Raw genomic sequence first — 57,671 nt, forward strand, 5'->3', positions numbered from 1 at the left:
TGATCAGTCGAGAACTATCGCTCGTTGAAAAGCGATAGTCGAGATACAAGGAGCTGACTTGTCTGCGAATCGGCCCGGGGTCGCGTCCGACCGAAGCAGTCGCAAAATGGCTGACGTCACCACCGCATGAAGGTCCTCCGGCCCTTTTCGCAGACAAGTCAGCTCCTACGCCCTCCGGGCAGAATCGAGATCCAGTTTTCTGCGCGACAGCACGGCGGCGAAGACGAGGTGGGGCCTCTTATAGCGCTACCGCCTGCTTGGTCAACAACTCAACAAACGCCTTGGCCATCGGTGAATGCTGATCCCGGCGCTGCACTAGCCAAACCGCCGTATTGGCCTCCGCATCGAGCAACGTTCGGTAGACCACGCCGTCGATGCGCATGCGCTGGTAAGACGCTGGCAACACCGTCACGCCAAGCCCCGCTGCGACCAACCCGATAATCGTCATCGGCTCGCCCGCTTCCTGGGTGATCAGCGGACTGAAGCCAGCCTCGCGCGCCAGGTTGATCAGTTGTGCGTACAAACCGCTGCCGTAAGAGCGCGGGAAGAACACAAAGGGTTCAGCCGCCAGCGCCGAAAGCTGCAGGCCTTCTTCACTGCCCACGGCCAATGGATGATCGGCACGGATAATCGCCACCAGCGGTTCGCGGAACAACTCCACGGCGACCAACGATTCCGGCAAGGGCAAGGGACGCATGATGCCAACCTGCACCGACTCATCCACCAGTGCCTCGGCCACTTCCTTGCTGCTCATTTCCTGTAGCGCCAGGTGAACCGCCGGGAAAGCCTGACGGAACGCAAAAATCGCCTGCGGAATGCTTGAGTTGAAGGGCGCCGAGGAGGTGAAGCCGATTTTCAGCTCGCCTAACTGCCCCAACTGCGCACGCCGCGCCACGTCGGCAGCTTTATCGACCTGGGCCAGCACCAGACGGGCCTCGGCCAGAAACAGCCGACCGGCTTCACTCAGCTCGACTCGACGATTGGTGCGCTCGAACAGCCGCGCGCCGATCTCCTGTTCAAGCGCCTGAATTTGCTGGCTCAACGGCGGCTGGGAGATGCCCAGTACTTGCGCGGCCCGGCCGAAATGCAGCTCTTCGGCCACCGCGATGAAATACCGAAGATGTCGCAGTTCCATGGACTCACCATTAGGTCGTTTTAGATATCAAACAGGTCGAACAATATATTGGAAAGAATCGTTAGCGAGCTATATTCTTTTTACATTGCCCGACCCGCCGCCCCACCGAGGTCCATTGTGAAAACTGCTGCTGCCCCGCGCGCTAACGACATCGAGCCTTCGCCCACCGGCGATGTCGCGAAGGCGTTGAACGAGATCTACATCGAAAAAGGCACGCCGATGTTCATGCGCACGGTGCTGGCGTTGTTCTCTGGCGGCTTTGCAACCTTTGCCCTGCTGTACTGCGTGCAGCCGATGATGCCGGTCCTGTCCCATGAGTTTTCAATCAACGCAGCGCAAAGCAGCCTGATTCTTTCGGTGGCCACCGGCATGCTCGCGATTGGCTTGCTGATCACCGGGCCCATTTCGGATCGGCTTGGGCGTAAACCTGTGATGGTGACGGCGCTGTTTTGCGCGGCGCTGTTCACCATGATCAGCGCACTGATGCCGACCTGGGAAGGCATCCTGTTGACCCGCGCACTGGTCGGCCTGTCGCTCAGCGGCCTGGCAGCGGTCGCCATGACCTACCTCAGCGAAGAGATCCATCCGCAGCACATTGGCCTGGCCATGGGGCTGTACATCGGCGGTAACGCCATTGGCGGCATGAGCGGTCGTCTTATCACCGGGGTTCTGGTCGACTTTGTCAGTTGGCATACGGCGATGCTGATCATCGGCGGCCTGGCGTTGATCGCCGCGGCGGTGTTCTGGAGGATTCTCCCCGAGTCGCGCAACTTCCGCCCACGCTCGCTGCACCCACGCAGCCTGCTCGACGGCTTCACCCTGCAGTTTCGCGATGCTGGCCTGCCGTGGCTGTTTCTCGAAGCCTTCCTGCTGATGGGCGCCTTCGTCACGTTGTTCAACTACATCGGTTATCGCTTGCTGGCTGAGCCTTACCACCTGAGCCAGTCGCTGGTCGGACTGTTCTCCGTGGTGTACCTGTCCGGTATCTACAGCTCGGCGAAAATCGGCGCACTGGCCGACAAGCTCGGGCGGCGCAAAGTCTTGTGGTCGGTGATTGTGCTGATGCTGGCGGGCGTCGCCCTGACCATGTTCACCCCGCTGCCAGTGGTGATCGTCGGCGTGCTGATGTTCACCTTCGGCTTCTTCGGCGCCCACTCGGTCGCCAGCAGCTGGATCGGCCGCCGCGCGCTCAAGGCCAAAGGCCAGGCGTCATCGCTCTATTTGTTTAGTTACTACGCGGGCTCCAGCGTGGCCGGTACCGCAGGTGGGATGTTCTGGCACTACGCTGGCTGGAATGGCATTGGCCTGTTCATCGGCGTATTGCTGCTGATCGCCTTGGCGGTGGCGTTGCGCCTGGCCAGGTTGGAGCCGCTGGTGACTCGCAACTGAAAGCATCGAAGGCAGGCGTTCCTACAGGCTTGTAGGCGCGCTTGCCCGCAATGGGTCGCTAAGCGGCCGCTGCCAGCTTACTGGTGATATTGCGCCGAGAACTCGTGCACAGCTTCCATGAAGACGCCAGCATTGACCGGGTCGACTTCAGGGGTGATGCCGTGACCGAGGTTGAAGACGTGTCCGGTGCCGCTGCCATAGCGGGCGAGGATGCGGGCGACTTCGGCGCGGATGGCTGTAGGGTTAGCGTAAAGCACAGTAGGGTCCATGTTGCCTTGCAACGCGACTTTGTTGCCGACGCGTCGACGTGCTTCTCCGATGTCGCAGGTCCAGTCCAGACCCAAGGCATCAGCACCCGCATCGGCGATACTTTCAAGCCACAGGCCGCCGCCTTTGGTGAACAGGATGACCGGCACTTTGCGCCCGTCGTGTTCACGGATCAGGCCGCTGACGATCTTGCGCATGTAGGCCAGGGAAAACTCCTGATACGCGGCGTCTGACAGGCTGCCACCCCAACTGTCGAAGATCTGCACCGCTTGCGCGCCCGCGAGAATCTGGCCGTTGAGGTACGAGGTCACCGACTGCGCCAGTTTATCCAGCAACAGGTGCATGGCTTGCGGGTTGTCGTAGAGCATGGCTTTGGACTTGCGGAAGTCTTTCGACGAGCCGCCTTCGACCATGTAGGTCGCCAGGGTCCACGGGCTGCCGGAGAACCCGATCAACGGTACACGGCCGTTGAGTTCACGGCGGATGGTGCTGACCGCGTCCATCACATAACCCAGGTCTTTCTGCGGATCAGGAATCGGCAGGGCTTCGATATCGGCCAGGGTGGACACGGTTTTTTTGAAGCGCGGACCTTCCCCGGTTTCGAAGTACAGGCCCAGGCCCATGGCGTCGGGGATGGTCAGAATGTCGGAGAACAGAATCGCTGCGTCCAGTTGTGGATAGCGGTCCAGCGGTTGCAGGGTGACTTCGCACGCGAACTCCGGGTTCATGCACAAGCTCATGAAATCACCGGCCTTGGCCCGACTGGCGCGGTATTCCGGCAGGTAGCGACCGGCCTGACGCATCATCCACACCGGGGTGACGTCGACGGGTTGCTTGAGCAGGGCACGAAGGAAACGGTCGTTCTTCAGGGCAGTCATGTCGGCATCCGGTTAAAAAGTGCGGGTATTTTCTCAGAGCGCAACGCAAAAGGCACGGCATGAGCCGTGCCTTTTATGTATCGAGGCGATTTGTCGCAGGAATCAGAGGCCGCTGCACCCAGTCAGGGTGATCACAGACCCAGGTAATCCAGGATCCCTTCGGCAGCATTTCGGCCTTCGAAGATCGCCGTCACCACCAAGTCAGATCCGCGAACCATATCGCCACCGGCGAAGATTTTCGGGTTGCTGGTCTGGTGCTTGAACTGCGCCTGTTCCGGAGCAATCACGCGGCCCTGGCTGTCAGTCTGGATGCTGAATTCCTCAAACCACAACGACGGGCTTGGACGGAAACCGAATGCGATGACCACGGCATCGGCCGGGATGATCTCTTCGGAGCCCGGGATTGGCTCGGGGCTGCGACGGCCACGGGCGTCTGGCTCGCCGAGACGAGTCTCGACCACCTTCACGCCTTCGACCTTGTCTTCGCCAACGATAGCGATTGGCTGACGGTTGTAGAGGAATTTCACCCCTTCTTCCTTGGCGTTCTTCACTTCTTTACGCGAGCCGGGCATGTTCGCTTCGTCGCGACGATAAGCACAGGTCACCGATTTGGCGCCTTGGCGAATCGCAGTGCGGTTGCAGTCCATCGCGGTGTCACCACCGCCGAGTACCACAATCTTCTTGCCCTTCATGTCGACGAAATCTTCCGGCGCCTTTTCGAAGCCCAGATTGCGGTTGACGTTGGCGATCAGGTAATCCAGCGCATCGTGCACGCCAGGCAGGTCTTCACCGGCAAAGCCACCCTTCATATAGGTGTAGGTGCCCATGCCCATGAACACAGCATCGTATTCTTCAAGCAGTTGATCGATGGTGACGTCCTTGCCGACTTCGGTATTGAGGCGGAACTCGATACCCATGCCGGTGAAGACTTCGCGACGATTGCTCAACACGCTTTTTTCCAGCTTGAACTCCGGGATGCCGAAGGTCAGCAAACCGCCGATTTCCGGGTTCTTGTCGAACACCACCGGGGTCACGCCACCGCGCACCAACACGTCGGCACACCCCAGGCCCGCAGGCCCGGCACCGATCACCGCAACACGCTTGCCGGTCGCTTTGACCTTGGACATGTCCGGGCGCCAGCCCATGGCGAACGCGGTGTCAGTGATGTACTTCTCCACCGAACCGATGGTGACCGCACCAAAACCGTCGTTGAGGGTGCAGGCACCCTCACACAGACGATCCTGAGGGCACACCCGGCCACAGACTTCCGGCAGGGTGTTGGTCTGGTGTGACAGCTCGGCAGCCGCCAGGATATTGCCTTCGGCCACCAGCTTGAGCCAGTTGGGAATGAAGTTGTGCACCGGGCACTTCCATTCACAGTACGGGTTGCCGCAACCCAGGCAGCGGTGGGCCTGATCGGCCGACTGCTGGGGTTTGAACGGTTCGTAGATTTCTACGAACTCTTTCTTGCGTTGACGCAACAGTTTCTTCTTCGGATCTTTGCGCCCGACCTCGATGAACTGGAAGTCATTATTCAGACGTTCAGCCATGTTAAAACCTCATCAAACACTTCAGGCGCATATCACTGCGGGTTGGCACGGGTGCTGGAAAGCAACGATTTCAAGCTGGCAGCCTTAGGCTTGACCAACCAGAACCGACGCAGATAGTCATCAAGGTTTTCGGTGAGGTGACGACCCCACTCGCTGTTGGTTTCCTCGACGTATTCGGCCAGCACGCGTTGCAGGTGGCTGCGATAAGCCTCCATCGTTTCGCCGCTGATCCGTTGGATTTCCACCAGTTCGTGGTTGACCTTGTCAACAAAGGTGTTGTCCTGGTCCAGCACGTAGGCGAAACCACCGGTCATACCGGAACCGAAGTTATAGCCCGTTTTACCCAGTACACAGACGAAACCGCCTGTCATGTATTCACAGCAGTGGTCGCCCGTGCCTTCAACGACGGTGTGGGCACCGGAGTTACGCACTGCAAACCGCTCGCCAGCGGTACCGGCCGCGAACAGTTTGCCGCCGGTTGCGCCGTACAGACAGGTGTTGCCGATGATGGCGCTGTCCTGAGTCTTGTACGCGCTGCCGACTGGCGGAACGATGACCAGCTTGCCGCCGGTCATGCCCTTGCCGACGTAGTCGTTGGCATCGCCTTCCAGGTACATGTTCAAGCCACCGACGTTCCACACGCCGAAGCTTTGCCCGGCCGTGCCTTTGAAGCGGAACGTGATCGGAGCCTTGGCCATGCCCTGGTTGCCGTGCAGCTTGGCGACTTCACCAGAAATCCGCGCGCCGATGGAGCGGTCGCAGTTACAGATATCCATGGAGAAATCAGCGCCGCTGAGGCCAACGATTGCAGGCTTGGCCATCTCGACCATTTTCTCGGCCAGCAAGCCTTTGTCGAACGGCGGGTTGCGTTCCACCTGGCAGAACTGGGGCTTGTCCGCCGGGATATAGTCGCTACCCAATAGCGGCGTCAGGTCCAGGTTCTGCTGCTTGGCGGTTTCGCCTGGCAGGATTTCCAGCAGGTCAGTACGCCCGATCAGTTCTTCGAGGGTGCGCACACCCAGCTTGGCCAGCCACTCGCGGGTCTCTTCGGCGACGAAGGTGAAGAAGTTCACCACCATGTCGACGGTGCCGATGTAGTGATCTTTGCGCAGCTTCTCGTTCTGCGTCGCCACGCCGGTGGCGCAGTTGTTCAGGTGGCAGATGCGCAGGTATTTGCAGCCCAGGGCGATCATTGGCGCGGTGCCGAAGCCGAAGCTTTCAGCGCCGAGGATGGCTGCTTTGATCACGTCCAGACCGGTTTTCAGACCCCCATCGGTCTGCACCCGGACCTTGCCGCGCAGGTCATTGCCGCGCAGGGTCTGGTGAGTTTCAGCCAGGCCGAGTTCCCACGGAGCGCCCGCATATTTGATCGAGGTCAGCGGCGAAGCACCGGTACCACCGTCGTAACCGGAGATGGTGATCAGGTCGGCGTAAGCCTTGGCTACACCGGCCGCAATGGTGCCGACGCCCGCTTCCGCCACCAGCTTGACCGAAACCAGCGCAGCCGGGTTGACCTGTTTCAGGTCAAAAATCAGCTGCGACAAGTCTTCAATCGAGTAAATGTCGTGGTGCGGCGGTGGTGAAATCAACGTCACGCCAGGCACCGCATAACGCAGCTTGGCGATCAAGCCGTTGACCTTGCCACCGGGCAACTGCCCGCCTTCGCCGGGCTTGGCGCCCTGAGCGACTTTGATCTGCAGCACTTCGGCGTTGACCAGGTATTCCGCGGTAACGCCAAAACGGCCAGTCGCCACTTGCTTGATCTTCGAGCTTTTCACCGTGCCATAACGCACAGGGTCTTCGCCGCCTTCACCGGAGTTAGAGCGTGCGCCCAAGCGGTTCATCGCTTCGGCCAAGGCTTCGTGTGCCTCAGGCGACAGCGCGCCGAGGGAAATACCGGCGGAGTCAAAGCGCTTGAGAATTTTCTCCAGCGGTTCGATTTCTTCAATCGCCAACGGCTGATCGAGGGTCGTGACCTTGAGCAGGTCGCGAAGCATCGACACCGGACGGTTGTCGACTAACGCGGTGTATTCCTTGAACTTGCTGTAATCGCCTTGCTGCACGGCGGCTTGCAAGGTGCTGACAACATCAGGGTTGTACGCGTGGTATTCACCGCCATACACAAACTTGAGCAGACCGCCCTGCTGGATCGGCTTGCGCGGGCTCCAGGCTTCGAGGGCCAGCAGCTTCTGTTCGGCTTCGAGGTCGACGAAACGCGCACCCTTGATCCGGCTTGGCACGCCACGGAAGCTCAGGTTGACGATTTCATCGGCCAGGCCGATGGCTTCGAACAACTGCGCACCACGGTAAGACGCGACGGTCGAAATGCCCATCTTCGACAGGATTTTCAGCAGCCCTTTGGAGATGCCTTTGCGGTAGAACTTGAACGCTTCGTCCAGGTCCGCAAGGACTTCGCCGGTGCGGATCAGGTCGGCCAGCACTTCATAAGCGAGGTACGGGTAGATCGCCGACGCACCGAAGCCCATCAACACTGCAAAGTGGTGCGGGTCACGAGCGGTGGCCGTTTCAACCAGGATGTTGCTGTCGCAACGCAGGCCACACGCGGTCAGACGGTGGTGCACGGCACCCACCGCCAGCGAGGCGTGAGCCGGCAACTTGCCTGGCGCGATGTTGCGGTCACTCAGCACCAGTTGGGTCTTGCCGGCACGCACGGCTTCTTCGGCCTGATCGGCGATGTTACGCACCGCGGTTTCGAGCCCGACGCTCTCGTCATAGTTGAGGTCGATGAAGTGACGTTCGAAACCTGGACGATCCAGGGTCATCAACGAGCGCCATTTCGCCGGAGAAATGACCGGCGTGCTGAGGATCACACGTGAAGCGTGCTCAGCCGATTCCTGGAAGATGTTGCGTTCGGCACCCAGACAGATCTCGAGCGACATGACGATCGCTTCACGCAGCGGGTCGATCGGCGGGTTGGTCACCTGCGCGAACTGCTGACGGAAATAATCGTAAGGCGTACGTACACGCTGGGACAACACGGCCATTGGCGTGTCGTCACCCATCGAACCAACGGCTTCCTGGCCCTGTTCAGCCAACGGACGCAGCACCTGATCACGCTCTTCGAAGGTGACCTGGAACATTTTCATGTATTGCTTGAGCTGGTCGGTGTCGTAGCTGGCCACGCCCTGGTCGTCGACCAGCGTTGCCTGGATGCGCAAGGCGTTCTTGCGCAGCCACTGCTTGTACGGATGACGCGACTTCAAGCGGTTGTCGATGGCGTCGGTATCAAGGATCTGACCGGTCTCGGTGTCCACCGCGAAGATCTGCCCCGGGCCGACTCGACCCTTGGCGATAACGTCTTCAGGCTTGTAGTTCCAAACGCCAATCTCTGACGCCAGGGTGATGAAACCATTTTTGGTGGTGACCCAGCGCGCCGGGCGCAGACCGTTGCGGTCGAGCAGGCACACCGCATGGCGACCATCGGTCATGACCACGCCAGCCGGGCCGTCCCATGGTTCCATGTGCATGGAGTTGTATTCGTAGAACGCGCGCAGTTCGGCGTCCATGGTCTCGGCGTTCTGCCACGCTGGCGGAATAAGCATGCGCACGCCACGGAACAGGTCGATACCGCCGGTGACCATCAGCTCAAGCATGTTGTCCATGCTCGAGGAGTCGGAGCCCACGCTGTTGACCAACGGGCCGAGCTCTTCCAGATCGGGGATCAACTCGTTGGCAAACTTGGTGCGACGGGCCTGCGCCCAGTTGCGGTTGCCAGTGATGGTGTTGATCTCGCCGTTGTGGGCAAGAAAACGGAACGGCTGAGCCAGCGGCCATTTCGGCAAGGTGTTGGTGGAGAAACGCTGGTGGAACACACAAATCGCGGTTTTCAGGCGTTCGTCACTGAGGTCCGGATAGAAGGCCGTCAGGTCGGCCGGCATCATCAAGCCTTTGTAGATGATGGTCTTGTGCGAAAAACTGCAGATGTAGTGATCGCTGTCCGCGGCGTTGGACACCGACGAACGGCGACGGGAGCTGAACAGTTTGATCGCGAACTGTTGATCGCTCAGGCCTTCGCCACCGATGAACACCTGCTCGATTTGCGGCAGGCGTTCCAGGGCCAGGCGGCCGAGTACGCTGGTGTCGATCGGCACTTTGCGCCAACCGATCAGTTGCAGGCCCGCAGCCTGGATTTCGCGATTCATGTTCTCGCGCGCAGCTTCTGCCTTGGCGGTGTCCTGGTTGAAGAACACCATGCCGACGGCGTACTGCTTGGGCAGGTCGATACCGAAGTGTTCGTTGGCCATTGCGCGCAGGAATGCATCCGGCTTCTGTATCAGCAGGCCACAGCCGTCGCCGGTCTTGCCGTCAGCGTTGATCCCACCACGGTGGGTCATGCAGGTCAGGGCTTCGATAGCCGTTTGCAACAGGTTATGACTGGGTTCGCCTTGCATGTGCGCAATCAGGCCGAAACCACAGTTATCCTTGAATTCATCTGGATGGTACAGACCTGCTTTCATAGACACTTTCTCACCAGGCTGCCTCTTGTCGAGGCAAATTTCTTTTCAATTCAACCACTTACCAACCGCGCCGAACGTATGCCAGCTTTGCGGGGGCAAAAGGGAGGTCATTGTACACACCGACACAAAAGCTCACAAACTTAACGACCAACAGCCGTAAATCTATGTCGCATTAATGAAAGGTTTAAAGCCAGATAATGTGCTAGTCAAAACATTTTTACGAGCCCGGCCTGCGAGCCCAGGAACATTTATGACGTCTGGGACGCAGACACCACAAGGCGCGCTGCTCGAAAGCAGCACGCACATGCGATATTCCGGGGGAGCAGTGCAAGCGGCCTGGATAAGGCCGCTGCGACTTCAGTGCGTTGCAGCCAGTTCCTGTTGGACGCTGGCGACAGTACGAGGCCAAGGTTTACCAGCCTGAACCTTGGCTGGCAATACCTTGATGGCTGCAAGGGCAGCAGCGCGGTCAGAAAAGTTACCGTAGGTCACCACGTACAGCGGTTTGCCTTGCAGATTTTTCTTGAAATACCGGTACTCGCCACCGTTCTCTTTAACGATTGCCTGGGCAGCGGCTTCCGAGCTGGTACCCACAATTTGCACGACATAGTGGCCTGACGGCTGACTGGCGTACCAGCTACCACCCGACGCTGGCGCGGAGGCGGCGGCAGGTTTTTCCGCTACTTTTGGCGCTGGCTTGGCTGTCGCAACCTGAACGGGCGCTGGCTTGACGACTGGCGCTACAGGCTTGGCGGCGGCAACAGCTGCAGCCGGACGGGCTGGCGCTGGAGTCGGTGCCGGACCTGCCGGCACACCCACTGGCGGAGCCGTGGTGGTGACGGTAGGCGGCTGAAGCGAGGTGCCGCCAGCGGGACCCGGCTCATCATCCTCTGTATTGCCCGCTGCTTCGGCCAATGGCCCACGCATGACGGGTTGCGATTTACCTACCAGCGGCAAAGGCATCGGCTGCGAGTTACCAGCAAACTCAATGGCCGGACCGCCCTGATTATTCGATTGCTGAGCAGTCGGCTGCCCCTGACCCAACGGCAGTTGTGCTTGCGCATTCGCCGGCGGCGTTGCGGGCGCGGTGGCGCTGTTGTTACTGCTCCGGCCTGGCATCAACCATGCGGCCAGTATCCCGACCACGACTACTGCACCCAAAGCCAACACATGTTTCTTCGGCATTTTGAACCCCATACTTGGACGCTTGACCGCAGTGCGGCTGGCGATCATCGCTTCGATCATTGCATCGCGGGCGACCTGGTTGATCGCGCCCGGCCAACCATCTGAGCGTTCATGAATATCGGTGATCTGATCAGCCGTGAACAGCTCGATGCCTTGACCTGCACCGTCCAGGCGCTGAGCCAGGTACTCGCGGGTTTCTTCTTCGGTGTACGGTTGCAGCTCAATGACGTGAAATCGTTCTTCCTCGGCGCTGAGCTGCTCCAGACGGTCGATCAATGACGACTCGCCGAACAGGAACACATGCGGGCGACCTTCAGGCGTACCTGCTGCCAACCCGAGCAAAGCTTCGAGTGCGGATTCGCCGAGTTGTTCGGCGTCGTCCACCAATAAATAGACCTCCTGTCCGGTCAGCGCCAATTGCACGACCTGAGACAGGATCGCGCGCATTTCCGGCTGAGCCACGTTCAGGGCCTGAGCGACTTGACGCATGACACCCGCAGCGTCGCTGGCGCCACGCGCAGAAACCACGACACTCTGCACCGATTGCTTGTTGGTACTGGCGACCAGCGCCTGGCGCAGCAACGTTTTACCGCTACCTTGCGGACCAGTCACTACAAGCAGCAACTGGCTATAGCGCGCCAGGTGATGAAGCTGACCGAGCACGGGTTTGCGCTGGGCCGGGAAGAACTTGAAGCCAGGTACCCGCGTCGCAAAGGGGTCATGACTCAACTGGTAATGGCCGAGGAAGGCCTCGTCGGCGTGCAAACTAGTCATGGATTTTCATTAACCTCTAAGCTGATCCACCAAGGCGCGGTAGTCCGCTCCCAGCGTGGCCTGTAATACTTCTTTTGGATAATCGGCAGTCACAACGGCTTCGCCGATCCGCCGCAGCAAGACCAGGCGCAAGCGACCATCGATCACCTTCTTGTCAATTGCCATGTGTTCGAGGAAGTCATCCTCGGTCATCTCTTCTGGCGGCACGACGGGCAGCCCGGCGCGCTGGAACAGGCGAATACCACGATCACGTTCCTGCTCGGTGATCCAGCCGAGGCGCGCAGACATCTCAAGCGCCATCACCGTACCCGCCGCCACGGCTTCACCGTGCAGCCAGACGCCATAACCCATGTGGGTTTCGATAGCGTGGCCAAAGGTGTGACCCAGGTTAAGCGTCGCGCGCACACCCGTCTCACGCTCATCGGCACCAACCACCGCAGCCTTGGCCGCACAGGAGCGCTCGATTGCAACCGTCAGGGCCGCCTGATCAAGGGACCGCAACTGATCGACGTTTTCTTCCAGCCAGGTCAGGAAAGGCTCATCGCAGATCAGGCCGTACTTGATGACCTCAGCCAGCCCCGCCGACAACTCCCGCGCAGGCAGGGTATTGAGCGTCGCCGTATCAATCAGCACCACATTGGGCTGATAGAAGGCGCCGACCATGTTCTTGCCCAGCGGATGGTTGATTCCGGTCTTGCCACCCACCGACGAATCCACCTGGGACAACAAGGTGGTGGGCACTTGGATGAAATCCACGCCGCGCTGATAGCAGGCCGCAGCAAAACCGGCCATGTCGCCAACCACCCCGCCACCCAAGGCGATAACGGTGGTGCGACGGTCATGCCGAGCGGTGAGCAAGGCATCGAAAATGGTTTGCAGGGTTTCCCAGTTTTTGAAGGCTTCGCCATCGGGAAGCACCACGGGCAGCACGTTGTAAGTGCTCAACGTGCGGGTCAATCGCTCAAGGTAGAGGGGCGCGACAGTCGCATTGGAAACAATCGCCACTTGTCGTCCGGCGATGTGCGGCGCCAGCAGATCAAGCCGATCCAACAAGCCTTCGCCAATGTGAATCGGGTAGCTTCGCTCGCCAAGCTCGACCTTAAGTGTCTGCATGTGTCCCCACGTTGTTTAACAAGTGCGCGTGTCGCGCCATCGCTGAATTCTGGTTATAAAATCATGGCCTTACGCCACGCTGCGGCGCTGCCTTTGTGTGCCGGAGGATAGCGCATTTCAACGCGCACATTAACGAGGAGCAAGCTCGGCCAACCGCGTGAGGATATCCAGCACCACCATCCGCGGCGGCCGCTCATCGGTTTCCACCACAAGATCGGCGATTTCCCGGTAGAGCGGATCACGGATTGCCAGCAGGTCGCGCAATACCCGCGCCGGGTCGGCGTTACGCAGCAATGGCCGATTGCGATCGCGGGCTGTACGCCCGACCTGCTGCTCGACCGAGGCGTGCAAATACACCACACGCCCTCCGGCATGCAGCGCCTGACGGTTTTCACTGCGCATCACTGCCCCGCCACCGGTCGCCAACACGACACCGTCGGATTCGCACAGCTCAGCAATCACCGCCTGCTCGCGGTCGCGAAAGCCCGGCTCGCCTTCCTTATCGAAAATCCACGGGATATTGGCGCCGGTACGCAGTTCAATTTCCTTGTCGGAATCTTTGAACGGCAGTCGCAGCTCTTTGGCCAGCAAGCGACCGATGGTGCTTTTGCCCGCCCCCATCGGTCCAACAAGTATCAAATTTCGCACAGAATCAACGACTCACAGCAATCGCCTGGTTGTTCATGATACGCGGAGTCAGGAATACCAGCAGCTCGGATTTCTTCTCTGAAACAACGTCACGCCGGAAAAGCCGGCCAACATACGGCACATCGCCAAGAAATGGCACCTTGTCGACGATTTTACTCTGCGTATTAGAGAAAACACCGCCAATGACGATGGTTTCACCGTCGGCCACCAGCACCTTGGCGTTGACTTCGTTTTTCTTGATTGGCGGTACACCCAGCACGGTATTGATGTAATCCGGCTCATCCTTGGTGACCTTGACCTCCATGATAATGCGGTTATCAGGGGTGATCTGCGGCGTCACCTCCAGGGACAGCGACGCCTCTTTGAAAGACACCGACGTCGCGCCACTGGAACTGGCTTCCTGATACGGGACTTCAGTACCTTTGAGGATCTTCGCAGTCTCTTTGTCGGAGGTCACGACCTTGGGCTGGGACACGATCTCACCGTTACCGGTTTTCTCCATGGCGCTCAACTCAAGGTCCAGCAGCACGTTATCGGTCACGAAAGCGATACCGATGCCGGACGTCGCATTGGCAGCGCCCAGATCGACGAAAGGTGAGTTGGAGTTAGTGACGACACCATTGGCGCCTGTCACCGTGCCTTTGCCGCCGACGGTCGCATTGCTGCCACCGCTGCGATTGCTCGAACCGCCCCAGCGTACGCCCAGCGCCTTGTCGTAATCGACGTTGGCCTCGACGATACGCGCCTCAATCATCACCTGACGCACAGGGATATCAAGCTGCGAAACGATCCTGCGCAGCTCATCAAGACGGTCCTGAGTCTGGTAGGCAATGATGTTGTTCGTCCGGTCATCAACGGTGATCGAGCCGCGCTCATCGGCCTTCGTCTCAGCGCTGGTCACCGACTGGAACAGCTTGGCGATGTCGGCCGCCTTGGCGTAATTCACTTGCAGCAGCTCGCGGCGCAACGGCGCCAACTCGGCAATCTGCTTCATCGACTCGAGTTCCTGACGTTCGCGAGCAGCGATTTCATCCGCAGGCGCGACCAACAGGACATTGCCGATCTTGCGTTTATCCAGGCCTTTGGTTTTCAGTACCAGATCCAGCGCCTGATCCCACGGCACGTTCTGCAAGCGCAAGGTAATCCCGCCCTGCACGGTGTCACTGGCCACCAGATTGAGGTTGGTAAAATCGGCGATCAGTTGCAGGACCGAGCGAACATCGATGTCCTGAAAGTTCAGCGACAGCTTTTCCCCGGTATAGATCGGTTTGTCTGCGTTTCGGCGATCCAGGTCTTCGGACGTCAACGGCCGCACGCTGATGGTCAGTTTGTTATCAGTCTGATAGGCCGAATAATCAAACGCGCCGATCGGCTCGATACTGATACTAGCCTTGTCACCCGCTACGCTGGCATTGACGAACTGCACAGGTGTGGCGAAATCCTTGACGTCCAACCGAACGCGCAAGGGGTCCGGCAGCTGGGTTTTCGCGAAATTCACCCGGATTTTGCCACCCTGTTCCTGAATGTCCGGAGCAATGCCCGGATCACTCAGTTCGATAATGACGTTACCTTCACCCAGCTCACCGCGCTGGAAATCGATGTTCTTGATCGCTTTGCCCACGGCGACATAGGGCCTGACAGGTGTTGCGGCCGGAACTGAAACCCGTGCAACCGTGGGTGCCGCGCCTGGCTTGGTCCCCTGAGCAGAGGCTGCGCCCTGACCCACGACCACGAACAGGTTATTGCCCTCGACCCGCGAGCTGTAGGGCGCAAGCACCGTCATATTAATAATGACCCGCGTGCGGTCTTTGGCCTCGACGACCACCACACTGCGAGCATTGCCCACGCCCAAATCGCGACTTTTGGTCGCCAGCTGGCTGGTCACACCGGGCAAATCCAGAGCAATTCGCGCGGGCTGCTCAGTGGTATAGCCACGCGGCGCGGGGATTGGGCCGTCGAAGGTCAGCTTCAACTCGACCCGATCTCCTGGCAAAGCGGCGACATCCAGAGCTTTCAAGTTAGCCGCCTGGAGCATCGGCGAAACCATCGCTATCCATAGCGAAATGCCGACAACCGAGAAAATCCTAGTCATTATCAATTTCCGTTGTGCTGACCCGAGGGTGTTGTAAATGTTGGCCCCGTCCGTCTCCGGACGAGTGAAAACTACTGCGCTCGGCAATACTGCGTGTTCGCACATTCCGCTCATGAGCGTTCCTTGAGGGAAATGCTGCGCGGCCGTTCAAGCCATGCACCCTCGCCATCAGGCACTATTTCGACGACATCGACCTGCGAGTCGCTGATTGAAACGATGCGCCCATGATTGCGCCCCAGATAATCACCGACTTTCATGCGGTACACACCACCGCCACCGTGCATCAGGGCAAAGGTCCCCGAGTCGTTGGCCATCGTGCCGACCATTTCGAATTGCTCGATATTGAAACCTTCGAGGAACTGCTTGACCCGTGTTTCATCCGGCTTGACCTGCTGCGAGCCCTTCTGCCGGCGGACCAGATCAATCTTGACGGGCGGCTGGAACGGGCTACGCAGTGTGGCGGCGCTGTAGGTGAAGGCTTCGTAAGGGCGAAACTTTGGCAATGGCTCAATGACGCCCGTGGGGCGCGCACGTACTTCATCCATGTAGGTCTGCAAGTCGCCAAACTGATTGCCGTTATCGCAACCAGACAGGCCGATCAAAGCCACACTCATGCACAACAGTCGAGCGGCCCTCATTGCTGCAGCCCTTTATCGTTATAACGGTAGGTCTTGGCCAGAATGCTCATGCGCAGCTTTTGCGTATTCCCAGGCTCCACAGGTTTGATCTCGAAATCATGCAGAGTCACGATGCGCGGCAGGCTGGCCACGCCACTGACAAAGGTCGCGAGGTCGTGATAGGCGCCGACCACTGTGATTTGGATCGGCAACTCGATATAGAACTGCTGAGCCGCTTCCGGCAGCAATTTGATCTCTTCGAACTCAAGGCCACTGCCCAGACCGGTGCGAGTGATGTCTTCGAGCAACCCCGGGACTTCCGTGTCGCTGGGCAGTTGCCGCAACAGTGCGCCGAAGGACGTCTGCATTTCCGTCATCTGCGCCTTGTAGGCGTCCAGGTTCGCGGCCTTGAAAGCCTTCGTCGCAAATTGCTCTTTGAGCGAAACTTCGGTCGCTCGCGACTGGTCGAGCTGATCCAGCAAGTCTTTGAGGTAAAAGTTGTAGCCCAGCGCCAGGACAATGATCAACACCATCGCCCCGGCGATGGATTTGACCGCCGCTGGCCATGAGCCAAGGTTATTCAGGTCCAGATCGTTGATGTCTATCTTGCGCAGGCTGTCCAGCCATTCCTTTGGGTTCATGGCTTGGCCCCTTCAACCATGGGTTGGGTCTGACGCACCGATAACTGGAAGGTGTTTGCCTGATCGACCGCACCCGCCGTAGTGGCCTTGACCTCGTTGAGGCTTGGCGCCTCGAGCCAATCAGAGGCGTCGAGGTTACGCAGCAGATCCGAAACACGGTTGTTCGATTCAGCGGCGCCGCTGATGCTAATAATCTTGCCGGTCATTTTTACGTCAGAGAAATACACGCCATCAGGCAAGGTACGCGCCAACTGATCGAAAATTCGTCCGATGATCGGCCGATTGCCTTGCAGGTCCTGGATGATTTTCATCCGTTCCAGCAATTGCTTGCGCCGCGCCTTCAACTCGCTGATTTCTTTAATCCGGTCATCGAGCAGGGCAATTTCTTTCTGCACATACGCGTTGCGTGCCACTTGGTGGTCGACCGCATTGCTGATGTATTGATCGCCGAGGAAGATCACGCCGACGGCAATGATCAACACCCCGACAAGCGCCGTCAGAAAACGCTTCTTTCGCTCTTCGCGGAGCTGTTCGCGCCACGGTAACAGGTTGATCCGTGCCATTAGTCGAAGCTCCTTAGCGCCAGACCACAGGCAATCATCAAGGCCGGAGCATCACTGGCCAGCGCCCCCGCGTTGACCTTGCTGCTCAGCGCCATGTCGGCGAACGGATTGGCCACCAGCGTGGGCGTGCCCAGGCGTTGCTGAATCAAATGGTCCAGGCCTGCGAGCGAGGAGGTACCGCCCGCCAGCATGATGTAATCCACGGTGTTGTACTGACCGGCCGCAAAAAAGAACTGCAACGAGCGGGTAACTTGCTGAACCACGGCATCCTTGAACGGCTGCAGCACCTCGCTGACATAGTCATCCGGCAGACCGCCCTGCTTCTTCGCCAGGCCCGCTTCTTCTACCGCCAGGCCATAACGACGCTGAATTTCTTCGGTCAGTTGACGGCCGCCGAACAATTGCTCGCGGGTGTAAATAATCCGGCCATTGTGCAGCACGCTCAAGGTGGTCATGGTGGCGCCGATGTCGACCACGGCCACGGTCAGTTGCTCGTGATCGTTGCCCAACTGCGCAGAGAGCAGGCCGAAAGCGCGCTCCAGCGCATACGCTTCGACATCCACGACCTTGGCATTGAGGCCCGCCAGCGCCAGGGCGGCTTCGCGAACCTCTACGTTTTCCTTGCGGCAGGCGGCGAGCAGGACTTCAACACGCTCGGGGTTGCGCGCCGAGTAGCCCTGCACTTCAAAATCGATGGCGACTTCTTCAAGGGGATACGGAATGTACTGATCAGCTTCAATCTTGAGCTGACTTTCCATGTCATCGTCCGACAGGCCAGCGTCCATCTCGATGGTCTTGGTGATCACGGCAGAGCCGGCCACCGCCACGGCGACGCTTTTGACATTCGTCTTGGCCTTGACCAACACCCGTGACAATGCCTGACCAACCCCGTCGAGATCGGCGATATTTTTTTCGACTACAGCGTTGGCGGGTAGCGGTTCGACCGCGTAGGACTCAACTTTGTAGCGAGTGCCGGAACGACTCAATTCAAGGAGTTTTACCGAGGTGGAGCTAATATCGATCCCTAGAAGGGCATTGGCCTTCTTACTGAAGAGTTCGAACACAACCGATTCCCTATGAGTTTCCGTCACTTACGGATTATTGAGTGTCCAATGTCTGTGCCAGCCGCCTTGACAGTAGCGCAAATCACGCTCCGACACGAAAAATGCTTATAATGCCCGAGCATTTTTTCGTAAAGCCAAGCTTCAAACCGTGTTCATTTGTAGATGCCTGCGCTTAACCCATTCTTTTATCTGGAAATCCAAAAGCCTTGATACGCCTGCTGAAGTTTTTCTGGTGGTCATTCGTCGCTGTGTTCTGCGGGCTGCTGCTCGTTTTGAGCGGTGCATTCTTGTACCTCAGCCCGGGCCTGCCTTCCGTCGAGTCGCTGAGAAGCATCCAATTGCAAATTCCGCTGCGGGTTTTCAGCAGCGATGGCAAGTTGATTGCTGAGTTTGGCGAAATGCGCCGCTCCCCTATCCGCTTCGCCGACATTCCACCCAATTTCATTAACGCCCTGTTATCGGCAGAAGATGACAACTTCGCCAATCACTACGGCGTTGACCCCAGCAGCCTGATGCGCGCCGCCTCCCAACTGGTGAAGAGCGGCCATATCCAGTCCGGCGGCAGCACGATCACCATGCAAGTCGCGAAAAACTTCTTTTTGACCAGCGAAAGAAGCTTTTCCCGAAAAACCAACGAAATCCTTCTGGCCCTGCAGATCGAGCGCGAACTGAGCAAGGACGAAATCCTTGAGCTGTACGTCAACAAGATCTACCTGGGCAACCGCGCTTACGGCATCGAAGCCGCGGCGCAAGTGTATTACGGCAAATCGATCCGCGACCTGAGCATTGCACAGATGGCGATGATCGCCGGTCTGCCCAAAGCCCCTTCGCGCTTCAACCCACTGGCCAACCCTGTGCGAGCCAAAGAGCGTCGCGACTGGATTCTGGGGCGCATGCACAAATTGGGCAAGATCGATCAGAGCGCCTATGACGTCGCCCTGGCCGAACCCATCAACGCCAGCTATCACGTCCAGAGCCCGGAAGTAAACGCGCCCTATATCGCCGAAATGGCCCGCGCCGAAATGGTCGGCCGTTATGGCAGCGAAGCGTACACGGAAGGTTTCCGCGTCACCACTACGGTACCCAGCAATCTTCAGGAAAATGCAAACACCGCCGTCCAGGAAGGCTTGATCAGCTATGACCAGCGTCACGGCTATCGTGGCCCGGAAAGCCGTCTACCCGGAAAAACCCGTGATGCATGGGCGCTGGAGCTGACCAAACAGCGCTCCATCAGCGGCCTTGAGCCGGCGATTGTCACTCAAGTCGATAAAGCCGGCCTGCATGTGCTGACCCGCAACGGCGAAAAAGAAGAAACCGTATCCTGGGACAGCATGAAGTGGGCCCGACCGTTCCTTAATACGAACAGCCTGGGTGCACGCCCACTGCAGCCATCCGATGTCGCGCAAGTGGGCGATCTGGTCCGGGTACAGCGCCAAGGGGACGGTAGCCTGAAGTTCAGCCAGACCCCGGCAGCGCAAAGCGCACTGGTGTCGCTGGACCCCCAAAATGGTGCGATTCGTGCGCTGGTCGGCGGCTTTGCTTTCGAACAGAGCAATTACAACCGCGCCATGCAGGCCAAGCGTCAACCGGGCTCGAGCTTCAAGCCGTTCCTGTATAGCGCCGCGCTGGACAACGGCTACACCGCCGCCAGCCTGGTCAACGACGCGCCTATCGTGTTCGTCGATGAGTACCTGGACAAGGTCTGGCGTCCGAAAAACGACACCAATACCTTCCTCGGCCCGATCCGTTTGCGCGAAGCGTTGTACAAGTCGCGCAACCTGGTGTCCATCCGCCTGCTGCAAGGCCTGGGCATCGACACCGCGATCAACTACATCACGCGCTTCGGCTTCAACAAGCAGGACCTGCCACGCAACCTGTCGCTGGCCCTGGGGACTGCAACGCTGACGCCGATGGAAGTCGCCACTGGCTGGAGCACCTTCGCCAACGGCGGTTACAAGATCAGCCCGTACCTGATCCAGCGCATCGAAAACCGTGACGGCGCGACCCTGTTCGTCGCCAATCCGCCGAGCGTACCGGCCAATGACGCCAAACCCGCGGCCAACACCGCTACCTTTGCCGTCAATGAAAGCCCGAGCGTGGTGCCCGCCTCGTCGACCTCAACGGCCTCAACGACCAACGAGCCACAGGCGCCAGCCGTCGCCGAGCGCATCGTCGATGGCCGCACCACCTACATCCTCAACAGCATGCTGCAGGACGTAATCAAGCGCGGTACCGGCCGCCGTGCCCTGTCGATGAACCGCCCCGACATCGCTGGCAAGACCGGTACGACCAACGAGTCTAAAGACGCCTGGTTCACCGGTTACAACGCGGACTACATCACCAGCGTCTGGACCGGCTTCGATCAGCCGGAAAGCCTGGGTCGCCAGGAATTCGGCGGCACGGTCGCCCTGCCGATCTGGATGAACTACATGAGCGCCGCCTTGAAAGACAAACCACCGCATGTCCAGGCCGAACCGGAAGGCATCCTCAGCCTGCGAGTCGACCCGGTCAGTGGCCGCGCCGCGACACCAAGCACGCCCAACGCGTACTTCGAGCTGTTCAAAAGCGAAGACACGCCACCCAGCGTGAACGAAGTGGGCGGCGGGAATGCACCTAACAGCCCGCTACCTGCGGACGAATCGGCGCCCATCGATCTGTTCTGACGCCCCCATCACTCTGTAGGAGCGGGCTTGCAACTACGCGTCCCGCCGCGATGGCGGCCCGCCTGACACACCGAGTCAGGCTGATCGCGGGCAAGCCCGCTCCTACAGGGAATGGGAATTGACTCATTCCCACAGATGATCGTCAGGATTCTCACCCACAAAAAAACCCTGCATCGCTGCAGGGTTTTTTGTGGATCGCTACCAGGACTTAGCCGTTGAAAACGTCATCGACGCTCTTGAGCGGGTAGTTCTTCGGATACGGCAGGGTGGCTACGCCGGTTTCGATGGCGGCTTTAGCCACGGCATCGGAGATCACACCCAAGAGGCGCGCATCCATTGGTTTCGGAATGATGTACTCACGACCGAATTCCAGCTTGATACCACCATACGCGTCGCACACTTCCTGAGGCACCGGCAGCTTGGCCAGTTTACGCAGGGCGTGGGCGGCAGCGATTTTCATCTCTTCGTTGATACGCTTTGCACGAACATCCAGTGCGCCACGGAAGATGAACGGGAAGCCCAATACGTTGTTGACCTGGTTCGGGTAGTCCGAACGGCCAGTGGCCATGATCACGTCATCGCGAGTGGCATGAGCCAGTTCTGGCGCGATTTCCGGGTCCGGGTTCGAGCACGCGAACACAATCGGATCCTTGGCCATCAGCTTCAGGTTATCAGCGCTCAGCAGGTTCGGACCGGACAGACCCACGAACACATCAGCACCCTTGAGGGCGTCGGACAGTGTGCGTTTTTCAGTCGTGTGGGCGAACACGGCTTTGTACTGGTTCAGATCGTTACGGCCGGAGTGAATCACGCCAGTACGGTCGACCATGAAGATGTTTTCGATCTTCGCACCCATGCTCACCAGCAACTTCATGCAGGAAATGGCTGCTGCGCCTGCGCCCAGGCAAACGATTTGGGCGCTGTCCAGGCTTTTGCCGACGATTTCCAATGCGTTGATCATGCCGGCCGCGGTAACAATCGCCGTGCCGTGCTGGTCATCGTGGAACACCGGAATGTCACATTGTTCGATCAGTGCTTTCTCGATCTCGAAGCACTCTGGCGCCTTGATGTCTTCAAGGTTAATGCCGCCAAAGGTGATGGAGATGCGCTTGACGGTGTCGATGAACGCTTGTGGGCTTTCTGCATCGACTTCGATATCGAAAACGTCGATCCCTGCGAAACGCTTGAACAGCAAGCCTTTACCTTCCATCACTGGCTTGGAAGCCAATGGACCAAGGTCACCCAAGCCAAGAATGGCGGTGCCGTTGGAAATGACCGCGACCAGATTACCCTTGCCGGTGTACTTATAGGCAAGTTCAGGATCACGGGCAATTTCGCGCACCGGCTCGGCAACGCCAGGGCTGTAAGCCAGGGCCAGGTCGCGAGCAGTGGCGGTAGGCTTGGTTATCTCGACACTCAGTTTCCCGGGGCGAGGCTTGGCATGATATTCGAGAGCGGCAGTTTTCAAATCTGACATGTGGGCATTCCGCTTTTTTACTGTTGGACTGACGGACCGCCGAGGATACGCAAGAAGGAAAGTCCTCACAAGACTGACTAGTCACTTCTGTCAAGGCCCGGCCTCTACGACTTTACGCCAAGGGGTGCGGAACACAAGGCAAGGACTGTCCACAATTGAACAAGCGAACTGTCCACACTTTCTATTGATCGAGAAAATTCAGCATCGCGGGATGAGTAATGGGCAACATCCAGCGCGCCTGCCCGGACTTGAGCCCGCCACGACGCGAACGATCAATCACCCAACCACGCGCTTCGAGGGTCCGGCCTTTAAGGCGCTCCAGCCGAGAGACGTCGAACTGACTCACCAGGTTCGGCGCGATCCGCAACACCAACGAGCCCTGCAATTCAATCCACACGCCGCCAGCATTGCGCTGCACGTCACTGACCTGTCCGGAGATCAGGGCAAAGCCGCCGTTATTGATGTGTCCGACCGCCTGTACCGGCGACGTGCGCCACACCCCTAGCCCAGCCTGACGCGCACTACGCTCCGCCCGCTGCTGGCAGTCGAGCAAGGCGACATTGGGGGCGATCACCACTTGATAGGCCAAACCCTCGGCCAACAACTGCGCCTCAAGGTTTTCGCCCTGACGGCCATAGACGTTGGCCAGCGTACGGCCGTAATGATCCTTGGGCTCTTGACCCACCTGCAGACTGACCCGGCCATCGTTTTCGTCGACCAGACGTTGCAGGCGGCGCTTGGCAGCTTCGGCAAAAGGCTCGGCGGAACGACCTTTCTTGCCGGTCTCAGGCGCATTCAGTCCAATCATCCGCACACTGCGGCCATCGCTCAGGCGCAGGGTGTCGCCGTCCACGACCCGCTGGACCGCAAATACGGGCAGGGAGTCGGGTGCCGGGCACAAGGCCTGGGCTGCCGTCAGCCAAATCGCGGACATAAAAAAGGCGCCCGCGAGGGACGCCTTTTTAAGCAGCCTGGAGTAGTCCAATGGACCTTCCAGAACGGCCAGTCTTACTCAGCAGCAGCTTCAGGAGCTTTGGCTGCGCCGAAAGCACCGAAACGCGATTTGAACTTGTCGACACGGCCGCCGATATCAAGAGTCTTCTGCTTGCCGGTGTAGAACGGGTGGCACTCGTTGCACACGTCAAGGCTCAATGGCTTGGCGAGGTTGGAGCGAGTGTGGATCACGTTGCCGCAGCTGCAAGTTGCGACAATGGCTTCGTAAACTGGATGAATATCAGCTTTCATGGGTACTTCTCCGGGCTAGCGTGCCGCCGCGCAACACTATTGTTGAACACCGCACGTAATTAGGCTGCGGATACTACCAGACATCGCCAACGACGCAAGCGAACGTTAAAACCGGTCGTCTGCTAAGATCGCCGCTTCGTCACAGACCGTTACAGAGAACCCTCCGCGTGCCCGACGCCATTTTGCGCCTCGCTCTGCCCTCGCCGCTCAGACGCTTATTCGACTACCGCGCACCCGCCGGGGTGCTGCGCAGTGCGTTACAGCCCGGCATGCGCGTGCGTGTGCCGTTCGGTCGCCGCGAGATGATTGGCATTCTGGTGGAAATCACTGACCACAGTGAAGTCCCGGCTGAAAAACTCAAACCGGCCGTGGCCATCCTCGATGAGCATCCGCCGCTGCCGCCTTCGCTGTTCAAGCTGTGCCTGTGGACATCGCAGTATTACCAACACAGCCTCGGCGACACCTTGAGCTGGGCCTTGCCGGTGCTGCTGCGCCAGGGCGAACCCGCTGAAGCGCGTCAGGAACGATTCTGGCAAGTGGCTCCCGGCGCCAGACTCGATGACCCGCGCATCGCCCGCGCACCGAAACAGCGTGAGGCCCTGACCACCCTCGCCCAGCATCCGCATGGCGTGGCCAATCAGTTACTCAGCAAACTGATGCTCAACCGGGAAAGCCTGAACCTGTTGCTGGCCAAGGACATGGTCAAGGTCGAAGTGCGCCGCCATGCGCCGAGCGAACGCCATGAGCGCTGGCTGGCGCAACCCGAGTTGCCACTCAACCCCGAACAACGCGCTGCGTACGAGGCCATTCGTGCCGGCTTCGACACCTTTCATGCGTTTCTGCTGGCAGGTGTTACCGGCAGCGGCAAAACCGAAGTCTATTTACAGCTGATCCGCGAAACCCTCGAAGCCGGCAAGCAGGCGCTGGTGTTGATCCCGGAGATCAACCTCGGCCCGCAAACGCTGGCGCGCTTCGAGCAGCGTTTCAACGCACGTATCGCTCTGGTGCACTCGGCGGTCAATGACCGGGATCGACTGGATGCCTGGCTGGCGGCGCGCGACGGCGAGGCCGACATTATTATCGGCACCCGCTCCGCGCTGTTCACGCCAATGAAGAATCCCGGCCTGATCATTATTGATGAAGAGCACGACGGCTCTTATAAACAGCAGGAAGGTCTGCGCTACCACGCCCGCGACCTAGCGTTGGTCCGGGCCCGGCAGGAAAACATTCCGATTGTGCTCGGCTCAGCCACGCCATCTCTGGAAAGCCTGCACAACGCCTACACCGGGCGCTATGGCCTGCTGCGCCTGAACCAACGCGCGGGCGGTGCGCAACAGCCGCGCTTCCTGCGGCTGGACGTGAAGAGCCGGCCACTGGACAGCGGTATTTCCGGACCGATGCAGCAAGCCATCGCTCAGACCCTGGCCGCAGGTCAGCAGGTCCTGGTGTTCCTCAACCGTCGCGGCTTTGCGCCGACCTTGCTTTGCCACGACTGCGGCTGGCTCTCGGAATGTCCGCGCTGCGATGCGCGCATGACCGTGCACCAGCGTTCCGGCGAGTTGCGGTGCCACCATTGCGGCCATGTCGAGCGTGTCCCGCGCCATTGCCCGGCGTGCGGCAAGGTCGACCTGCGCCCTGTGGGTGCGGGCACCGAGCGTGCCGAAGAGCGGCTGGGGATTTTGTTCCCGGACTTCCCCGTGCTGCGGGTCGACCGCGACAGCACCTCGCGCAAAGACGCGATGAACCAGCTGTTCGCCACCATTCAACGCGGCCAGCCGTGCATTCTGGTCGGCACCCAAATGCTCGCCAAAGGGCACCACTTCCCCCGCGTGACCCTGGTGTCGATTCTGGATGCCGACGGCGGTTTGTTTTCCGGCGATTTCCGCGCCAGCGAGCGCATGGCGCAGCTGATCGTTCAGGTCGCAGGGCGTGCAGGACGGGCCGAGGAGCCGGGTAAAGTGATCATCCAGACGCATCTGGCCGACCACCCTCTGTTAATTCAGCTGACCGAGCAAGGCTACTTCGCCTTTGCCGAACAAGCGTTGAGCGAACGCCGTGCCGCTGGTCTGCCACCGTTCTCGCACCTGGCGCTGCTGCGCGCCGAAGCGCACAAGCCGGGACAGGCCGAAGGTTTTCTCGACAACGCCTGCGCCGAGGCCGAACGCTTACTGGCTGAAATGAATCTGGGCGCCATTGAGTTACTGGGCCCGGTCCCGGCGCCGATGGAGCGACGCGCCGGCCGCTACCGCGCGCAATTGCTCCTGCAAGCCAGCGCCCGCGCGCCCCTGCATCGATTGCTCAGCGCATGGCTGTTGGTGCTTGAAAACATGCCCAGCGGGCGCCAGGTACGCTGGTCGCTGGACGTGGACCCGGTGGATTTGTATTAAGGGCCAAAGCCGGCATCTTTAAGACCGCATGTCCATCATGGTTGGCAAGCCTGCCCTCGCAACGGATAATGCCCAGTTTTTCCACCAGCGCATCCAGGCGCCGCCGCGCTTGCGGTCGAAAGAGAAGACCATGAAAGACACCATTCGCCAGTTGATCCAACAAGCCCTGACCCAACTCGTCAACGAAGGCGTCCTGCCGGAAGGGCTGACACCGGCGATCCAGGTGGAAAACGTGCGGGACAAAACCCACGGTGACTTCGCCAGCAACATCGCGATGATGCTGGCGAAGCCTGCCGGTTTGAAACCCCGCGATCTGGCAGAAAAACTAGTTGCCGCGCTGCCCGCCGACGCACAGGTCAGCAAGGTCGAAATCGCCGGCCCCGGCTTTCTCAACTTCTTCCAGAACACCCAGGCCCTGGCGGCACGTCTCGATGCCGCGCTGATCGACCCACAACTGTCAGTTCGCAAGGTCGGTCCTGTACAACGCGTGGTGGTCGATTTGTCCGCGCCCAACCTGGCCAAAGAGATGCACGTCGGCCACCTGCGCTCGACCGTTATCGGCGACGGCGTGGCCAATGTGCTGGCGTTCCTGGGTGATACGGTAATTCGTCAGAACCACGTGGGCGACTGGGGCACTCAATTCGGCATGCTCCTGGCGTACCTCCAGGAAAAACCGACGACCAGCGATGAGTTGTCGGACCTGGAGAACTTCTACCGTGCGGCCAAGCATCGCTTCGACGAATCCGAAGAATTTGCCGAGCGCGCCCGGGGCCTGGTGGTCAAACTGCAAGCCGGTGACCCGGAATGCCTGGCGCTGTGGGAACGCTTCAAAAACATATCGCTGTCCCACTGCCAAACAATTTACGACCGTCTGAACGTCAACCTGACCCCGGCCGATGTCAGGGGCGAAAGCGCCTACAACGATGACCTGGCCAACGTGGTCAGCGACCTCAAGGCCGCAGGCCTGCTGGTCGAGAGCAATGGCGCCCAGTGCGTGTTCCTTGAAGAGTTCAGGACCGCTGAAGACACGCCTCTGCCGGTGATCGTGCAAAAGGCGGGCGGCGGTTATCTGTACGCCACCACCGACCTGGCCGCGATCCGCTACCGCAGCAATGTATTGAAAGCCGACCGCGCTCTGTACTTCGTCGATCAACGTCAGGCCCTGCATTTCCAACAGGTGTTCGAAGTCGCCCGCCGTGCCGGTTTCGTGACCAATGGCATGCACATGGAGCACATGGGCTTCGGCACCATGAACGGTGCCGATGGCCGTCCGTTCAAGACCCGCGACGGTGGCACCGTCAAGCTGGTAGACCTGCTCGACGAAGCCCAGGAGCGCGCCTACACCCTGGTGAAAGAAAAGAACCCGGAAGTCGCTGAAGCCGAATTGCGCAGCATCGCCAATGCAGTAGGGATCAGCGCGGTGAAATACGCCGACCTGTCCAAGCATCGCACCAGCGACTACAGCTTCAACTTCGATCAGATGCTCAGCTTCGAAGGCAACACTGCACCGTACCTGCTCTACGCCTACACCCGTGTAGCCGGTGTGTTCCGCAAGTTGGGCAAGCCGTTCGACATCAGCCAAGGGCATATCGTGCTTGAGGCGCCTCAAGAGCAGGAACTGGCGGCTCGCCTGGCGCAGTTTGGCGAAACCCTGAACAACGTCGCGGAAAAAGGCACGCCACACGTACTGTGTGCCTACATCTATGATCTCGCTGGCCTGTTCTCCAGTTTCTACGAGAACTGTCCGATCCTCGGTGCCGAGAACCCGGAACAACAGCAAAGCCGTCTGCGCCTCACCGCACTGACGGGCCGCACCCTCAAGCAAGGCCTGGAACTCTTGGGTCTGGAAACTCTGGAGCGTATGTAAGTTGGCTGCGAAGAAAAAACCTGCTCCCAAGCGCGGCGCCAGCCGTTATCAGGCACCCGCGAAGAAGCCGATTCCAGGATGGTTGTGGCTGGCTATTGGCCTGTCCGTCGGGGCCTTCATCGTATTTTTGATGAAGCTCGATCCGGGCAGCACTGATATCAAGCGGGTTAAAGAAGACGCCAAGGCCGCGAAAATCGCCGAAGCGAACAAAACGCCACCCAGCCCGCAGGCACCGGCGAAGCCGAAGTACGACTTCTACACCTTGCTGCCGGAATCCGAAGTCATCGTGCCGAACGAAGCCGTGCCCGAGAAAACGCTGCCAGCGGTCGTAGCACCGGTTGCGCCGGTCACGCCTGAGCAAGCGGCGAAGATTGACACCGCACGCGCCCAGGCTGCACTCAGCGGCCTGACGCCCCCGCCAGCGCCACCGGTGGCCAAGCCGGCTGCGGTGACGAAGTTCTTCTTGCAGGCCGGCTCGTTCCGCAAGCAAGCCGACGCGGACAAGGTCCGGGCGCAGATCATTCTGCTGGGGCAAACCGTGCAGGTTGAATCCGGCACCGTGAAGGATGAAATCTGGTACCGGGTGCTCGTCGGCCCGTACAGCAACCGTGAGCAACTGACCATCGCGCAGAAACAACTGGCAGGCAGCGGCTTCAGCAATCTGCTGTTACAACAGCGTCAGGGTAAGTGATCCACCTGTAGTCCAGGTCAAAGCGGCGTGTCGGACACGCCGCTTTGACGAATAGGTTCACTCCCCCAGTGGATCATCCGCGCTCCGCGGGGGCGGTTTCGTGCGCGAAAGCGATCTGTCCAGACAGCCCGCATCCAGATATCGCCATTCATCCTCTGACGCATCCCATGGTTGAAATGTCAGCCACCACCCCCATATGAGTTTCCACTAGGGCATTTTCGCCCCGCTGCGTGGAGACGCTCCCTTGACCACCATCGTTTCAGTGCGCCGTAACGGCAAAGTCGTCATGGCTGGCGACGGCCAGGTTTCTCTCGGCAATACCGTCATGAAAGGCAACGCGAAAAAAGTGCGTCGCCTGTATCACGGCGAAGTGATCGCCGGTTTCGCCGGAGCCACCGCCGATGCCTTCACCCTTTTCGAACGTTTCGAAGGCCAACTTGAAAAACACCAGGGCCATCTGGTTCGCGCGGCCGTTGAACTGGCTAAAGAATGGCGCACCGACCGCTCCCTGAGCCGCCTCGAAGCCATGCTGGCGGTCGCCAACAAGGATGCATCGCTGATCATCACGGGTAACGGCGATGTCGTTGAACCTGAAGACGGCCTGATTGCCATGGGCTCCGGCGGCCCCTACGCTCAAGCTGCCGCCCGTGCCCTGCTGATGAAAACCGAACTCTCGGCCCGCGAAATTGCCGAAACCGCACTGGGCATCGCTGCCGATATCTGCGTGTTCACCAACCACAACATCACCATTGAGGAGCAGGACCTCGCCGAATAAGCCGTTACCCATGCCGTTTGCATAAACAGCCATGCGCGCTTTTTTCAGCTAGAGGACCGCCACTATCATGTCTATGACTCCCCGTGAAATCGTCCACGAACTCAATCGCCACATCATTGGCCAGGACGATGCCAAGCGCGCCGTCGCCATCGCTTTGCGTAACCGCTGGCGCCGGATGCAGTTGCCTGAAGAACTGCGCGTCGAAGTCACGCCAAAAAACATTCTGATGATCGGCCCGACCGGTGTCGGTAAAACCGAAATCGCCCGTCGCCTGGCCAAACTGGCCAACGCGCCGTTCATCAAGGTCGAAGCGACCAAATTCACCGAAGTCGGCTATGTCGGCCGCGACGTCGAGTCGATCATTCGTGACCTGGCCGACGCCGCGATCAAGCTCCTGCGTGAACAGGAAATGACCAAGGTCCGCCACCGCGCCGAAGACGCTGCCGAAGAGCGCATCCTCGACGCCCTGCTGCCGCCCGCACGCGCAGGCTTCAACGAAGACGCGGCACCGAGCACCGATTCCAATACCCGTCAGCTGTTCCGCAAGCGCCTGCGTGAAGGTCAACTGGATGACAAGGACATCGAGATCGAAGTCTCCGAGTCCGTCGGGGTCGATATTTCCGCGCCGCCAGGCATGGAAGAGATGACCAACCAGTTGCAAAGCCTGTTCGCCAACATGGGCAAGGGCAAAAAGAAAAGCCGCAAGCTCAAGGTCAAGGACGCACTGAAGCTGGTCCGCGACGAAGAAGCCGGGCGTCTGGTCAATGAAGAAGAGCTGAAAGCCAAGGCGCTGGAAGCGGTTGAGCAGCACGGCATTGTGTTCATCGATGAAATCGACAAGGTCGCCAGACGCGGTAATTCCGGTGGCGTCGACGTGTCCCGCGAAGGCGTGCAACGCGACCTGCTGCCACTGATCGAAGGCTGCACCGTGAACACCAAACTGGGCATGGTCAAGACCGACCACATCCTGTTCATTGCTTCCGGCGCGTTCCACCTGAGCAAACCGAGCGATCTGGTGCCTGAACTGCAAGGTCGTCTGCCGATTCGCGTTGAACTCAAGGCCCTGACACCCCAGGACTTCGAACGCATCCTCAGCGAGCCGCACGCGTCGCTGACCGAGCAATACCGCGAGCTACTCAAGACCGAAGGCCTGAACATCGAGTTCTTGCCCGACGGCATCAAGCGCATCGCCGAGATTGCCTGGCAGGTCAACGAGAAGACCGAGAACATCGGTGCGCGTCGTTTGCACACCTTGCTTGAGCGCCTGCTCGAAGAGGTGTCCTTCAGTGCTGCTGACCTGGCCAGCGCGCAAGATGCAGAGACCATCCTGATCAACGCCGACTACGTCAACAGTCACCTGGGCGAACTGGCCAAGGACGAAGACCTCTCGCGGTATATCCTTTAAAACGCACTTAACTGGAACCGGCAGGGCCGCTCGCGGCCCTGAACCTCATGGCTAATACCAAGCTCCCCAGCGCAATCAATCTGCACAAAGCCTCGAAAACCCTGACGCTGAAATACGCGCCCGACGAGGAGTACCACTTGAGCGCCGAGTTTTTGCGGGTGCATTCCCCATCGGCCGAGGTTCAGGGTCATGGCAAACCGATCCTGCAATTTGGCAAGCTTGGCGTGGGCTTGAGCAAAATCGAACCGGCCGGGCAGTACGCACTAAAATTGACCTTCGACGACGGTCATGACAGCGGATTGTTCACGTGGGACTACCTGTACCAATTGGCGCAACGCCAGGAACAGCTGTGGACCGATTATCTTGCCGAGCTCAAAGCCGCTGGTAAATCCCGCGACCCCTCCGAGCAAATCATCAAGCTGATGCTCTAGCTCAACCGTCTGACCTTTTAGGGCGACCTTTCTAATTCTGTTTGTTTCAATATTCCTCGCAGAGGCCAACGGCTGGCCCTGCTTGCGATTTTTTGAAATCTCGGGTAACCAATAGATCTGGCAAGTTCCCTGCATTCAATCCGTGCAGAGCTGGCGCGTGCGATGACGCAACAGATGAGATCCTGCTGCCGCGAAAATGGCAGGACTCACCTTTGCGCAAACACCTGCCGGGAGCATGTGGTTTAGCCATCATCGGTCACCCGAGCAGTAGTACTGGCAGGCGCCTGTGTCACTGATCCACAGGGATGTCCGGTACTCGTCTCAGGACAATGGAGCGTCGTAGATGAGTAACAAGAACAACGATGACTTGCAGCGCCAAGCCTCTGAAAACACCCTGGGCCTAAACCCCGTGGTTGGCTTGCGAAGTAAAGATTTGCTGACCACTGCCCGGATGGTTCTAACCCAAGCCCTCAGGCAACCGTTCCACAGCGTCAAGCATGTCGCTCATTTCGGTATCGAACTGAAGAATGTACTGCTCGGAAAATCCAGGCTGCAACCTGCCGGGGACGACCGTCGATTTGCTGACCCTGCCTGGAGTCAGAACCCACTGTATCGCCGTTATCTACAGACCTACCTGGCCTGGCGCAAGGAATTACACGACTGGATCGGTGACAGCAATCTGTCAGAACAAGACATTAATCGTGGTCACTTTGTGATCAATCTGATGACCGAAGCCATGTCGCCGACCAACAGCGCCGCCAACCCGGCTGCGGTCAAACGGTTTTTCGAAACCGGCGGCAAAAGCCTCCTCGATGGGTTGTCACACTTGGCCAAGGACCTCGTGCATAACGGCGGCATGCCGAGCCAGGTCAATATGGACGCCTTCGAAGTCGGCAAGAGCCTCGGCACCACCGAAGGCTCAGTGGTCTTTCGCAACGACGTGCTCGAACTGATCCAGTACAAACCGATTACCGAACAGGTGCTTGAGCGGCCGTTACTGGTCGTTCCACCGCAGATCAACAAGTTCTATGTGTTCGACCTGAGCCCGGATAAAAGCCTTGCACGCTTCTGTCTGCGCGGTGGCGTGCAGACGTTTATCGTCAGCTGGCGCAACCCGACCAAGGCACAGCGCGAGTGGGGCCTGTCGACCTACATCGACGCGCTCAAGGAAGCGGTGGACGTGGTCCGCGCTATCACCGGCAGCAAAGACATCAACATGCTGGGCGCCTGCTCCGGCGGTATTACCTGCACTGCGCTGCTCGGTCACTACGCCGCGCTGGGCGAGCAGAAGGTCCATGCCCTGACGTTGTTGGTCAGCGTGCTGGACACCACCCTCGACAGCGAGGTCGCGCTGTTTGTCGACGAAAAGACCCTGGAATCGGCCAAGCGCCACTCCTATCAGGCGGGCGTACTGGAAGGCCGTGACATGGCCAAGATTTTCGCCTGGATGCGCCCCAATGACCTGATCTGGAATTACTGGGTCAACAATTACCTGCTGGGCAACGAACCGCCCGTCTTCGACATCCTGTTCTGGAACAACGACACCACCCGCCTGCCCGCCGCATTCCATGGCGACCTGATCGAGATGTTCAAGAGCAACCCGCTGATCCGCGCCAACGCCCTTGAAGTGTGCGGCACGCCGATCGACCTGAAGCAGGTCACCAGCGATGTGTTTTGCCTGGCAGGCACCAACGACCACATCACGCCCTGGGGCTCGTGCTACAAATCGGCCCGTCTATTCGGCGGCAAGACTGAATTCGTACTGTCCAGCAGTGGCCATATCCAAAGCATTCTCAACCCGCCGGGCAACCCCAAATCACGCTACATGACCAACCCCGAGCTGCCGGTCGATGCCAAAGAGTGGCAAGAAAACTCGAGCAAACACACCGATTCCTGGTGGCTTTACTGGCAAAACTGGCAAGCCGAGCGCTCAGGTAAATTGAAGAAGGCGCCGAGCGTGCTCGGCAACAAAGCACACCCGGCCGGCGAAGCTGCACCGGGCACTTACGTACACGAACGCTAAACAACAAAACAGGGTGCTGATGGGTCTCTGGAAGTGCCATCAGCCTTCGACGCGCGGTCATGTGACGAGCAGTAATACGAGGATCACCTCGACCCATCTGGCAAAGCTCAGGACGGCTTGGCCAGCGGTTTAACCCATAGGGCCCGCGCATGTCGAAACCGTTTGTTTTCCGTACCATCGACCTGGATGGCCACACCATCCGCACGGCCGTCCGCCCAGGCAAGGGTGATATGACACCGCTGCTGATTTTCAATGGCATCGGCGCCAACCTGGAACTGGTCTTCCCGTTCGTCGACGCGCTTGACCCGGACATGGAAGTGATCGCCTTCGATGTGCCGGGTGTCGGCGGCTCTTCCACGCCCAGTCGCCCCTTCCGCTTTCCCGGGCTGGCCAAGCTGACCGCGCGGATGCTCGATTACCTGAATTACGGCCAGGTCAATGTGATCGGCGTGTCGTGGGGCGGCGCGTTAGCGCAACAGTTCGCCTACGACTATCCCGAGCGCTGCAAAAAACTGGTGCTCGCCGCGACGGCCGCCGGTGCGGTCATGGTGCCGGGCAAGCCTCGCGTGCTGTGGTTGATGGCCAGCCCTCGGCGATATATTCAGCCGTCCCATGTGATACGCATCGCGCCAGAAATCTACGGCGGCGCCTTTCGTCGGGATCCTCACTTGGCCGCTAATCACGCCGCCAAGGTCCGATCGTCGGGCAAGCTGGGTTATTACTGGCAGCTGTTTGCCGGGATGGGCTGGACCAGCATCCATTGGCTGCACAAGATTCGTCAGCCGACATTAATCCTCGCGGGCGACGACGATCCGCTCATTCCTTTGATAAATATGCGCATGCTGGCTTGGCGGATACCCAATGCCCAGCTACACATAATCGACGACGGTCATTTATTTTTGATCACTCGGGCCGAAGCGGTGGCGCCCATCATCATGAAATTTCTGCTGGAGGAGCGGCAACGCGCGGTCATGCACCCGCATCCGACCCCGATTCATCGATAGGTAACAGGTTTTAGTCATGGCCTGACGAAGGAGTGTTGCCCCCATGCGAGACAAGCCAGCGAAGGGCTCTGTGCCCACCCCGGCCACATTCATCAATGCGCAAAGTGTCATCAGTGGTTTGCGCGGGCGAGACGTGTTTTCCACGCTGCGCAGCGTGGCCGTCCAAAGCCTGCGTCACCCGGTTCACAGCGCACGTCATGTGCTGGCGCTGGGCGGTCAGTTGGGTCGCGTCATACTGGGTGACAACCTGCACACACCCAACCCCCGTGACAGCCGCTTCGCAGATCCGACGTGGCTGCAAAACCCCCTCTATCGACGTGGGCTGCAGGCCTATCTGAGCTGGCAGCATCAGCTCAAGAGCTGGATCGATGACAGCGAGATGTCCGAGGATGATCGCGCCCGCGCGCACTTCATCCTCTCCTTGCTCAGCGATGCCCTGTCACCCTCCAACACCCTGCTCAACCCGCTGGCGGTCAAGGAGCTGTTCAACTCCGGCGGCAGCAGCGTGTTCAAGGGCATCAGCCACCTGGTCGATGACCTGATGCACAACAATGGCCTGCCCAGCCAGATCACCAAAGATGCATTCGAGGTCGGCAAGACTGTCGCCACCACCCCCGGTGCCGTCGTGTTTCGCAACGAGCTGCTGGAGCTGATGCAGTACAAGCCGATGAGCGAAAAGCAGTACGCCCGGCCACTGCTGATCGTTCCGCCGCAAATCAACAAGTACTACATTTTCGACCTCAGCCCGACCAACAGCTTCGTCCAGTACGCGCTGAAAAACGGCCTGCAAGTATTCATGATCAGCTGGCGCAACCCGGATGTGCGTCATCGCGAATGGGGGTTGTCCAGCTACGTCGAAGCCATCGAAGAAGCGATGAACGTGTGCCGCGCCATTACTGGCAGCCGCGAAGTGAACCTGTTGGGTGCCTGCGCTGGCGGCCTGACCATGGCCGCACTGCAAGGCCATCTCCAGGCCAAGCGGCAAATGCGCCGGGTCTCCAGCGCTACCTATCTGGTCAGCCTGCTGGACAGCCAGATCGACAGCGCAGCGACCTTGTTCGTCGATGAAGAAACCCTGGAAGCCGCCAAGCGCCGCTCTTACCAACAAGGTGTACTTGATGGCCGCGACATGGCGAAAATCTTCGCCTGGATGCGCCCCAACGATTTGATCTGGAATTACTGGGTCAATAACTACCTGCTGGGCAAGGCGCCGCCGCCCTTCGATATCCTCTACTGGAACAACGACAGCACACGCCTGCCGGCCGCCCTGCATGGCGACTTGCTGGACTTCTTCAAATACAACCCACTCAGCCACCCCGGCGGCCTGGAAGTGTGCGGCACGCCCGTTGACCTGCAAAAAGTCACCGTGGACAGCTTCAGCGTGGCGGGGATCAATGACCACATCACGCCATGGGACGCGGTCTATCGCTCGACCTTGCTGCTCGGGGGCGACCGGCGCTTCTTGCTGGCCAACAGTGGTCACGTGCAAAGCATCCTCAACCCGCCTGGCAACCCCAAATCGAGCTACATCGAAAACAGCAAACTCAGCAGCGATCCCCGAGCCTGGTACTACGATGGAAAAACCGTCGAAGGCAGCTGGTGGCCGACCTGGCTGGACTGGATTCAGCAGCGCTCCGGCGCACAACGAGAAACCCACATGGCCCTCGGCAACCAGAACTACCCACCGATGGAGGCCGCGCCTGGAACCTATGTGCGCGTTCGTTGAAGTCTTGTCTTCACCCGCCCCTGTAGGAGCTGACTTGTCTGCGATCCGGTGCGAAGCGCCGGCAAAAAACAGGCGAACTCACTACCGCCTGAAGGCCCTCCGGGCCTTATCGCAGGCAAGCCTGCTCCTACAAGTTGACGTGTATTCCTGAAACCCCACACAAGAAGACTGGATGAAAACCCGCGACCGGATCCTTGAATGCGCCCTGCACTTGTTCAATCAACAGGGCGAACCTAACGTCTCGACCCTGGAAATCGCTAACGAACTGGGGATCAGCCCCGGCAATCTCTACTACCACTTTCATGGCAAAGAGCCGCTGGTCATGGGCTTGTTCGAGCGTTTTCAAACAGAACTGTCGCCGCTGCTCAATCCACCGGCCAACGCGCAATTGGCGCCCGAAGACTACTGGGTGTTTCTGCACCTGATCGTCGAGCGCCTGTCGCACTACCGCTTCCTGTTCCAGGACCTGTCCAACCTCGCTGGCCGCCTGCCAAAACTGGCACGCGGTATCCGCAACCTGCTCAACGCACTCAAACGCACCCTCGCGTCATTACTGGCACAGCTGAAAGCACAGGGGCAACTGGTCAGCGACACACAAGCGCTGGGGCAACTGGTGGAACAGATCAGCATGACCCTGCTGTTCTCCCTGGACTACCAACGCATCCTCGGCAAAGAAGGCGAAGTACGCGTCGTTGTCTACCAGATCATGATGCTGGTCGCGCCCCACCTGATCCCCGACTCGCGGCAGGGGGTAGAGAAGCTGGCGATGCATTATCTGGAGGAGTAGCCGAAACCGACCACTCCATCCCACAACGACTCGTCACATGCGGCACTTATGTCCCCGTAACAGGTAACGCACAAACGAAAAAGCCCGACCTTGCGGCCGGGCTTTTGGCAGTTCCTGAAAATCAGGACTGGCTGGCGGGCGTCGACGCAGTGGTCGTTGCTGGCGCTGGGGTTGCCGCTGAAGCAGCAATGGCCGTTGGCGTTGCTGCTACTGCCGGTTTGGCAACTGCGGGCTTGGGTGCTGCTGCTTTTTTCACTGCGGGTGCTTTCGCTGCTGCGGGCTTGGCGGCGGCTGGTTTAGCTGCCGGTTTCGCGGCAACAGGCTTGGCAACCGGTTTAACGGCTGGCTTGGCGGCTGCCGTTTTGGCCGGGGCTTTAACCGCGGGTTTGGCCGCTGCCTTGGCCACGGGTTTAGCAGCAGGTTTTGCAGCCGCTTTGGACGACACAGAAGCCACCGACGCACCGGTCAGTTTCTCGATTTGCTTGGTCAGGAGATCGACCTTGCTGTGCAGTGCCTTGACTTCGTTGCGGCTCGGGACACCAAGGCGCGAGATGGCGCTGTTCAGGCGTTTGTCGAAAGCACCTTCGAGCTCACTCCATTTACCCAGCGCAAGGTCCTTGACGTCGCCGACTCGGGATTTTGCCGATTGCGCTGTTGCCTTCGCTGCATCGACTTGTTTGTCGACGCCGCTCTTGGTCTGCTTTTCGGCCTTCTCGCCGTCTTTGACCAGGGTTTCGAAAAGCTTACTGCCGTCATTGCTGATTTTCGAGTAAGCGCCTAAACCAGCCAGCCAGATTTGACGGGAGTATTTTTCAACCTCGCCAATCCAGGAGCTGCCTTCTTTTTCAATTTTCTTTTTGCCAGCCATCCCGATCTCCTTATTGTTTATGCGCGACACGTTCAAGCAATGCCGTCAGCCCATCGAGCTTAGCAGAGAGTGTCTCAACATCATGTTTAGACGCAATGCCAAAACGATTCAAGGCGCGGGCAACACGGTGGTCAAAAGCCTTCTCGACTTTATGAAGTTGCACTTCGAACTTGCCCTTGACGCCTTTCACGTCTTCTTTGATCGTGTCGATCTCGCTGTTGGCTGCATCGAGCTGCTTATCGACGATTTTCTTACCCTTTTTTTCAACTTCTTCGCCGGTCTTGATCAAGTCTTTTACGTACTCGGCGCCTTCCTGGCCGGCCTTGGAGTAGGCACCCAGGCCAGCCAGCCAGATTTTGCGGGCATACAGTTTTACTTCGGAAAGGGCCGTGGCTTGCTCGGCATCAACTTTCTTCTTCAGGGCTACTTTGGCCATGGTGCACCTCACGCTCAAAAAGGTTGGAGGAACTGCCCACGGGGTTGATGGGCATGAACACAAAGTAATCAGAAAAATTAGAATGCTCACCCTAGGTTGGTGGCTATTTTGCGGGGCGACGGGCTGTGGAGGGGTAACGCGTTTAATCGATAAACATCACACAGCCGCGAGGGGATTCAGGGATTCAAGCCTGCAGTTCTTTGTCCAGGACCCTCTCGACCTCGGATTTGATCGCGCCGCTCATTGCCGACAGGAAGAAGTTAAGCTCGATGCTGACCCTGATCAATGTGTCTTCGACCTCGATTTTCCCCTTGGCGCCCTTACCCTCGAGTTCCACCACATCGCCTGACCATGTCGGTTTCAGCGCATATTTATCCGCCAGTTTGAGCACCAGGTGCTCGGCCTTTTCCCGCGCAGCTTCGCGGCCAAGGGCGTGTTCACGTTCAACAGTTATTTGGGCCATGCAAGGACTCCTTGGTCGGTTTCGAGCCACATTCTATATCGCGCCACCATGAGCAGCGAGACCAAGAGGAAACGTCAACCATGAGCCTTGTCAAGACAAAGGCTGCCCCGACGATTAGAATGGCCGCACTTTATTCCGGTGACAGCGATATGAACGATCCGCGCAAAGGCAGCGATGCCGAACCCACCACTCACTTCGGCTACAAAAACGTACCGGAAAGCCAGAAAGCCGAGAAAGTCGCTGAGGTTTTCCACTCCGTTGCGGCCAAGTACGACTTGATGAACGACCTGCTGTCCGGTGGCATGCACCGGCTGTGGAAGCGCTTTGCTATCGAGTTGTCTGGCGTCCGCACGGGCAACCGCGTGCTGGACATCGCTGGCGGTACTGGCGACCTGGCAAGAAAGTTTTCGCATCTGGTCGGCCCGACCGGCGAAGTCGTACTGGCGGACATCAACGCCTCGATGTTGAAGGTCGGTCGCGACCGTCTGCTGGATCTGGGTGTGGCGGGCAACGTCAAGTTCGTCCAGGCCGACGCGGAAAAGCTACCGTTCCCGGACAACCATTTCGACTGCGTGACCATTGCCTTCGGTCTGCGCAACGTGACGCATAAAGAAGACGCCCTGCGCTCGATGCTGCGTGTCCTCAAGCCTGGTGGTCGCCTGTTGGTCCTGGAGTTTTCCAAACCGACCAACGCGCTGATGTCCAAGGCCTACGACGCTTACTCGTTCGCGTTCATGCCGTTGATGGGCAAACTGATTACCAATGACTCGGAAAGCTACCGCTATCTGGCGGAGTCGATCCGCATGCACCCGAATCAGGAAACCCTCAAGTCGATGATGGTAGAAGCCGGTTTCGACCGCGTGACCTATCACAACATGACCGCAGGCATCGTTGCCCTGCATCGCGGCATCAAACCCTGATGTTACTCAGCGGCTTGCTCGCCAGCGTCGAGCTCGGCATCAACCGTGTGCTGCGCATGGACAGCACTGCCCTGCCACGCCTTGAACGCCTGGCAGGCAAGATGATTGCAGTCGATTGCCGTAACCCGGCCTTTCAGCTGTTCATTTTGCCCAGCGATGAAGGCTTGCTGTTGGCGGCCCACTGGGCCGCCGAGGCTGACTGTACCCTGCGTGCGCCAGCCTCGAGTTTGCTGCGCCTGGCCCTGAGCCAGGACAAAACCGCCGTGTTGCATGGCCCTGAAGTCGAGCTTGAAGGCGACAGCGCCGTGCTGCTGGAACTGGTCGGCGTACTGCAAGACCTTGAGCTGGACTGGGAGTACGAACTCTCGCGCTGGCTCGGTCCGGTCGCCAGTTCGTTGCTCGGGGGCCAATTGCGCAGCAGCGCCCGCTGGACCCACGACAGCCTGGCCAACCTCACGCACAACCTCGCCGACTACCTCAGTGAGGAGTCGCGCACCCTGGTGGGTCAACGTGAAGCCGAAGCCCGCTTCGCTGAACTGGACCAGACCAAGCTCGACCTTGAACGTCTCGAGGCGCGCTTCGAGCGCCTTGCCCTCTCCCTCAAATCCAGCGATAACGCATGAAGCTGCTTGCCGTCCGCCGTCTGTTTCGCATCCAACGCGTCGTGATCCGCTACCGTCTCGATGACTTGTTGTTTGCCCTGCCGTTACCCTGGTGGATGCTCGCCCTGCGTTACGCCATGCCGTGGCGCTGGTTCCCGCGTAAAACCCTGGAGCTGAGCCGTGGCGCACGCTTGCGCATGGCACTGCAGGACCTGGGCCCGATTTTCATCAAGTTTGGCCAGTTGCTTTCCACCCGCCGCGATCTGCTCCCCGAGGACATCGCCGACGAGTTGATGCACTTGCAGGACCGCGTGCCACCGTTCGATTCGCAGCAGGCCATCAACCTGATCGAAGAACAACTCGGCGCAAAAATCAGTGCCGTGTTCAGCCGCTTCGATGTCGCACCGCTGGCCTCTGCCTCTGTGGCGCAGGTGCATGCCGCGCAGCTGAAAACCGGCGAAGAGGTGGTGGTCAAAGTCGTGCGCCCCGGCCTCAAACCGATCATCAGCCAGGATCTGGCGTGGTTGTTCATACTGGCCCGTGTGGCCGAACGGCTCTCGGCCGATGCACGTTTACTGCATCCGGTGGAGGTGGTCAGCGATTACGAAAAGACCATCTACGACGAACTCGACTTGTTGCGCGAGGCCGCCAACTCCAGCCAGCTGCGACGCAACTTCGAAGGCTCGCCGCTGCTCTACGTGCCTCAAGTCTATTGGGACTGGTGCCGCCCCAAAGTACTGGTGATGGAGCGCATCTACGGCATTCAGGTCACCGACCTCGCGACCCTGGCCGATCAGCGCACCGACATGAAAATGCTCGCCGAACGCGGCGTGGAGATTTTCTTCACCCAAGTGTTTCGCGACAGCTTCTTTCATGCCGACATGCATCCCGGCAACATTTTCGTCAGCACCGTGCAGCCCTGGAGCCCGCAGTACATTGCCATCGACTGTGGCATCGTCGGCAGCCTGACGCCTGAAGATCAGGACTATCTGGCGCGTAACCTGTTTGCGTTCTTCAAGCGTGATTACCGCCGCGTGGCCCAGTTGCACATCGATTCGGGCTGGGTGCCAGCACATACCAAACTCAACGAATTCGAAGCCGCGATCCGTACCGTTTGCGAACCGATTTTCGAGAAGCCACTTAAAGACATTTCGTTCGGTCAGGTGCTGATGCGCCTGTTCCAGACCGCGCGCCGCTTCAACATGGAAGTCCAGCCACAACTGGTGCTGCTACAAAAAACCCTGCTCAACATCGAGGGTCTCGGCCGCCAGCTGTACCCGGAACTTGACCTGTGGAGCACCGCTCAACCGTTTCTGGAGCGCTGGATGCGCGAGCGCGTCAGCCCGAAAACCCTGCTGCACAACCTGCACTCGCAGGTTGAACAGATACCCCACCTGGCCAACATGACCCGCGACCTGCTGGAGCGCATGTCCAAGCCCCACGCCTCTGCCCCGCAGCCCGCGTGGCGTGAGCGTGGCGACGGCTGGGCGCTGCGTCTGACTGGCGCGGGTTTACTGGCAGGCGGCGCGGTACTGGGCTCGACCCTGGCCGCCAGCGGCACGGCCCTGGTCTCGCTGGGCGCGTGGCCAGCCTGGATCATGTTGGTGGCAGGTCTGTATCTGGTCGTGCGCCGATAGCCAGCAGCGCAGGTCGCTGGCACACTATTCAATCGCCGAGGCCTAAAGGCCCGGCTTGCGGAGTCGACGATGAAAGACTGGCTGGACGAGATTCACTGGAACAGCGATGGTTTGGTGCCTGCGATTGCCCAGGACCATGAAACCGGACGTGTGCTGATGATGGCCTGGATGAATCGCGAAGCGCTGAGCTTGACCGCGACCGAGAACCGGGCCATTTATTGGTCGCGTTCCCGTGGCAAACTCTGGCGCAAAGGTGAAGAATCCGGGCATGTGCAAAAGCTCCACGAAATGCGCCTGGACTGCGATGCCGACGTGATTATCCTGAAGGTCGAACAGATCGGCGGGATTGCCTGCCACACAGGTCGTGAAAGCTGCTTCTACCGGGTGTACGACGATGCCAGCTGGAAGGTCGTCGATCCGGTGCTCAAAGACCCGCACGCTATCTATCAGGCAGGACACACACATGACTGACACCCTGGCCCGTCTGGCCGAAGTGCTTGAAGCACGCAAGGGCGCCGCTGCCGACAGTTCTTATGTCGCCAGCCTGTACCACAAGGGTTTGAACAAGATTCTGGAAAAGGTCGGTGAAGAATCGGTCGAAACCATCATCGCTGCCAAGGATGCCGCCATCAGCGGTGATTGCAGTGATGTCATCTATGAGACGGCGGACCTGTGGTTTCACAGCATGGTGATGCTTGCAGCTTTGGGTCAGCATCCGCAAGCTGTACTCGATGAACTGGATCGGCGCTTCGGGCTGTCCGGGCACGCTGAAAAAGCCGCACGCTCTGCCGACTAAACACGCACCTCGAGGAGGAAAGTTTCATGGGTATTTTTGACTGGAAACACTGGCTCATCATTTTGGTTGTCGTCGTATTGGTGTTCGGCACCAAGAAACTCAAAGGTCTGGGTACGGATGTTGGCGAATCGATCAAAGGCTTCCGCAAAGCCATGAACGATGAAGAAAAACCTGCTGAACAGCAGCCGCCGATGCAACCGCAGCAGGCGCCTCAGGGTTCGACCCTGCATGAGCCACAGACCATCGACGCGCAAGCACATAAAGTCGAAGAGCCAATCCGCAAAGACTAGGTCGTGTTGAATGTTTGGTATCAGCTTCTCTGAACTGCTGCTCGTTGGTCTCGTCGCCCTGCTGGTGCTTGGTCCCGAGCGCCTGCCGGGTGCGGCGCGTACGGCTGGCCTTTGGGTCGGGCGGCTGAAACGCAGCTTCAATGCGATCAAACAGGAAGTTGAGCGCGAAATCGGTGCCGATGAAATCCGCCGACAGCTGCACAACGAGCACATCCTGTCGTTAGAGCAGGAAGCCAAAAAGATTTTCGCGCCGCAACAGACACCGGTCGAGCCCGTCGCTACGGTCAGCCCGCCAGTCGAGGCCCAGACCATCGCGCCGCCGACACCGGCATCGCTGCCCGAAACGCCCGTCGTCGCGGCTGAACCCGTTGCCGTTGTCCCGGCCGCTATTGCTCCAGCAGCTCCAGCCGAGGCTGCCCCGGTCGCACACGTCAGCCCGGTGCCAAGCGCACCGCCCGTCAACGATTCATCTTTGCCACCGCGAGCCCCATGAGCGCTGATATCCCGGAAAACGATCAGCAAATGCCGCTGATCTCGCACCTCACCGAGCTGCGCACACGCCTGTTGCGTTGCGTTGTGGCAATTTTCCTGATCTTTGCCGGGTTGTTTTACTTCACCCAGAAGATCTACACCCTGGTCTCCGCACCTCTGCGAGTGTATTTGCCCGAAGGCGCGACGATGATCGCCACCGACGTGGCCTCGCCGTTCCTGACACCGTTCAAGCTCACCATGATGTGCTCGCTGTTTCTGGCGATGCCGGTGATCCTGCATCAGATATGGGGCTTTATTGCACCCGGCCTGTACAAGCATGAAAAACGTGTCGCCGTACCGTTGCTGGTTTCGAGCATTATCCTGTTCTATTCAGGCATGGCCTTCGCGTACTTTTTGGTGTTCCCGCTGATTTTCCACTTCTTCGCCAGCGTGACCCCGGAAGGCGTTTCGATGATGACTGACATCGCCAGTTACCTGGACTTTGTCATGACCTTGTTCTTCGCCTTTGGTGTCGCTTTCGAGATCCCGGTGGCCGTGGTGCTGTTGGTGTGGATCGGCATCGTCGACGTCGCCTACCTGAAAAAAATGCGCCCGTACGTGGTCATTGGCTGCTTCGTGGTCGGCATGATCCTGACGCCGCCGGACATCTTTTCGCAGACATTGCTCGCGGTGCCCATGTGGCTGCTGTTCGAGATCGGCGTGCTGTGCAGCGGCTTGATCGTCAAGCGTGGCGATCACCCGGATGACCAGCCGGATGAGGACTCTGACAAACAAGACCAGCCGCCTGCGACCCAGCCGTGAACCTGCTGCTGCTCGAAGAAGCTGACTTTATCGCAGCTGACAGAGTCATCCTGCGCGACCGCCGCCTCAAGCACATGCAAGAGGTGCATCGCGCAGTGGTTGGCGACAGCCTGCGCGTAGGCCGCATCGGTGGCTTGCTCGGCACTGGCGAGCTGCTGCGCCTGGAAAGCCATGAAGCCGAATTGCAGATCAGCCTTGACCGCGCGCCACCGGCCAAACTGCCCCTGACCCTGCTGCTGGCCTTGCCCAGGCCGAAGATGCTGCGCCGGGTGTTCCAGACAGTCGCAACCATGGGCGTGCCCAGGGTGATTCTGCTCAACAGCTATCGGGTGGAAAAAAGCTTCTGGCAAACACCGTTTCTGGAGCCCGAAGCCATCCGTGAACAGCTTGTATTGGGTCTGGAACAGGCACGCGACTGCGTCCTGCCAGAGATTCTGATCGAAAAACGCTTCAAGCCGTTCGTCGAAGACCGTCTGCCTCAACTGGTTGAAGGCAGCCTCGGCCTTGTCGGTCATCCGGGTGACTACCCTGCCTGCCCGCGAGGCACTGATCAGTCCGTCACGCTGGCCATCGGCCCGGAAGGCGGCTGGATCCCCTACGAAATCGACTTGCTGAGCAAGGCTGGCCTCCAGCCGGTCCAGCTCGGCGAACGTATCCTGCGAGTCGAAACGGCTGTCACGGCCCTGCTCGCTCGCCTGTTCTAAAAAGATTCCCGCACCCGTCCGCAAGACTCGATTACGACGCAGCATGGAGCAATGGTCGAAATCTCCTACGTAATTAGTCCGACTTTATCGACCAACGCGCTTCAGTTCCGATCCCGGCGGCCGATGCAGGAGGACGCTACAACACGTTCACCCCAAGGAGCCGTCATGTACAGCTGGTTAGTCCGAAGCCTCGGAAATATAAGTGTCAGCCTGAAACTGGGCATCGGCTTCGGTCTGGTGCTGTTGCTCACAATCGTTATCACCCTTACGGGCTGGCAGGGCATGACGTCCCTGATTGAGCGAAGTGACAAACTGGCGTCCATCACCCAACTCAATGACTTGAGCAGGGACCTGCGTGTCACCCGACAACATTACGAAGTGCAACTTAACGCTGAATCCGCAGCTGCAGTAACTGGCGTTCTCGACAAGGTCGAGCAAAATCTGCGCACTGCAAAAACCAAAATCCAGAACAAGGCTGACCAGGACATGCTCGATGAGCAGACCCAGGCCACCGCAAGTTACCGTCGCGCTTTCGCTGACATGACCCAAGCCGTTCAAACCCGCGAAGCGAGCCGAGTGAATCTGGACACTACCGCCGACCGGGCCGCGGAGCACGTCTCTGGCATCGAGGAATCGTTGCTCAAAGGCGATAGCATTCTGGCGTTCAACAGTGTTGTGGAGCTGAGCAAGCTGATCCAGCAGGCGCACCTTCAGGTGCGCAGCTACACCTACAGTGGCAAGCCTGAATTCGAGAAAAACGCCAACGCCGCCATCGACGCAGCGCTGACCGGGCTTAACACCCTGCCCGGCTCGATACCGTCCGAATATCTGGGCAAGCTCAAAGACGCCAGCGATGCCCTCAAGGCCTATCGCAGTGCAGTGGGCCAATACCGTGATGCCCAACTGCTGAACCAGCAAGCGCTGGCGAAAATGTCGGGGCTGGGAGACCGCCTGCTGACACTCAGCGCCCAACTGTCTGCTTCACAAAACCTCAAGAGCGATGCTGACAGCGCTAAAGCCCGCTCCATGCTCGGCATCGCAACGGCACTGGCACTGCTGTTCGGTGTCATTGCGGCCTGGGCTATCACCCGCCAGATCGTCACCCCGCTGCTGCACACGCTCCACGTCGTGGAGCGCGTCGCTTCAGGTGATTTGAGCCAGGATTTACACGTCGAGCGCAAGGACGAGATAGGCCAGTTGCAGAACAGTATTCAGCGCATGACCATCAGCCTGCGCGCATTGATTGGAGGCATCAGCGACAGCGTGACGCAAATCGCCAGCGCCGCTGAAGAGTTGTCCGCCGTGACCGAGCAAACCAGTGCAGGGGTTAACAGCCAGAAGGTCGAAACCGATCAGGTGGCCACCGCCATGCACGAAATGACGGCGACCGTTCAGGAAGTCGCGCGCAATGCCGAAGAAGCGTCTGAAGCCGCCGTTGCCGCCGATCAACAGGCGCGTGAAGGCGACCGCGTGGTCAAGGAAGCCATCACCCAGATCGAACGTCTGGCCAGTGAAGTGAGCAATTCCACCGACGCGATGACTGAACTCCAGCGAGAAAGCGACAAGATTGGCAGCGTGCTCGACGTGATCAAATCTGTCGCCCAACAGACCAACCTCCTGGCGCTCAACGCCGCCATTGAAGCCGCACGTGCCGGGGAAGCCGGTCGTGGTTTCGCCGTGGTAGCCGATGAAGTGCGCAGCCTGGCCCAGCGCACGCAAAAATCCACCGAAGAGATCGAGGAGCTGATCGCTGGCCTGCAAAAAGGTACCCAGCAAGTGGCGACGATCATGGACAACAGCCGCAGCCTGACCGTCAGCAGTGTCGAACTGACGCGCCGCGCTGGCAGCTCGCTGGAGAATATTGCTCGCACCGCGTCGGCGATCCAGGGCATGAACCAGCAGATCGCCGCCGCCGCCGAGCAACAAAGCGCCACCGCCGAAGAGATCAACCGCAGCATACTGAACGTACGCGACGTCTCCGAGCAAACCTCCGCCGCCAGCGAAGAAACCGCAGCGTCCAGTGTCGAACTGGCCCGACTGGGTAACCATCTACAAATGCTGGTGGGTAAGTTCAGGGTGTAAAACAGCACAGATCTGTAGGCGCTGCCGCAGGCTGCGACAGCGCCTACAGATTTTGTAATAGACCCTCCCCCTCGATTTTCAGACTTTTCCTACGACCTGTTCAGGTCCAGCGACCCCTTCCCCTGCCGATGCGTTAACCAGGCACAACGATGTTTTGCCTTCTTTTCGCATCCTTTGCAGGAGAACTCCCATGTTCCGACCCCTGACCCAGGCTCTGGGCAATACAAGCGTCAAGCTTAAACTCGCACTGGGCTTCGGCCTGGTCTTAATGCTGACCCTGGCGATTACCCTGACAGGCTGGCATGCACTCGACACACTGATCGACCGCTCCGAAAAGCTGACGGCCATCGGTCAGTTGAGCAACGCGAGCAAGGACCTGCGGGTTGAGCGGATTACGTTTCGCGTGGAAAACACGCCGGAAAGCGCAGTTGCAGTGCTCAAACGCCTTAACGAACTGGAAGCACAGCTCAATGCGTTACGCAGCACCATGGACGACCCGGCCAACGTCGCGCTGCTGTCGGACCAGAGTGAGACCGTGCGCACGTTTGAAAAGACCTTCACCGAACTTGGGCAGACATTGAAGGAACGCGATAAAACCCGTGAACAGCTTGATCAGCACTCCGAGCTGGCGATGAAAACGGTGGCGCAGGTGGAAACCGAAGTGCTGAAGGCGGTCAGTCAGGAGCAGGACAGCAGCGAACGGCTGGGCGAGTTCACCAACATCGCGCAACTGCGTCAACAGATCGAGACTGCCCGCTATCACGTGCAGGCTTACTCATTCAGCGGTCTGGAACAGTACGAACTGGCGGCGATTGCAGCCATCGATGAAGCGCTCAAAGAGGTCAGCCAGATAGCTGAGGATCAGGCTGACGCTAATGTCTCCGGGCTGCAACAGGCCAATCAGGCCTTACAAAACTATCGCGAGAAACTAGGTCAGTTCAAAGACATTCAGATCAAGGCCGAAGCTGCGCAAGAGACCATGGAAGCGCTGGGCAATACGTTGCTCGCCTCCAGCGCTGAGTTGAGTAGCCGCCAGACCATCAAGCGCGATACCGAGGCGACGCAGGCACGTACCACCTTGACCAGCGTTGCCGCTCTGGCGCTGCTTCTCGGGCTGTCGGCCGCCTGGGTGATCACTCGGCAGATCATCGCGCCCCTACAGCAAACACTGATAGCGGCCGGGCGCATCGCTCAAGGCGACTTGAGCAAAGACCTGGTTATCGAGCGCCGCGATGAAATGGGCCAACTGCAAGTCAGCATGCAGCAAATGACCCTGAGCCTGCGCGAGCTGATCGGCGGGATTGGCGACGGTGTTGCGCAGATCGCCAGCGCGGCAGAACAGTTGTCTGCGGTGACGGCGCAGACCAGTGTCGGCGTGAATGGTCAAAAGGACGAAACCGATCAGGTCGCCACCGCCATGAATGAGATGACAGCAACCGTGAGGGAGGTCGCCCGTAACGCCGAGGCAGCGTCGAACGCCGCAGTCCAGGCCGATCAGCAAGCCCGTGAGGGCGACAAAGTGGTGGCTGAAGCCATCACCCAGATTGAGCGTCTGGCCGTTGAGGTCGGCAACTCAACCTTGGCGATGAACCAACTCAAACTGGAAAGCGATAAAATTGGCAGCGTGCTCGACGTGATCAAATCAGTGTCGCAGCAAACCAATCTGCTGGCCCTGAACGCTGCCATCGAAGCCGCTCGCGCCGGGGAAGCGGGCCGTGGTTTCGCAGTGGTCGCGGACGAGGTGCGCAGCCTGGCGCAACGCACCCAGCAATCCACCGAAGAGATCGAAGAGCTGATCGCTGCCTTGCAAAACGGCACCCAGCAGGTGGTGACCACCCTCGACAATAGCCGCGCCCTGTCGGACAGCAGTGTCGAATTGAGCCGTCGGGCCGGCGGTGCCCTGGAACACATCACGCTCACCGTCTCGACCATCCAGAGCATGAACCAGCAGATCGCGACCGCAGGAGAGGAGCAAAGCGCCGTCGCCGAGGAAATTACCCGCAGCGTACTGAACGTACGTGATATCGCCGAACAGACGGCAGCGGCCAGCGAGGAAACGGCAGCCTCGAGTGTCGAACTGGCGCGACTGGGAAGTCATTTGCAGGGGCTGGTAGGACGGTTTCGGGTGTAGGAGCTGGCTTGCCAGCGATCGGCTGCGGAGCGGTCGTAGAATGCCTGTACACGGTTTTGCTGAAGCGTTTGGGAATACCGACTTGCGACCACTTCGTGGCCGATCGCAGGCAAGCCAGCGCCTACAGATTATGTATTCCACTCCAAAAAAAACGCCCTTGAGGAGTGACCTCAAGGGCGCTTTTTTATCACACTATCAGGCGTTAGCCAGTTGGTGCGGGGCAACGTGGGTGACAGGTTGCAACGGCAGCAGAGGCGCATGCGGATCGGCTTCGATCGACTGGCGCCAAGCGGCGAGCCACTCAGGATGGCCTTCGCTCCAGACCTGCTCATGCAGTCGCGCCAAGGCTACCGGGTCACTCAGCAGCATCAGGCGTTCCTGGTTACTGAGTTTGTCCGGCCCGACTTTCATCGCCTGACGAACCCGCTCGATGCGCGTCCATTCAATCGGCTCGGACTGGGTGTGCCGCGACGTCGCCAAGGCGCATGCCAAGGCATTCTGCTGCGGATCGACCACCGCCCGGATGAAGCCCTGTTTCAATGCATGCCAACGGTTTTCATGGGTGTAATGATCGGTCGCGACCAGCTCTTTCGGCGGCGAGTACTCTTCAGGGATCAGGAAGAGTTTCTCGTCCCGCGCCTTGAGGCCCAAACCGACCCGGCTGGAAATCACCGAGACCGGAATCGACAGCATCAACGAGCCGACAATCGGCGCCAGCCACCAAAGGAAGCTTGGGTTCAGCGAGGCGACCAGCAGGCCCCAGCACAGACCCAGAAGCGTTTGCGGACCATGGCGCTTGACCGCTTCGCTCCACGGAGTGGAGTCATCGTCACGCTGCGGCGAGTTCCAGGTCGCGGCCCAGCCGAGGAACGCGGCCAGTACGAAGCGCGTGTGGAACAGCATGCGGACCGGCGCCAACAGCACCGAGAACAGCATTTCCATCAGCATCGACAGGGTCACTTTGATGCGACCGCCAAAACCGACCGAACCCTTGGCCCAGATCAGAATGATGCTGAGCAGTTTGGGCAGGAACAGCAACACGATGGTGGTCGAGAACAGCGCGACAGCCTTGTCCGGGTGCCATTGTGGCCACAACGGGTACAGCTGGCGTGGCTCCATGAAGTACTGCGGCTCCATGAGCGTGTTAACCGCCAGCAAGGCAGTCGACAGCACAAGGAAGAAGAACCATAGCGGGGCCGACAGGTACGACATCACCCCGGTCAGGAACACGGCACGGTGTACCGGGTGCATACCCTTGACCAGGAACAGCCGGAAGTTCATCAAGTTACCGTGACACCAGCGGCGGTCACGCTTGAGCTCATCCAGCAGGTTAGGCGGCAACTCTTCGTAGCTGCCCGGCAGATCATAGGCAATCCACACGCCCCAACCGGCACGGCGCATCAGCGCGGCTTCAACGAAGTCGTGAGACAGGATCGCACCGGCGAAGGCACCTGTACCGGGCAACGGCGCCAAGGCGCAGTGCTCGATGAACGGCTTCATGCGGATGATCGCGTTGTGCCCCCAATAGTGGGATTCGCCCAACTGCCAGAAGTGCAGACCGGCGGTAAACAGCGGCCCGTACACGCGGGTAGCGAACTGCTGCATGCGTGCATACAGCGTGTCCATGCCCGATGCGCGTGGCGCGGTCTGGATAATGCCGGCGTCCGGGGTGGCTTCCATCAAGCGCACCAGACTGGTCAGGCACTCACCGCTCATGACGCTGTCGGCATCGAGCACGACCATGTAGCGGTATTCACCGCCCCAGCGACGGCAGAAGTCATCGAGGTTGCCGCTTTTGCGTTTTACGCGACGACGACGGCGACGATAGAAGATCTTGCCGAAGCCTTCGCTTTCGCGGCAGACCTCAAGCCAGGCCTGCTGTTCGGCGACGGCGATATCGGAGTCGTTGGTATCACTGAGGACGAAAAAGTCAAAGCGATCCAGGTCACCCGTGGCGGCTACCGATTCAAAAGTAGCGCGCAGACCGGCGAACACACGAGGAACGTCTTCGTTGCAGATCGGCATCACGATGGCGGTGCGAGCACCGGCTTCGATGGGTTCGTTGCCCGCGCTGGCCCCGGAAATACGGTATTTGTCATGCCCGGTGAGCAATTCGAGAAAGCCCATCAACGCAGTCCAGAAACCGGCCGATACCCAGCAGAACAGAATCCCGAACAACAACAGGATGCTGGTCTGCAAGGCGTAGGGCAGCACTTGCACCGCAGTCTGGAACAATGTCTGGTGAGTGATTTCATCCAGTGAAACGAAGGACCAGCCTTGATAAGGCATGATCCCTTTCATGTACCAGGTCGCCACGACAGTTTGACCCAGCATCAGCACCAGCAAGATGTAACGGCGCAGTGAGCCGACAAAACGCCAGCGTGCCGAAGGCAGCTCGCGTTGGGGCGGCGTGGGAAGGTTCTTGCGACCCATCAGACGGCGCCAGCCACGCACCAGGATATTGGTGCGCCATGGTTCAGGGATGACTTTGGTACGACGAATCGGCGGCGTGGCTTTCAGGCAGACCCGACCACTGGCGTCGAGGACGAGCATTTCAGCTTCTTCCAGTTCGTCAGCGGTGGTCAATGTCAAACGACGGCCAACCGAAGCCTGAGCGGCCTCGGCGCTGTCGGTGAACTGCTGCGTAGAAAGACGCTGGTGCAGCTCGGTGAACGAGGTGCAGCTGGCGAGTTCCGCCCGCTGCTCATCGCTCATCGGCAAATGTGCCAAGTACTCGGTCAGAGACTCTGGCACAGACTGGACATTACTCATCGGCAGGCAACTGATAGCTCCAGGTCTCGGTCAAGACTTGTACATTCTTGGCCGGTTCCGGATTAGTGGGGGCAGTCTCGGCTTCAGGCTGCGGGGTCTGTTTGCCATCTTTGTCTTTCGCGATGTCGGCCTTCGCTACGTCTGCCTTTGCAGCGTCTGCTTTTGTCGATTCGCCTTTCGCCTCAGCGGGTTTGGCCGCGTCAGCTGGCTTGGCCGTATCAGCCTTGACTATGACGGTTTTCTCTTCTTTCGGAGCCACTTTGCTCTCGACCTTTTTCTCAACTTTCTTATCTGCTTTGTCAGCAACAATCGCCGCAGGTTCCTTACCAGGCTCGGCAGGGACTTCACGAAGCAGATAAGCGCGCATGTCGATCGACTTGCCCGAATCTTTGGCTTTCAGGCGCAACGTCAGACGCCAGCCTTTGGTCACCGGGTTGTAGCGCAGATTGTTTTCGACCAACTCGGTGTTGTCGTCAGTGGTCACTTGGCTACGGATCGCCGGGTCTTCACCCAGTTTTGCGAGCACCGGGCCTTCAAAATCAACCAGGAAAGCCACGCTGCCGTCAGGCTGACGGATCAGATTGGACTGTTTGACGTCACCGGTGGAGCGCAGGGTCTGTTTGACCCAGCCCAGATCAGGCGAATGGATGGAGCTTTCGTCCATGGTCCAGTGCAGGCGATAGTTGAACTCCATCGGCTGGCCTGGCTCAGGAATGACTTCCGGCTTCCAGAACGCAACGATGTTGTCGTTGGTTTCGTCGGCAGTCGGGATTTCTACCAGATCAACGGTGCCTTTGCCCCAGTCGCCTTTCGGTTCGATCCAGGCACTTGGGCGTTTGTCGTAGCGATCATCCAGGTCTTCGTAGTGGCTGAAGTTACGGCCACGCTGAAGCAGACCGAAGCCACGCGGGTTTTCCACCGAGAAGCTGCTGACCGCGAGGTGTTTCGGGTTGTTCAACGGACGCCAGATCCACTCGCCATTGGCGGCTTGAATCGACAGACCGCTGGAGTCATGCAGTTCGCGGCGATAGTTCAGCACTTTGGACGGCTGATTGGCGCCGAACAGGTACATGCTGGTCAGTGGTGCAACGCCCAGCTTGCCGACCTTATCGCGCAGGTACATACGCGACTTGACGTCGACGAGGGTGTTGGTGCCCGGACGCACGGTCAGTTGATAGGCGCCTGTCGCACGTGGAGAGTCCAGCAGTGCAAAGATCACCAGATGGTTGTCATCCGGTTGTGGACGCTCGATCCAGAACTCGGTGAACCGCGGGAACTCTTCACCCGATGGCATTGCAGTGTCGATCGCCATGCCGCGCGCAGACAAGCCGTAGACCTGACCTTTGCCAACGACGCGGAAGTAACTCGCGCCCAGCATCGTCATGATCTCGTCGTTCTTGTCATCTTTGTTGATTGGGTAAAGCACACGAAAGCCTGCGTAACCGAGTTTTTCGGTAGCTTTCGGGTCGAACTTCACGTCGCCAAAGTCGAACCGGCTAGGGTCGTACTTGAATTCCTGTACGTCAGTCGCCGTGACTTCATTGATTTTTACCGGCGTGTCGAAGTGCATGCCCTGGTGATAGAAGGACAGCTTGAAGGGTGTCTTATCCCCAACCCACACGCCCTTTTCTTGAAGAAAGCGGATTTTTTGATAATCCGCGAACTTCATGTCGCGAAATTCGTTCGGCAGATTGCTCTTCGGAGCTTCGTACTTCTGCCCGGCCATGTCTTTGGCCTTGGCCGCAACATCGTCCAGGCTGAACGCCCAAAGCTGGCCTGCGCTGAACAGACAGATCAGTGCAGAGCCTGCCAACAGGGCACTACGTAACCGTTTACCGGGTGTCATTGGAGCAATACAGGGACTAACAATCACGAGCAACCCTCGCCGAAAAACAGATCATAAAACCAACGGCCAGCTATCAAGTGCCGGGTTGGCGAGCATTGTTCCGACTCCGAAAGGGCCTAATGATTCCCTAAACGGCGACGGACCAGCCTCTGGCTATATCAATCGGGTCAACGAACGCTGATCCCCGTAGCGCGCGATTATCTAGTAGCCCGCGTTACAACGCATCAGGTCCGATGAAGTATTTATTGCTTTTTCACCTGATAAATCCGGGCGGCCCAGGGTAATCGCCTGTTTAGCTCTCAAGTAAAAATGTCACAGGGCCATCATTGACCAGATGAACCTGCATGTCCGCACCAAATTGGCCCGCCGCCACATTATCGTGCACGCTTCTCGCCTGCTCTAATAGATAGCTGAATAACTCGGCGCCCAGCGCGGGCGGTGCGGCTTTGGAAAAGCTCGGGCGCAAGCCGCTCTTGGTGTCAGCGGCCAAGGTGAACTGCGACACTAGCAGCAAACCACCACCGACATCCCTGAGCGACAGGTTCATTTTGCCTTCGGCGTCGCTGAACACCCGATAGTTCAGCAGTTTGCTCAGCAACTTATCGGCGCTGGCGCGCGTATCTTGCGGCTCGACGCCGATCAATACCAACAAGCCCTGATCAATGGCACCTACGATCTCACCCGCCACGTCGACATGCGCGCCACTCACGCGCTGAAGCAACCCCTTCATACCGGGCCTTTCACGCTTCTTCGGGCGGCAGATCAAGCAACCGACGAGCAATCTGGCTCGCAGCACGCACCAGCGCATCGGTAATGCCCGGCTCGGATGCCGCATGACCTGCATCGCGGATCACCTGCAGTTCACTGTTGGGCCAGGCTTGATGCAGCTCCCACGCATTGTCCAGCGGGCAGATCACGTCGTAGCGGCCGTGCACGATGATGCCCGGCAAATGAGCGATCTTGGGCATATCGCGAATCAACTGATTCTCTTCGAGGAACGCGTTGTTGGTGAAGTAATGGCATTCGATGCGGGCGATAGACAGCGCGCGCTGCGGTTCCGAGAAGCGATCCACCACCATCGGATTCGGCCGTAGCGTCGCCGTGCGCCCTTCCCAGGTGGACCACGCTTTGGCGGCGTGCATCTGGGCGATCTGATCACTGCCCGTCAGGCGTTTGTGGAAGGCGCCCAGCAAGTCGTGGCGCTCATCCTGCGGAATCGGCGCCAGGTAGTCTTGCCAATAATCGGGAAACAGGCGGCTGGCACCCGCCTGGTAAAACCAGTTGATTTCCTGTGGCCGGCACAAAAAGATGCCCCGCAGGATCAAGGCATGGACGCGTTCCGGATGCGTCTGAGCGTAAGCCAACGCCAGGGTCGAACCCCAGGAGCCGCCGAACAGGACCCATTTTTCGATGCCCAGGTGCAGACGAATCCGTTCCAGGTCTTCGACCAAATGCCAGGTGGTATTGTTTTCCAGGCTGGCGTGGGGGGTGGAGCGCCCGCAACCGCGTTGATCGAAGGTAATGATGCGGTACATATTCGGGTCAAAAAACCGACGGCTCTGGGCATCGCAACCCGCGCCTGGCCCGCCGTGGATGAAAACCACTGGCAAACCTTCGGGAGAACCGCTTTCATCGACGTACAGCACATGAGGCTTTTCCACGGCCAGATCGTGCCGGGCGTATGGTTTGATCTGCGGGTACAAAGTCTGCATAGGTGCTCCAAAGGGGCGGTCAGGGGCTTCTATTTATTTTGCCGTGGAGCATCATAAACCCGAATCGAAGAATGATCATGCCCCCAGAGAGAGAAGGGGTGTTCGGCATGGAACGATCAATGCAGGGTTTTTATCAATTGCAATTACCCGCGAACCAGAAAGACGGACCCGTGTCGAACCATCTAGAGTTAATCATCCAGCTTCCTATTCGTCTGCTCGTTAGAGGTCGTATTGATGTCAGAGGAACCGCTTGTTCGTGACGCCGAGGTGGCCGCTTTCCGTGCCGCTGTACTCGAAAAACTCACTTATGCGGTGGGTAAAGATCCAGATCACGCGTTTGACCATGACTGGTTCGAAGCCATCGCCCTGGCCGCTCGCGACCATATGGTCGAGCATTGGATGGACCACACTCGACAGATTTACCGCAAAGGCCAGAAACGGGTTTACTACCTGTCTCTCGAGTTCCTGATCGGTCGACTGCTGTATGACAGCCTGAGCAACCTTGGCCTGCTGGACATCGCTCGTGAAGCACTGACTGAGTTGGGTGTGGACCTGGAGCGCATTCGTTTGCTCGAACCGGATGCTGCACTGGGCAATGGTGGCCTCGGTCGTCTGGCCGCCTGCTTCATGGAGAGCATGTCGACCCTCGGTGTCGCGTCCCATGGTTACGGTATTCGTTACGAGCATGGCTTGTTCCGTCAAGCCGTGGTCGATGGCTGGCAACAAGAGCAAACCGAGAACTGGCTGGACTTCGGTAACCCTTGGGAGTTCGAACGTGCCGAGGTGATTTACCCGATCGGCTTCGGCGGCAGCGTCGAGACCCTGGTCAATGAAGCGGGCGAGCAACGCCAGGTCTGGCGCCCGGCGGAAGTTGTGCGCGCCGTTGCTTACGACACCCCGGTGGTCGGCTGGCGCGGATCGAGCGTCAACACCCTGCGCTTGTGGCGGGCACGGGCGGTCGAGGACCTGCACCTTGAACGCTTCAATGCTGGCGATCACTTTGGTGCGGTGGCCGAAGTCGTTCGCGCAGAAAGTATTTCCCGCGTGCTGTACCCCAACGACAGCACCGAAGCCGGTCAGGAACTGCGTCTGCGCCAGGAATACTTCTTCGTTTCCGCGTCGCTGCAGGATTTGCTGCGACGCCATCTGAACATGCATGAATCCCTGTATTCGCTGGCCGATCACGCCGCGATCCAGATGAACGACACGCACCCCTCGATCGCCGTTGCCGAGTTGATGCGTGTGTTGATCGATACCCACGGCATCCCGTGGGATGCGGCCTGGAAGATCACCGTCGACACCCTGGCCTACACCAACCACACCTTGCTTCCCGAGGCGTTGGAGACCTGGTCGGTTGGCCTGATGGAGCGGATGCTGCCGCGGCACATGCAGATCATTTACCTGATCAACGCCCTGCACATCGACGAATTGCGAGCCAAAGGCATTCACGACTTCGAAGTGCTGCGCGCCGTCTCGCTGATCGAGGAGGACAACGGCCGCCGCGTACGGATGGGCAACCTGGCGTTTCTGGGTTCGCACAGTGTGAATGGCGTGTCGGCGCTGCACACCCAATTGATGCGCAAGACCGTGTTCGCCGAGTTGCACAAGCTATATCCCGAGCGGATCAACAACAAAACCAACGGCATCACCTTCAGGCGCTGGCTGCATCAGGCCAACCCGCCACTGACCCGCATGCTGGTCAAAGCCTTGGGCGCAGACGTTCTGGATAATGCTGAATCACGCCTGATCGAGTTAGAGCCATTCGCCGAGAAGGAAGCGTTCCGCCAACAATTTGCCGAGCAGCGCCTGAAGAGCAAGCAAGCCTTGGCGACCCTCATTCATGAGCGGCTGGGAATCATGGTCGACCCGACGGCGATGTTCGACGTTCAGGTCAAGCGCATCCATGAATACAAACGCCAACTGTTGAACCTGTTCCACACCATCGCCCTGTATCAGGCGATGCGGGCCGAACCGGAGACTAACTGGGTGCCGCGGGTGAAGATTTTCGCCGGCAAGGCGGCCGCCAGCTATCACACGGCCAAGTTGATCATCAAGCTGACCAACGACATCGCACGCACCGTAAACAATGACCCGACTGTGCGCGGCTTGCTCAAAGTGGTGTTCATACCCAACTACAACGTCAGCCTGGCAGAAAGCATTATCCCTGCCGCCGACCTCTCGGAGCAGATCTCCACCGCAGGCCTGGAGGCCTCGGGCACCAGCAACATGAAATTCGGCCTCAAC

46 protein-coding genes and 2 pseudogenes (1 of these 48 running past the window's edge) are annotated in these 57,671 nt (G+C 59.0%); 26 read left to right on the top strand and 22 right to left on the bottom strand.

Annotation, left to right across the window (positions count from 1 at the left end; genetic code table 11):
• Positions 1–238: 238 nt before the first annotated feature.
• Positions 239–1,135: a LysR family transcriptional regulator gene (locus tag K0F75_RS19220; RefSeq protein ID WP_219063556.1), complete on the bottom strand. Its 897-nt coding sequence runs from the start codon at positions 1,133–1,135 to the stop codon at positions 239–241.
• A 150-nt stretch (positions 1,136–1,285) separates the two neighbouring features.
• Here K0F75_RS19220 and K0F75_RS19225 point away from each other — a divergent pair, with 150 nt between their 5' ends.
• Entirely contained in the window at positions 1,286–2,524 is a 1,239-nt protein-coding gene (locus K0F75_RS19225) for an MFS transporter (RefSeq protein ID WP_374029009.1), read from the top strand.
• A gap of 77 nt (positions 2,525–2,601) precedes the next feature.
• On the opposite strand, the gene hemE is transcribed toward K0F75_RS19225, so the two are convergent.
• The 11 genes from hemE to K0F75_RS19280 form a co-directional block, all read right to left on the bottom strand.
• Positions 2,602–3,669, bottom strand: coding sequence for a uroporphyrinogen decarboxylase (gene hemE, locus K0F75_RS19230; RefSeq protein ID WP_219063558.1), 1,068 nt, complete (start codon positions 3,667–3,669; stop codon positions 2,602–2,604).
• Between the two features lie 131 nt (positions 3,670–3,800).
• Entirely contained in the window at positions 3,801–5,219 is a 1,419-nt protein-coding gene (locus K0F75_RS19235; protein WP_219063559.1) for an FAD-dependent oxidoreductase, read from the bottom strand.
• Between the two features lie 32 nt (positions 5,220–5,251).
• Positions 5,252–9,697 (bottom strand): glutamate synthase large subunit, encoded by a 4,446-nt coding sequence (gltB, locus tag K0F75_RS19240; protein WP_219063560.1) that lies wholly within the window; start codon positions 9,695–9,697, stop codon positions 5,252–5,254.
• 357 nt (positions 9,698–10,054) lie between these two features.
• Positions 10,055–11,656, bottom strand: a complete 1,602-nt coding sequence (locus K0F75_RS19245) for an AAA family ATPase (protein WP_219063561.1) — start codon at positions 11,654–11,656, stop codon at positions 10,055–10,057.
• A gap of 9 nt (positions 11,657–11,665) precedes the next feature.
• Positions 11,666–12,769 carry a 3-dehydroquinate synthase gene (aroB, locus tag K0F75_RS19250; RefSeq protein ID WP_219063562.1) on the bottom strand — a complete coding sequence of 368 codons (1,104 nt, stop codon included), beginning with the start codon at positions 12,767–12,769 and terminating at the stop codon, positions 11,666–11,668.
• A gap of 129 nt (positions 12,770–12,898) precedes the next feature.
• Positions 12,899–13,417, bottom strand: a complete 519-nt coding sequence (aroK, locus tag K0F75_RS19255) for a shikimate kinase AroK (protein ID WP_219063563.1) — start codon at positions 13,415–13,417, stop codon at positions 12,899–12,901.
• Positions 13,418–13,421: 4 nt separating this feature from the next.
• On the bottom strand, positions 13,422–15,509 hold the full coding sequence (gene pilQ, locus K0F75_RS19260) for a type IV pilus secretin PilQ (protein WP_219063564.1): 2,088 nt from the start codon (positions 15,507–15,509) through the stop codon (positions 13,422–13,424).
• A 110-nt stretch (positions 15,510–15,619) separates the two neighbouring features.
• The gene (gene pilP, locus K0F75_RS19265; RefSeq protein WP_219063565.1) at positions 15,620–16,147 is read right to left on the bottom strand and encodes a type 4a pilus biogenesis lipoprotein PilP; all 528 of its coding nucleotides are present in this window, start codon (positions 16,145–16,147) and stop codon (positions 15,620–15,622) included.
• A complete protein-coding gene (gene pilO / locus K0F75_RS19270; RefSeq protein ID WP_219063566.1) occupies positions 16,144–16,767 on the bottom strand; it encodes a type 4a pilus biogenesis protein PilO in 624 nt (207 codons plus the stop codon). Before pilO ends, pilP begins: the two co-directional genes overlap by 4 nt.
• Positions 16,764–17,330, bottom strand: a complete 567-nt coding sequence (locus K0F75_RS19275; protein ID WP_219063567.1) for a PilN domain-containing protein — start codon at positions 17,328–17,330, stop codon at positions 16,764–16,766. Before K0F75_RS19275 ends, pilO begins: the two co-directional genes overlap by 4 nt.
• Positions 17,330–18,394, bottom strand: coding sequence for a pilus assembly protein PilM (locus K0F75_RS19280; protein ID WP_219063568.1), 1,065 nt, complete (start codon positions 18,392–18,394; stop codon positions 17,330–17,332). Before K0F75_RS19280 ends, K0F75_RS19275 begins: the two co-directional genes overlap by 1 nt.
• Positions 18,395–18,603: 209 nt before the next feature.
• Between K0F75_RS19280 and K0F75_RS19285 the strand changes: the two genes are divergently transcribed.
• Positions 18,604–21,057, top strand: a complete 2,454-nt coding sequence (locus K0F75_RS19285; RefSeq protein ID WP_374029011.1) for a penicillin-binding protein 1A — start codon at positions 18,604–18,606, stop codon at positions 21,055–21,057.
• A gap of 208 nt (positions 21,058–21,265) precedes the next feature.
• Here the strand turns inward: K0F75_RS19285 and K0F75_RS19290 are convergent, their stop codons facing one another.
• The 3 genes from K0F75_RS19290 to rpmE all read right to left on the bottom strand — a co-directional run bounded on the left by K0F75_RS19290 (position 21,266) and on the right by rpmE (position 23,779).
• A complete protein-coding gene (locus tag K0F75_RS19290) occupies positions 21,266–22,534 on the bottom strand; it encodes a malic enzyme-like NAD(P)-binding protein (RefSeq protein ID WP_219063570.1) in 1,269 nt (422 codons plus the stop codon).
• 181 nt (positions 22,535–22,715) lie between these two features.
• The gene (locus K0F75_RS19295; protein ID WP_219063571.1) at positions 22,716–23,519 is read right to left on the bottom strand and encodes a thermonuclease family protein; all 804 of its coding nucleotides are present in this window, start codon (positions 23,517–23,519) and stop codon (positions 22,716–22,718) included.
• A gap of 23 nt (positions 23,520–23,542) precedes the next feature.
• Positions 23,543–23,779 (bottom strand): 50S ribosomal protein L31, encoded by a 237-nt coding sequence (rpmE, locus tag K0F75_RS19300; RefSeq protein WP_219063572.1) that lies wholly within the window; start codon positions 23,777–23,779, stop codon positions 23,543–23,545.
• Between the two features lie 167 nt (positions 23,780–23,946).
• On the opposite strand from rpmE, the gene K0F75_RS19305 reads away from it, so the two are divergent.
• The 10 genes from K0F75_RS19305 to K0F75_RS19350 all read left to right on the top strand — a co-directional run bounded on the left by K0F75_RS19305 (position 23,947) and on the right by K0F75_RS19350 (position 36,875).
• Entirely contained in the window at positions 23,947–26,166 is a 2,220-nt protein-coding gene (locus tag K0F75_RS19305; RefSeq protein ID WP_219063573.1) for a primosomal protein N', read from the top strand.
• Between the two features lie 130 nt (positions 26,167–26,296).
• Positions 26,297–28,033, top strand: a complete 1,737-nt coding sequence (argS, locus tag K0F75_RS19310) for an arginine--tRNA ligase (protein ID WP_219063574.1) — start codon at positions 26,297–26,299, stop codon at positions 28,031–28,033.
• A gap of 1 nt (position 28,034) precedes the next feature.
• Positions 28,035–28,724 carry an SPOR domain-containing protein gene (locus K0F75_RS19315; protein WP_219063575.1) on the top strand — a complete coding sequence of 230 codons (690 nt, stop codon included), beginning with the start codon at positions 28,035–28,037 and terminating at the stop codon, positions 28,722–28,724.
• Positions 28,725–28,968: 244 nt separating this feature from the next.
• Complete coding sequence (hslV, locus tag K0F75_RS19320) at positions 28,969–29,499, top strand: ATP-dependent protease subunit HslV (RefSeq protein WP_219063576.1); 531 nt, start codon at positions 28,969–28,971, stop codon at positions 29,497–29,499.
• A 67-nt stretch (positions 29,500–29,566) separates the two neighbouring features.
• Complete coding sequence (hslU, locus tag K0F75_RS19325; RefSeq protein ID WP_219063577.1) at positions 29,567–30,904, top strand: HslU--HslV peptidase ATPase subunit; 1,338 nt, start codon at positions 29,567–29,569, stop codon at positions 30,902–30,904.
• Positions 30,905–30,951: 47 nt separating this feature from the next.
• Positions 30,952–31,335: a gamma-butyrobetaine hydroxylase-like domain-containing protein gene (locus K0F75_RS19330; protein ID WP_219063578.1), complete on the top strand. Its 384-nt coding sequence runs from the start codon at positions 30,952–30,954 to the stop codon at positions 31,333–31,335.
• 343 nt (positions 31,336–31,678) lie between these two features.
• Entirely contained in the window at positions 31,679–33,358 is a 1,680-nt protein-coding gene (gene phaC / locus K0F75_RS19335; RefSeq protein WP_219063579.1) for a class II poly(R)-hydroxyalkanoic acid synthase, read from the top strand.
• Positions 33,359–33,507: 149 nt separating this feature from the next.
• Complete coding sequence (gene phaZ / locus K0F75_RS19340; protein ID WP_219063580.1) at positions 33,508–34,362, top strand: poly(3-hydroxyalkanoate) depolymerase; 855 nt, start codon at positions 33,508–33,510, stop codon at positions 34,360–34,362.
• Positions 34,363–34,405: 43 nt separating this feature from the next.
• Entirely contained in the window at positions 34,406–36,088 is a 1,683-nt protein-coding gene (gene phaC / locus K0F75_RS19345; protein WP_219063581.1) for a class II poly(R)-hydroxyalkanoic acid synthase, read from the top strand.
• A gap of 172 nt (positions 36,089–36,260) precedes the next feature.
• Positions 36,261–36,875: a TetR/AcrR family transcriptional regulator gene (locus K0F75_RS19350; protein WP_219063582.1), complete on the top strand. Its 615-nt coding sequence runs from the start codon at positions 36,261–36,263 to the stop codon at positions 36,873–36,875.
• Between the two features lie 121 nt (positions 36,876–36,996).
• Here the strand turns inward: K0F75_RS19350 and K0F75_RS19355 are convergent, their stop codons facing one another.
• The 3 genes from K0F75_RS19355 to K0F75_RS19365 form a co-directional block, all read right to left on the bottom strand.
• Positions 36,997–37,743 (bottom strand): phasin family protein, encoded by a 747-nt coding sequence (locus K0F75_RS19355; RefSeq protein ID WP_219063583.1) that lies wholly within the window; start codon positions 37,741–37,743, stop codon positions 36,997–36,999.
• Between the two features lie 10 nt (positions 37,744–37,753).
• Positions 37,754–38,179, bottom strand: a complete 426-nt coding sequence (locus tag K0F75_RS19360) for a phasin family protein (protein ID WP_219063584.1) — start codon at positions 38,177–38,179, stop codon at positions 37,754–37,756.
• 184 nt (positions 38,180–38,363) lie between these two features.
• Positions 38,364–38,642, bottom strand: coding sequence for a polyhydroxyalkanoic acid system family protein (locus K0F75_RS19365; protein WP_219063585.1), 279 nt, complete (start codon positions 38,640–38,642; stop codon positions 38,364–38,366).
• A 149-nt stretch (positions 38,643–38,791) separates the two neighbouring features.
• Between K0F75_RS19365 and ubiE the strand changes: the two genes are divergently transcribed.
• From ubiE to K0F75_RS26315, 13 genes and pseudogenes are all read left to right on the top strand, one after another.
• The gene (gene ubiE / locus K0F75_RS19370) at positions 38,792–39,562 is read left to right on the top strand and encodes a bifunctional demethylmenaquinone methyltransferase/2-methoxy-6-polyprenyl-1,4-benzoquinol methylase UbiE (RefSeq protein ID WP_219063685.1); all 771 of its coding nucleotides are present in this window, start codon (positions 38,792–38,794) and stop codon (positions 39,560–39,562) included.
• On the top strand, positions 39,562–40,185 hold the full coding sequence (locus tag K0F75_RS19375) for an SCP2 domain-containing protein (RefSeq protein ID WP_219063586.1): 624 nt from the start codon (positions 39,562–39,564) through the stop codon (positions 40,183–40,185). The genes ubiE and K0F75_RS19375 overlap by 1 nt, the downstream gene beginning before the upstream one ends.
• Entirely contained in the window at positions 40,182–41,801 is a 1,620-nt protein-coding gene (gene ubiB, locus K0F75_RS19380; protein ID WP_219063587.1) for a ubiquinone biosynthesis regulatory protein kinase UbiB, read from the top strand. Before K0F75_RS19375 ends, ubiB begins: the two co-directional genes overlap by 4 nt.
• A 69-nt stretch (positions 41,802–41,870) precedes the next feature.
• On the top strand, positions 41,871–42,272 hold the full coding sequence (gene hisI, locus K0F75_RS19385; protein ID WP_219063588.1) for a phosphoribosyl-AMP cyclohydrolase: 402 nt from the start codon (positions 41,871–41,873) through the stop codon (positions 42,270–42,272).
• The gene (locus tag K0F75_RS19390) at positions 42,265–42,597 is read left to right on the top strand and encodes a phosphoribosyl-ATP diphosphatase (RefSeq protein WP_219063589.1); all 333 of its coding nucleotides are present in this window, start codon (positions 42,265–42,267) and stop codon (positions 42,595–42,597) included. Before hisI ends, K0F75_RS19390 begins: the two co-directional genes overlap by 8 nt.
• A 26-nt stretch (positions 42,598–42,623) precedes the next feature.
• Positions 42,624–42,887 carry a twin-arginine translocase TatA/TatE family subunit gene (locus K0F75_RS19395; protein ID WP_219063590.1) on the top strand — a complete coding sequence of 88 codons (264 nt, stop codon included), beginning with the start codon at positions 42,624–42,626 and terminating at the stop codon, positions 42,885–42,887.
• Positions 42,888–42,897: 10 nt separating this feature from the next.
• Positions 42,898–43,380: a Sec-independent protein translocase protein TatB gene (tatB, locus tag K0F75_RS19400; RefSeq protein ID WP_219063591.1), complete on the top strand. Its 483-nt coding sequence runs from the start codon at positions 42,898–42,900 to the stop codon at positions 43,378–43,380.
• Positions 43,377–44,180 (top strand): twin-arginine translocase subunit TatC, encoded by an 804-nt coding sequence (tatC, locus tag K0F75_RS19405; RefSeq protein ID WP_219063592.1) that lies wholly within the window; start codon positions 43,377–43,379, stop codon positions 44,178–44,180. Before tatB ends, tatC begins: the two co-directional genes overlap by 4 nt.
• Positions 44,177–44,884: a 16S rRNA (uracil(1498)-N(3))-methyltransferase gene (locus K0F75_RS19410; protein WP_219063593.1), complete on the top strand. Its 708-nt coding sequence runs from the start codon at positions 44,177–44,179 to the stop codon at positions 44,882–44,884. Before tatC ends, K0F75_RS19410 begins: the two co-directional genes overlap by 4 nt.
• Positions 44,885–45,166: 282 nt before the next feature.
• Positions 45,167–46,108, top strand: a pseudogene (locus K0F75_RS26300) (methyl-accepting chemotaxis protein); the annotation flags it as partial.
• A gap of 144 nt (positions 46,109–46,252) precedes the next feature.
• Positions 46,253–46,966, top strand: coding sequence for a methyl-accepting chemotaxis protein (locus tag K0F75_RS26305; RefSeq protein WP_374029014.1), 714 nt, complete (start codon positions 46,253–46,255; stop codon positions 46,964–46,966).
• 268 nt (positions 46,967–47,234) lie between these two features.
• A pseudogene (locus K0F75_RS26310) lies at positions 47,235–48,242 on the top strand (methyl-accepting chemotaxis protein); the annotation flags it as partial.
• A complete protein-coding gene (locus K0F75_RS26315; protein ID WP_374029016.1) occupies positions 48,234–49,097 on the top strand; it encodes a methyl-accepting chemotaxis protein in 864 nt (287 codons plus the stop codon). The pseudogene K0F75_RS26310 and the gene K0F75_RS26315, both read left to right, overlap by 9 nt.
• A gap of 195 nt (positions 49,098–49,292) precedes the next feature.
• On the opposite strand, the gene mdoH is transcribed toward K0F75_RS26315, so the two are convergent.
• The 4 genes from mdoH to pip all read right to left on the bottom strand — a co-directional run bounded on the left by mdoH (position 49,293) and on the right by pip (position 55,427).
• Positions 49,293–51,869 (bottom strand): glucans biosynthesis glucosyltransferase MdoH, encoded by a 2,577-nt coding sequence (gene mdoH / locus K0F75_RS19425; RefSeq protein ID WP_219063596.1) that lies wholly within the window; start codon positions 51,867–51,869, stop codon positions 49,293–49,295.
• Positions 51,862–53,748, bottom strand: coding sequence for a glucan biosynthesis protein G (locus tag K0F75_RS19430; protein WP_374028976.1), 1,887 nt, complete (start codon positions 53,746–53,748; stop codon positions 51,862–51,864). Before K0F75_RS19430 ends, mdoH begins: the two co-directional genes overlap by 8 nt.
• Positions 53,749–54,007: 259 nt before the next feature.
• Positions 54,008–54,445 (bottom strand): D-aminoacyl-tRNA deacylase, encoded by a 438-nt coding sequence (dtd, locus tag K0F75_RS19435; protein WP_219063598.1) that lies wholly within the window; start codon positions 54,443–54,445, stop codon positions 54,008–54,010.
• A gap of 10 nt (positions 54,446–54,455) precedes the next feature.
• The gene (pip, locus tag K0F75_RS19440; RefSeq protein WP_219063599.1) at positions 54,456–55,427 is read right to left on the bottom strand and encodes a prolyl aminopeptidase; all 972 of its coding nucleotides are present in this window, start codon (positions 55,425–55,427) and stop codon (positions 54,456–54,458) included.
• A gap of 234 nt (positions 55,428–55,661) precedes the next feature.
• On the opposite strand from pip, the gene K0F75_RS19445 reads away from it, so the two are divergent.
• Positions 55,662–57,671, top strand: partial view of a glycogen/starch/alpha-glucan phosphorylase gene (locus tag K0F75_RS19445; RefSeq protein ID WP_219063600.1) — the 5' portion only. 444 nt of this gene lie beyond the right edge of the window; 2,010 of the gene's 2,454 nt are visible here — the first part of the coding sequence; the start codon lies at positions 55,662–55,664; its stop codon lies beyond the right edge, outside the window.

Source organism: Pseudomonas sp. UMAB-08, assembly GCF_900095225.1.
GTDB lineage: Bacteria > Pseudomonadota > Gammaproteobacteria > Pseudomonadales > Pseudomonadaceae > Aquipseudomonas.

Excerpts from the sequence above, each read along its gene's own strand:
- K0F75_RS19220 (WP_219063556.1), bottom strand. The coding sequence starts at position 1,135 with ATGGAACTGCGACATCTTCGGTATTTCATCGCGGTGGCCGAAGAGCTG.
- hemE (WP_219063558.1), bottom strand. The coding sequence starts at position 3,669 with ATGACTGCCCTGAAGAACGACCGTTTCCTTCGTGCCCTGCTCAAGCAA.
- K0F75_RS19235 (WP_219063559.1), bottom strand. The coding sequence starts at position 5,219 with ATGGCTGAACGTCTGAATAATGACTTCCAGTTCATCGAGGTCGGGCGC.
- gltB (WP_219063560.1), bottom strand. The coding sequence starts at position 9,697 with ATGAAAGCAGGTCTGTACCATCCAGATGAATTCAAGGATAACTGTGGT.
- K0F75_RS19245 (WP_219063561.1), bottom strand. The coding sequence starts at position 11,656 with ATGACTAGTTTGCACGCCGACGAGGCCTTCCTCGGCCATTACCAGTTG.
- aroB (WP_219063562.1), bottom strand. The coding sequence starts at position 12,769 with ATGCAGACACTTAAGGTCGAGCTTGGCGAGCGAAGCTACCCGATTCAC.
- pilQ (WP_219063564.1), bottom strand. The coding sequence starts at position 15,509 with ATGACTAGGATTTTCTCGGTTGTCGGCATTTCGCTATGGATAGCGATG.
- pilP (WP_219063565.1), bottom strand. The coding sequence starts at position 16,147 with ATGAGGGCCGCTCGACTGTTGTGCATGAGTGTGGCTTTGATCGGCCTG.
- pilO (WP_219063566.1), bottom strand. The coding sequence starts at position 16,767 with ATGAACCCAAAGGAATGGCTGGACAGCCTGCGCAAGATAGACATCAAC.
- K0F75_RS19275 (WP_219063567.1), bottom strand. The coding sequence starts at position 17,330 with ATGGCACGGATCAACCTGTTACCGTGGCGCGAACAGCTCCGCGAAGAG.
- K0F75_RS19290 (WP_219063570.1), bottom strand. The coding sequence starts at position 22,534 with ATGTCAGATTTGAAAACTGCCGCTCTCGAATATCATGCCAAGCCTCGC.
- rpmE (WP_219063572.1), bottom strand. The coding sequence starts at position 23,779 with ATGAAAGCTGATATTCATCCAGTTTACGAAGCCATTGTCGCAACTTGC.
- argS (WP_219063574.1), top strand. The coding sequence starts at position 26,297 with ATGAAAGACACCATTCGCCAGTTGATCCAACAAGCCCTGACCCAACTC.
- hslU (WP_219063577.1), top strand. The coding sequence starts at position 29,567 with ATGTCTATGACTCCCCGTGAAATCGTCCACGAACTCAATCGCCACATC.
- K0F75_RS19330 (WP_219063578.1), top strand. The coding sequence starts at position 30,952 with ATGGCTAATACCAAGCTCCCCAGCGCAATCAATCTGCACAAAGCCTCG.
- phaC (WP_219063579.1), top strand. The coding sequence starts at position 31,679 with ATGAGTAACAAGAACAACGATGACTTGCAGCGCCAAGCCTCTGAAAAC.
- phaZ (WP_219063580.1), top strand. The coding sequence starts at position 33,508 with ATGTCGAAACCGTTTGTTTTCCGTACCATCGACCTGGATGGCCACACC.
- phaC (WP_219063581.1), top strand. The coding sequence starts at position 34,406 with ATGCGAGACAAGCCAGCGAAGGGCTCTGTGCCCACCCCGGCCACATTC.
- K0F75_RS19350 (WP_219063582.1), top strand. The coding sequence starts at position 36,261 with ATGAAAACCCGCGACCGGATCCTTGAATGCGCCCTGCACTTGTTCAAT.
- K0F75_RS19355 (WP_219063583.1), bottom strand. The coding sequence starts at position 37,743 with ATGGCTGGCAAAAAGAAAATTGAAAAAGAAGGCAGCTCCTGGATTGGC.
- K0F75_RS19360 (WP_219063584.1), bottom strand. The coding sequence starts at position 38,179 with ATGGCCAAAGTAGCCCTGAAGAAGAAAGTTGATGCCGAGCAAGCCACG.
- K0F75_RS19365 (WP_219063585.1), bottom strand. The coding sequence starts at position 38,642 with ATGGCCCAAATAACTGTTGAACGTGAACACGCCCTTGGCCGCGAAGCT.
- ubiE (WP_219063685.1), top strand. The coding sequence starts at position 38,792 with ATGAACGATCCGCGCAAAGGCAGCGATGCCGAACCCACCACTCACTTC.
- K0F75_RS19375 (WP_219063586.1), top strand. The coding sequence starts at position 39,562 with ATGTTACTCAGCGGCTTGCTCGCCAGCGTCGAGCTCGGCATCAACCGT.
- ubiB (WP_219063587.1), top strand. The coding sequence starts at position 40,182 with ATGAAGCTGCTTGCCGTCCGCCGTCTGTTTCGCATCCAACGCGTCGTG.
- hisI (WP_219063588.1), top strand. The coding sequence starts at position 41,871 with ATGAAAGACTGGCTGGACGAGATTCACTGGAACAGCGATGGTTTGGTG.
- K0F75_RS19390 (WP_219063589.1), top strand. The coding sequence starts at position 42,265 with ATGACTGACACCCTGGCCCGTCTGGCCGAAGTGCTTGAAGCACGCAAG.
- K0F75_RS19395 (WP_219063590.1), top strand. The coding sequence starts at position 42,624 with ATGGGTATTTTTGACTGGAAACACTGGCTCATCATTTTGGTTGTCGTC.
- tatB (WP_219063591.1), top strand. The coding sequence starts at position 42,898 with ATGTTTGGTATCAGCTTCTCTGAACTGCTGCTCGTTGGTCTCGTCGCC.
- tatC (WP_219063592.1), top strand. The coding sequence starts at position 43,377 with ATGAGCGCTGATATCCCGGAAAACGATCAGCAAATGCCGCTGATCTCG.
- K0F75_RS26305 (WP_374029014.1), top strand. The coding sequence starts at position 46,253 with ATGCACGAAATGACGGCGACCGTTCAGGAAGTCGCGCGCAATGCCGAA.
- K0F75_RS26315 (WP_374029016.1), top strand. The coding sequence starts at position 48,234 with ATGACCCTGAGCCTGCGCGAGCTGATCGGCGGGATTGGCGACGGTGTT.
- mdoH (WP_219063596.1), bottom strand. The coding sequence starts at position 51,869 with ATGAGTAATGTCCAGTCTGTGCCAGAGTCTCTGACCGAGTACTTGGCA.
- dtd (WP_219063598.1), bottom strand. The coding sequence starts at position 54,445 with ATGAAGGGGTTGCTTCAGCGCGTGAGTGGCGCGCATGTCGACGTGGCG.
- pip (WP_219063599.1), bottom strand. The coding sequence starts at position 55,427 with ATGCAGACTTTGTACCCGCAGATCAAACCATACGCCCGGCACGATCTG.